The 56,983-nt window shown below is 71.5% G+C and carries 49 protein-coding genes and 2 pseudogenes (2 of these 51 cut by a window edge); 26 read left to right on the forward strand and 25 right to left on the reverse strand.

What is annotated here, in order from left to right; translation table 11 throughout:
• Positions 1-112, reverse strand: the beginning of a protein-coding gene (locus ACFYNS_RS00790) for a PucR family transcriptional regulator (protein WP_388599850.1). Its footprint begins 1,412 nt before the window's first position; 112 of the gene's 1,524 nt are visible here — the first part of the coding sequence; it begins with the start codon at positions 110-112; its stop codon lies beyond the left edge, outside the window.
• 157 nt (positions 113-269) lie between these two features.
• On the opposite strand from ACFYNS_RS00790, the gene ACFYNS_RS00795 reads away from it, so the two are divergent.
• The 6 genes from ACFYNS_RS00795 to ACFYNS_RS00820 all read left to right on the forward strand — a co-directional run bounded on the left by ACFYNS_RS00795 (position 270) and on the right by ACFYNS_RS00820 (position 4,315).
• Positions 270-1,748, forward strand: a complete 1,479-nt coding sequence (locus ACFYNS_RS00795; protein WP_360296806.1) for a cytosine permease — start codon at positions 270-272, stop codon at positions 1,746-1,748.
• Positions 1,745-2,593, forward strand: a complete 849-nt coding sequence (locus tag ACFYNS_RS00800) for a nitrilase-related carbon-nitrogen hydrolase (RefSeq protein WP_388599853.1) — start codon at positions 1,745-1,747, stop codon at positions 2,591-2,593. The genes ACFYNS_RS00795 and ACFYNS_RS00800 overlap by 4 nt, the downstream gene beginning before the upstream one ends.
• A gap of 66 nt (positions 2,594-2,659) precedes the next feature.
• The gene (locus ACFYNS_RS00805; protein ID WP_388599855.1) at positions 2,660-2,797 is read left to right on the forward strand and encodes a TraR/DksA family transcriptional regulator; all 138 of its coding nucleotides are present in this window, start codon (positions 2,660-2,662) and stop codon (positions 2,795-2,797) included.
• Positions 2,798-3,044: 247 nt separating this feature from the next.
• Positions 3,045-3,206 carry a hypothetical protein gene (locus ACFYNS_RS00810; RefSeq protein ID WP_388599857.1) on the forward strand — a complete coding sequence of 54 codons (162 nt, stop codon included), beginning with the start codon at positions 3,045-3,047 and terminating at the stop codon, positions 3,204-3,206.
• Positions 3,207-3,275: 69 nt separating this feature from the next.
• Complete coding sequence (locus ACFYNS_RS00815) at positions 3,276-3,614, forward strand: hypothetical protein (RefSeq protein WP_388599859.1); 339 nt, start codon at positions 3,276-3,278, stop codon at positions 3,612-3,614.
• Positions 3,615-3,685: 71 nt separating this feature from the next.
• Positions 3,686-4,315 carry a hypothetical protein gene (locus ACFYNS_RS00820; RefSeq protein ID WP_360296815.1) on the forward strand — a complete coding sequence of 210 codons (630 nt, stop codon included), beginning with the start codon at positions 3,686-3,688 and terminating at the stop codon, positions 4,313-4,315.
• 92 nt (positions 4,316-4,407) lie between these two features.
• On the opposite strand, the pseudogene ACFYNS_RS00825 reads toward ACFYNS_RS00820, so the two are convergent.
• From ACFYNS_RS00825 to ACFYNS_RS00840, 4 genes and pseudogenes are all read right to left on the reverse strand, one after another.
• Positions 4,408-4,992: pseudogene (locus tag ACFYNS_RS00825) on the reverse strand (LysR substrate-binding domain-containing protein); the annotation flags it as partial.
• Positions 4,993-5,022: 30 nt separating this feature from the next.
• The gene (locus ACFYNS_RS00830; protein ID WP_388599862.1) at positions 5,023-6,192 is read right to left on the reverse strand and encodes a 2Fe-2S iron-sulfur cluster-binding protein; all 1,170 of its coding nucleotides are present in this window, start codon (positions 6,190-6,192) and stop codon (positions 5,023-5,025) included.
• Positions 6,189-7,457: an SRPBCC family protein gene (locus ACFYNS_RS00835; RefSeq protein ID WP_388599865.1), complete on the reverse strand. Its 1,269-nt coding sequence runs from the start codon at positions 7,455-7,457 to the stop codon at positions 6,189-6,191. The genes ACFYNS_RS00830 and ACFYNS_RS00835 overlap by 4 nt, the downstream gene beginning before the upstream one ends.
• Before the next feature lie 108 nt (positions 7,458-7,565).
• The gene (locus tag ACFYNS_RS00840) at positions 7,566-9,611 is read right to left on the reverse strand and encodes an FAD-dependent oxidoreductase (protein WP_388599867.1); all 2,046 of its coding nucleotides are present in this window, start codon (positions 9,609-9,611) and stop codon (positions 7,566-7,568) included.
• A 577-nt stretch (positions 9,612-10,188) separates the two neighbouring features.
• On the opposite strand from ACFYNS_RS00840, the gene ACFYNS_RS00845 reads away from it, so the two are divergent.
• Together ACFYNS_RS00845 and ACFYNS_RS00850 are read left to right on the forward strand one after the other, a co-directional pair.
• Positions 10,189-10,866, forward strand: coding sequence for an LPXTG cell wall anchor domain-containing protein (locus ACFYNS_RS00845; RefSeq protein WP_388599870.1), 678 nt, complete (start codon positions 10,189-10,191; stop codon positions 10,864-10,866).
• Positions 10,867-11,007: 141 nt separating this feature from the next.
• The gene (locus ACFYNS_RS00850; RefSeq protein WP_388599872.1) at positions 11,008-11,286 is read left to right on the forward strand and encodes a hypothetical protein; all 279 of its coding nucleotides are present in this window, start codon (positions 11,008-11,010) and stop codon (positions 11,284-11,286) included.
• Positions 11,287-11,476: 190 nt separating this feature from the next.
• On the opposite strand, the gene ACFYNS_RS00855 is transcribed toward ACFYNS_RS00850, so the two are convergent.
• Complete coding sequence (locus ACFYNS_RS00855) at positions 11,477-12,787, reverse strand: aspartate aminotransferase family protein (protein ID WP_360301602.1); 1,311 nt, start codon at positions 12,785-12,787, stop codon at positions 11,477-11,479.
• 133 nt (positions 12,788-12,920) lie between these two features.
• Between ACFYNS_RS00855 and ACFYNS_RS00860 the strand changes: the two genes are divergently transcribed.
• Complete coding sequence (locus ACFYNS_RS00860) at positions 12,921-13,856, forward strand: LysR family transcriptional regulator (protein WP_360301605.1); 936 nt, start codon at positions 12,921-12,923, stop codon at positions 13,854-13,856.
• Positions 13,857-13,967: 111 nt separating this feature from the next.
• On the opposite strand, the gene katG is transcribed toward ACFYNS_RS00860, so the two are convergent.
• Positions 13,968-16,181: a catalase/peroxidase HPI gene (katG, locus tag ACFYNS_RS00865; RefSeq protein WP_388599875.1), complete on the reverse strand. Its 2,214-nt coding sequence runs from the start codon at positions 16,179-16,181 to the stop codon at positions 13,968-13,970.
• Between the two features lie 186 nt (positions 16,182-16,367).
• Between katG and ACFYNS_RS00870 the strand changes: the two genes are divergently transcribed.
• A complete protein-coding gene (locus ACFYNS_RS00870) occupies positions 16,368-16,787 on the forward strand; it encodes a Fur family transcriptional regulator (RefSeq protein WP_360301610.1) in 420 nt (139 codons plus the stop codon).
• Between the two features lie 47 nt (positions 16,788-16,834).
• Here ACFYNS_RS00870 and ACFYNS_RS00875 read toward each other — a convergent pair whose 3' ends face one another.
• From ACFYNS_RS00875 to ACFYNS_RS00885, 3 genes are all read right to left on the reverse strand, one after another.
• Entirely contained in the window at positions 16,835-19,135 is a 2,301-nt protein-coding gene (locus ACFYNS_RS00875) for a PI-PLC domain-containing protein (RefSeq protein ID WP_360301613.1), read from the reverse strand.
• A 312-nt stretch (positions 19,136-19,447) separates the two neighbouring features.
• Positions 19,448-20,383 carry an AraC family transcriptional regulator gene (locus ACFYNS_RS00880; RefSeq protein WP_360301616.1) on the reverse strand — a complete coding sequence of 312 codons (936 nt, stop codon included), beginning with the start codon at positions 20,381-20,383 and terminating at the stop codon, positions 19,448-19,450.
• 122 nt (positions 20,384-20,505) lie between these two features.
• Complete coding sequence (locus ACFYNS_RS00885; protein WP_388599879.1) at positions 20,506-21,432, reverse strand: NADP-dependent oxidoreductase; 927 nt, start codon at positions 21,430-21,432, stop codon at positions 20,506-20,508.
• 287 nt (positions 21,433-21,719) lie between these two features.
• Between ACFYNS_RS00885 and ACFYNS_RS00890 the strand changes: the two genes are divergently transcribed.
• From ACFYNS_RS00890 to ACFYNS_RS00905, 4 genes and pseudogenes are all read left to right on the forward strand, one after another.
• Positions 21,720-22,319, forward strand: a complete 600-nt coding sequence (locus ACFYNS_RS00890) for a TetR/AcrR family transcriptional regulator (protein WP_360299698.1) — start codon at positions 21,720-21,722, stop codon at positions 22,317-22,319.
• 109 nt (positions 22,320-22,428) lie between these two features.
• The gene (locus tag ACFYNS_RS00895) at positions 22,429-24,666 is read left to right on the forward strand and encodes an MMPL family transporter (protein WP_388599881.1); all 2,238 of its coding nucleotides are present in this window, start codon (positions 22,429-22,431) and stop codon (positions 24,664-24,666) included.
• Positions 24,667-25,232: 566 nt separating this feature from the next.
• Positions 25,233-26,105, forward strand: coding sequence for a glycoside hydrolase family 16 protein (locus ACFYNS_RS00900; protein WP_276473877.1), 873 nt, complete (start codon positions 25,233-25,235; stop codon positions 26,103-26,105).
• Positions 26,106-26,196: 91 nt separating this feature from the next.
• Positions 26,197-26,485: pseudogene (locus ACFYNS_RS00905) on the forward strand (transposase); the annotation flags it as partial.
• Between the two features lie 118 nt (positions 26,486-26,603).
• Here the strand turns inward: ACFYNS_RS00905 and ACFYNS_RS00910 are convergent.
• The 5 genes from ACFYNS_RS00910 to ACFYNS_RS00930 all read right to left on the reverse strand — a co-directional run bounded on the left by ACFYNS_RS00910 (position 26,604) and on the right by ACFYNS_RS00930 (position 31,993).
• Entirely contained in the window at positions 26,604-27,509 is a 906-nt protein-coding gene (locus ACFYNS_RS00910; RefSeq protein WP_388599882.1) for a hypothetical protein, read from the reverse strand.
• A 103-nt stretch (positions 27,510-27,612) separates the two neighbouring features.
• Complete coding sequence (locus tag ACFYNS_RS00915; protein ID WP_388599885.1) at positions 27,613-29,130, reverse strand: hypothetical protein; 1,518 nt, start codon at positions 29,128-29,130, stop codon at positions 27,613-27,615.
• Positions 29,131-29,147: 17 nt separating this feature from the next.
• Positions 29,148-29,534, reverse strand: coding sequence for a hypothetical protein (locus tag ACFYNS_RS00920; protein WP_360299706.1), 387 nt, complete (start codon positions 29,532-29,534; stop codon positions 29,148-29,150).
• Between the two features lie 550 nt (positions 29,535-30,084).
• Positions 30,085-31,002 carry a cupin domain-containing protein gene (locus tag ACFYNS_RS00925; protein WP_388600272.1) on the reverse strand — a complete coding sequence of 306 codons (918 nt, stop codon included), beginning with the start codon at positions 31,000-31,002 and terminating at the stop codon, positions 30,085-30,087.
• An 82-nt stretch (positions 31,003-31,084) separates the two neighbouring features.
• On the reverse strand, positions 31,085-31,993 hold the full coding sequence (locus tag ACFYNS_RS00930; protein ID WP_388599887.1) for a zinc-binding dehydrogenase: 909 nt from the start codon (positions 31,991-31,993) through the stop codon (positions 31,085-31,087).
• 589 nt (positions 31,994-32,582) lie between these two features.
• On the opposite strand from ACFYNS_RS00930, the gene ACFYNS_RS00935 reads away from it, so the two are divergent.
• The 3 genes from ACFYNS_RS00935 (at position 32,583) to ACFYNS_RS00945 (ending at position 36,339) form a co-directional block, all read left to right on the forward strand.
• Positions 32,583-33,965, forward strand: coding sequence for a uracil-xanthine permease family protein (locus ACFYNS_RS00935; protein WP_388600274.1), 1,383 nt, complete (start codon positions 32,583-32,585; stop codon positions 33,963-33,965).
• A gap of 111 nt (positions 33,966-34,076) precedes the next feature.
• Entirely contained in the window at positions 34,077-35,516 is a 1,440-nt protein-coding gene (locus ACFYNS_RS00940) for an amidohydrolase family protein (RefSeq protein WP_388599889.1), read from the forward strand.
• Between the two features lie 112 nt (positions 35,517-35,628).
• Positions 35,629-36,339, forward strand: coding sequence for a sulfite exporter TauE/SafE family protein (locus tag ACFYNS_RS00945; protein WP_388599891.1), 711 nt, complete (start codon positions 35,629-35,631; stop codon positions 36,337-36,339).
• Between the two features lie 7 nt (positions 36,340-36,346).
• Here ACFYNS_RS00945 and ACFYNS_RS00950 read toward each other — a convergent pair whose 3' ends face one another.
• The gene (locus tag ACFYNS_RS00950; protein ID WP_360302793.1) at positions 36,347-37,393 is read right to left on the reverse strand and encodes a LacI family DNA-binding transcriptional regulator; all 1,047 of its coding nucleotides are present in this window, start codon (positions 37,391-37,393) and stop codon (positions 36,347-36,349) included.
• Between the two features lie 922 nt (positions 37,394-38,315).
• On the opposite strand from ACFYNS_RS00950, the gene ACFYNS_RS00955 reads away from it, so the two are divergent.
• A complete protein-coding gene (locus ACFYNS_RS00955; protein ID WP_360302796.1) occupies positions 38,316-39,167 on the forward strand; it encodes an AfsR/SARP family transcriptional regulator in 852 nt (283 codons plus the stop codon).
• A gap of 81 nt (positions 39,168-39,248) precedes the next feature.
• On the opposite strand, the gene ACFYNS_RS00960 is transcribed toward ACFYNS_RS00955, so the two are convergent.
• Positions 39,249-39,707: a nuclear transport factor 2 family protein gene (locus ACFYNS_RS00960; protein WP_360302799.1), complete on the reverse strand. Its 459-nt coding sequence runs from the start codon at positions 39,705-39,707 to the stop codon at positions 39,249-39,251.
• Positions 39,708-39,919: 212 nt separating this feature from the next.
• On the opposite strand from ACFYNS_RS00960, the gene ACFYNS_RS00965 reads away from it, so the two are divergent.
• Both ACFYNS_RS00965 and ACFYNS_RS00970 read left to right on the forward strand, forming a co-directional pair.
• The gene (locus tag ACFYNS_RS00965; RefSeq protein WP_388599893.1) at positions 39,920-41,533 is read left to right on the forward strand and encodes a class I adenylate-forming enzyme family protein; all 1,614 of its coding nucleotides are present in this window, start codon (positions 39,920-39,922) and stop codon (positions 41,531-41,533) included.
• Positions 41,530-42,306 (forward strand): enoyl-CoA hydratase/isomerase family protein, encoded by a 777-nt coding sequence (locus tag ACFYNS_RS00970; RefSeq protein ID WP_360302805.1) that lies wholly within the window; start codon positions 41,530-41,532, stop codon positions 42,304-42,306. Before ACFYNS_RS00965 ends, ACFYNS_RS00970 begins: the two co-directional genes overlap by 4 nt.
• 165 nt (positions 42,307-42,471) lie before the next feature.
• Here the strand turns inward: ACFYNS_RS00970 and ACFYNS_RS00975 are convergent, their stop codons facing one another.
• Genes ACFYNS_RS00975 through ACFYNS_RS00985 form a run of 3 tightly spaced genes read right to left on the reverse strand, consistent with a single transcriptional unit; the run spans position 42,472 to position 45,249 of the window.
• Positions 42,472-43,671 carry a thiolase family protein gene (locus ACFYNS_RS00975; protein ID WP_388599895.1) on the reverse strand — a complete coding sequence of 400 codons (1,200 nt, stop codon included), beginning with the start codon at positions 43,669-43,671 and terminating at the stop codon, positions 42,472-42,474.
• Positions 43,668-44,414 (reverse strand): class I SAM-dependent methyltransferase, encoded by a 747-nt coding sequence (locus ACFYNS_RS00980; protein ID WP_360301628.1) that lies wholly within the window; start codon positions 44,412-44,414, stop codon positions 43,668-43,670. The genes ACFYNS_RS00975 and ACFYNS_RS00980 overlap by 4 nt, the downstream gene beginning before the upstream one ends.
• Positions 44,415-44,448: 34 nt before the next feature.
• Positions 44,449-45,249, reverse strand: a complete 801-nt coding sequence (locus tag ACFYNS_RS00985; RefSeq protein ID WP_360301631.1) for an SDR family NAD(P)-dependent oxidoreductase — start codon at positions 45,247-45,249, stop codon at positions 44,449-44,451.
• Between the two features lie 187 nt (positions 45,250-45,436).
• Between ACFYNS_RS00985 and ACFYNS_RS00990 the strand changes: the two genes are divergently transcribed.
• The 6 genes from ACFYNS_RS00990 (at position 45,437) to ACFYNS_RS01015 (ending at position 52,536) form a co-directional block, all read left to right on the forward strand.
• Complete coding sequence (locus ACFYNS_RS00990; protein WP_388599898.1) at positions 45,437-46,708, forward strand: beta-ketoacyl-[acyl-carrier-protein] synthase family protein; 1,272 nt, start codon at positions 45,437-45,439, stop codon at positions 46,706-46,708.
• Complete coding sequence (locus ACFYNS_RS00995) at positions 46,705-47,943, forward strand: ketosynthase chain-length factor (protein WP_388599900.1); 1,239 nt, start codon at positions 46,705-46,707, stop codon at positions 47,941-47,943. The genes ACFYNS_RS00990 and ACFYNS_RS00995 overlap by 4 nt, the downstream gene beginning before the upstream one ends.
• A 100-nt stretch (positions 47,944-48,043) precedes the next feature.
• Positions 48,044-48,292: an acyl carrier protein gene (locus tag ACFYNS_RS01000; protein ID WP_360301639.1), complete on the forward strand. Its 249-nt coding sequence runs from the start codon at positions 48,044-48,046 to the stop codon at positions 48,290-48,292.
• Between the two features lie 55 nt (positions 48,293-48,347).
• Complete coding sequence (locus tag ACFYNS_RS01005; protein ID WP_360301641.1) at positions 48,348-49,376, forward strand: acyltransferase domain-containing protein; 1,029 nt, start codon at positions 48,348-48,350, stop codon at positions 49,374-49,376.
• 60 nt (positions 49,377-49,436) lie between these two features.
• A complete protein-coding gene (locus tag ACFYNS_RS01010) occupies positions 49,437-50,828 on the forward strand; it encodes an FAD-binding oxidoreductase (RefSeq protein WP_360301644.1) in 1,392 nt (463 codons plus the stop codon).
• Positions 50,829-50,946: 118 nt separating this feature from the next.
• Positions 50,947-52,536: a benzoate-CoA ligase family protein gene (locus tag ACFYNS_RS01015; protein WP_360301647.1), complete on the forward strand. Its 1,590-nt coding sequence runs from the start codon at positions 50,947-50,949 to the stop codon at positions 52,534-52,536.
• Between the two features lie 37 nt (positions 52,537-52,573).
• On the opposite strand, the gene ACFYNS_RS01020 is transcribed toward ACFYNS_RS01015, so the two are convergent.
• The 5 genes from ACFYNS_RS01020 to ACFYNS_RS01040 form a co-directional block, all read right to left on the reverse strand.
• A complete protein-coding gene (locus ACFYNS_RS01020; protein ID WP_388599903.1) occupies positions 52,574-52,966 on the reverse strand; it encodes a nuclear transport factor 2 family protein in 393 nt (130 codons plus the stop codon).
• A 22-nt stretch (positions 52,967-52,988) separates the two neighbouring features.
• Positions 52,989-54,560: a phenylalanine aminomutase (D-beta-phenylalanine forming) gene (locus ACFYNS_RS01025; RefSeq protein WP_388599904.1), complete on the reverse strand. Its 1,572-nt coding sequence runs from the start codon at positions 54,558-54,560 to the stop codon at positions 52,989-52,991.
• Between the two features lie 279 nt (positions 54,561-54,839).
• A complete protein-coding gene (locus ACFYNS_RS01030; protein WP_360303026.1) occupies positions 54,840-55,076 on the reverse strand; it encodes a ferredoxin in 237 nt (78 codons plus the stop codon).
• Positions 55,073-56,278: a cytochrome P450 gene (locus tag ACFYNS_RS01035; protein ID WP_360303024.1), complete on the reverse strand. Its 1,206-nt coding sequence runs from the start codon at positions 56,276-56,278 to the stop codon at positions 55,073-55,075. Before ACFYNS_RS01035 ends, ACFYNS_RS01030 begins: the two co-directional genes overlap by 4 nt.
• A gap of 136 nt (positions 56,279-56,414) precedes the next feature.
• Positions 56,415-56,983 carry the 3' portion of a TetR/AcrR family transcriptional regulator gene (locus ACFYNS_RS01040; protein ID WP_360303022.1) on the reverse strand. It continues 49 nt past the right edge of the window, so 569 of the gene's 618 nt are visible here — the last part of the coding sequence; its start codon lies off the right edge, out of view; its stop codon occupies positions 56,415-56,417.

The raw sequence follows: 56,983 nt of genomic DNA on the forward strand, positions 1-56,983 counted from the left end.
GCAGCTCGGAGGCGTGGGCCGCGTCGACGGGGCGGTCGATGTGATCCGCCCCAGTGATCACAGACAGGTGCAGTTCGGGGCGGGCGACGAGGTCGGATATGAGCAGAGCCATGACTCCAGTATCGCCAAGAGCTCTGGACATTTTGTCGGTACCCGCTGTTCAGATTCGACCTGAGGGCGATCGCAGCCGGACCAGTGGCCACATAGATTTCCGGTGCCGTGGAATTTGATGCGCTGCGGCACAGGCGAGGAGAGGAAGCGTGGTGGCCATGGACGGCTCGACCGCGGCACGGAGCACATCCGCACCCCAGGTGCCGGGCCCCGGGGACAAGGCACCCGGAGGGGGCGGAGTGATCGAGGTGCGCTCGATCGACTACGTACCGGTCCGTGAGCGACACGGCAAGGTGTGGCACCAGGGCCCCTTCTGGTTCACCGGGAACTTCGTCCTCACCACGATGGTCACCGGATTCATCGGGCCCTCGCTGGGGCTCAGCCTGGGCTGGTCGGTGGCGGCGGTCTCGCTCGGCGCGCTGTTCGGTACCTTCTTCATGGCCTTCCACGCCAATCAGGGGCCGCGCATGGGCCTGCCGCAGATGATCCAGTCCCGTGCCCAGTTCGGCATCCGGGGCGCGGTGATCCCCTTTGCGGCGGTCGTCTTCGTCTATGTCGGCTTCAATGTCTTCAATGTCGTCCTCGCAGCTCAGGGCCTGACCACTGTCCTGCCTGGCGGGACGGCACTGTGGTACATGATCATCATTGCCGTGGCAGCCGTGCTGGCGGTCGTCGGGCACGACCTGCTGCACCTGGTGCAGCGATGGCTGACGTACGTCCTGATCGCCGTCTTCGGTGTGATCACCGTCGGTGCGATGTTCCAGCTGACCCCGCACACCACGTCTGCCGACACCGCGCACTCCTGGACATCGTTCCTGATCGTCTTCTGCGGTGCCGCCGGCTACCAGATCAGCTACGCCGTCTATGTCTCCGACTACTCGCGGTATCTGCCGCGCGATGTCTCCGCCCGCAAGGTCATCTGGTGGACCTATGCCGGCGCGGCGCTCTCGGCGGTCTGGCTGATGTCGCTCGGTGCGCTGCTCGCCTCGTGCCTGCCGACACCCGACGCGATCGGCAGCGTGGAGCAGGTCGGCAACGCGATCCTGCCCGGCTTCGGCACCTTCGCCGTCGTCGTCTCCGCGCTCGCCCTGATCACCATCATGGCCGTCAACGCCTACGGCGCGATGCTGACCACCAGCAGCGTCGTCGACGCCTTCCGTCCGGTGAAACCCACCATCCGCTCCCGCGTCACCGGCATCGTCGTCATTGAACTGGCCGTCCTGGTCGTGGCACTGCTGCTGCCTGATGACTACCTCACCAGCTTCAACGACTTCATCCTGATGATGCTGTACTTCCTCATCCCGTGGACGGCCGTCAATCTCGTCGACTTCTACTGCGTGCGACGCGGCCACTACGCGATCACTGCGATCTTCGACCGGAACGGCATCTACGGCCGCTGGTGCTGGCAAGGCATGGCCGCCTACGTCGCCGGCTTCGCCGCGATGATCCCCTTCTTCACGACGTCGTTCTACACCGGCCCGCTCGCCAAGGCCCTCGGCGGCTTCGATATTTCCTTTGTTGTCGGGCTCGCCGTCGGCGGCGCCTTGTACTACGTGCTGATGCGCGACCTCGACCTGGGCGCCGAGCGCGCGGCCGTCGCCGCCAGCGAGGCCGAGCTGGAGAAGGAAGACGCGTGAACGCCGCCTCCGTCACCGTCGCGTGCGCCCAGCTCACCCTCGCCGTCGGCGCGGTGGAGGCCAATCGCGCGGCTGCCGACCATGCGATCGCTCAAGCGGCTGCGGCGGGAGCCGACGTCCTGGTCCTGCCGGAACTGACCAACAGCGGCTACGTCTTCGAGGACGCGGCCGAAGCGACGGCACTGGCCGAGCCGGCCGACGGCCCGACCGTCACCGCGTGGTCCGGCGCGGCGCGGCGCCACGGCATCACTCTTGTCGCCGGCCTGTGCGAACGCGACCCGGATGGCCAAGTACGCAACTCGGCCGTCCTCATCGACCCGACTGGCACCCTCCGGGCGGTGTACCGCAAGGCACACCTCTTCGGCACCGAGAAGGACATCTTCGTCCCAGGCAACGAATTGCCCCCGATCGTCGATGTCCCGCCTGTCGGACCGATCGGCGTCATGATCTGCTATGACCTCGAATTCCCCGAATGGGTCCGCGCCACGGCCATCGAGGGGGTCGAACTTCTCTGCGCCCCGGTCAACTGGCCGCTCGTCCCTCGCCCCGATGGACAGGCACCCGCCGAGGTCATCCGGGTCCAAGCCAACGCAAGCGTCAACCGCGTGTTCGTCGCAGCCTGTGATCGTGCCGGCGACGAACGCGGCGTCGCCTGGACCGGAGCCTCCGCGATCGCGGACCCTGACGGCTTTCTCATGGCCACGACCGACACCGCACCGGCCACCCCCGCTCTCCTCCTTGCGGAGTGCGACCTCTCACAGGCCAGGGACAAGCGCATCGGCGCCCACAACGACGTCTTCAAGGACCGTCGTCCCGAGCTGTACGCACGGACTCACACCGCCTGACCAGTGCGTCGGAACGACGAGACGCCGAACGGATGCACAGACCCGCCCTCTGGTGTCAGCCCGTCGATGAGCACGGGTGTGCATGACTCACAGTATCCGTACGGACACTGCACGGAGTGCGGGGAGCCGATCCCCGAGGAGCGCTTGTCGGCACGTCCCGCGACCACCACCTGCGTGCGCTGCGCGGCCGCACGACGCACCTGACCCCGCGGTGCGCCGAGGACGCGCCCGGGCCCCCGGGCGCGTCGCTGCCGGCCCCCCGAGTCCGGGGCATTCCACGGGAGGGCATGGTCACAGGTCGGAAACAGTGTCCGCCCGCACGGCGAACAGAAGAGTTTCAGGGTGCACTTATCTCTATGATCCGGTTGGCTGATTCGCAGTCACACACGGAACGATCGCCCGGTTCGACAGGTTTCTCCTGCCATCCGCGCTCACAGTCACGGGGAAGTACATGCGCTCTGTTCGTGCCATATCCGCCGTAGCCGCCCTCGTCGCGGCGCTGATCCCGCTGACCGCCTGCGACCCCCCGGCGGACACCTCGGCAGACGGCGGCAATCCGTCCTCGGCGAGCCCCGGGGCGGCCACGGAGGACGGAGAAGACGGGAAGGACTAAAAGGGAGACTCCTGCCCCACCCCGGCACCGGGACACAAGGTCATCTGGGTCCACCACGTCGAGGGCGCCATGAACACCGTGGTCGCCAAGGAAGCGAAGGCGGAATGCCGGGCCGGTTCCCAGGAAGGGGCTTCCTACCATCCCGTCGGGAAGTTCAAGAATTACCGCCCGGCGTCCGGAAGCACACAGATCACGGTGATCAGCAAGAAGGAATCCAAGCAGAAGAAGCTCACCGCGCGAAACGGCGGTATCGCACACGTCAAAACCTGCGCCGACCCCGACGGCAAGCAATTCGACGGCGGCCAGCGGAAGGCGGACACCAGCGACTGCTGGGGGTTGAACTTCTACGATGTGAAAATCGACCGCGAGAACCGCATCACCAGTATGACCGAGGTCTACTCCTCGTAGCCCGGCCGCGGTGCCAGGTCGCCCGGAGGGCGGGCGGTGCCGGAAGACCGGGCGCATGCCGCCACGCGGCCGTGACAGACAGCGAGGAGGAGACCGTGCGCTTCACCGCTCCGGCCGACACCCCGCCACGCCCCTCCGTCGACGCGTTCCTCTCGGCCGTGGACCGGTCGATGAACAGCAACACCCTGCTGCTGGAGTTCGCCGCCGAGACACCCCTCACCCAGGACAACAGGCAGTGCGTTCTCCGCGCCTTCCTCCGCAGCGGCCTGTTCGAGGAGCTGCTGCGGGCCGCCGACCGCCTGCGCGGTTGGTACAACCTGTCCGAGCACAGGGGCGGGGACGAGGAGGAGCGGGCGCTCCCCCGTGCGGGATTCCGCGCCGCCATCCGGCCGCTGGACGGCCCCGGGCTGCTGGCGAGGCTGGAGTGGATGCTCTGCCGGGCGCCCGGCCCCGGTCGGCGGCACTGCTCGGAGGCGGATGCAAGGCGCCTCGTCCGCAGCGCCGTGCACGAGCTGCTGGGCGCGGACCCGTGCGCGTGGCAGTTCGGCTCGGTGGAGCCCGACTTCCTGCGGTCGAGCGGGTACTTCAGCGGCGAGGAACCGCTGCGGCCGGTGTACTTCGACGGCGGCGACGCCGACACCGCCACGCTCCTGCACCATGACCGCATCTGCTGTCTGCTGCTGACCAACGGCTCGCCCTGACCCGGGCAGCCGCGTGCCCGTGCCGGCAGGGACACGGGGGCCGTCCGCGGGGGCCTCGCCGAGCGCGACGCGACCGGTCCGAGCCCGCCGCATCACCTCGTCGGCAGCAACCGCGCGGCGGTCGCGGTGATGGTGTCGACGGCGTGGGTGAGGACGGGGATCTCCCGTGCGCCCATGCGGGTGACGGCCATGATGCGGCGGGCCGGCGCCGGCTCACCGTGCAGCGGGAGGCGCGCGACCAGCGCCTCCTCGCCCAGCTGCGCGAGGCGCGGTACGAGGATGACGCCGAAGCCGTGGGCGACCGGTGCCGTGCCGGTCCCCCACTCGTCGGCGTGGTGGGCGATGTGCGGGGTGAACCCGGCACTCATGCAGGCGGCCAGGACCAACTGGTGGTAGCTGGTGCCGGGGTTGCCCAGGATCCACGGCTCCCTGGCCGCGTCGGCCGGCGTGACGCGTTCCCGCCGGGTGGGCTCGTGCCCCTGAGGGGCGATCAGGTCCAGCGGGTCCTCCAGCAGCGGCTGCTGGTCGAACCGCTCGTCCGTCAGCGCCGGGGAGTCCGAGGTGACCACCAGCAGAGCCAGGTCGGCCTCTTCCGAGAGCAGCAGGTCGAAGCACCGGTCGGGTTCGGCTTCGATGAACCGCACCGTCAGATGCGGATAGCTGTCGCGCAGCCGCGCGGCCGTCCGGGGCCGGGTACGAGCCGGCCGTCAGGCGTCGATGACCAGATTCTCCAACGGTGTCGCACAGCACAGGAGGATCTTGTTCTGCGCGCTGTCCCGCGGCCGCAGGCCGCCCTGGTGCCGCATGCTGACCGACCCCTGGTGGAGAGTCGTGACGCAGGTGCCGCACAGCCCCTCGCCGCACGACGAGGGAAGGGTGATCCCGGCGCGGGCCGCGGCCTCCAGAACCGGCGTCCCGGCGTCGCACTCGATGGTCGTTCCGCTGCGGGACAGTTCCACGGTGAACCGCGGCGCGGGCCCGGAGTCCCCCGCGGAGCGGGCCGGGTCGGGGGCGGACGCGAGGGCGGGGGCGCACGCAGGTGCGGGCGCGGGCGCGGGCACAGGTCCGGGCCCGGGGGCCTCGAAGCTCTCCTCGTGGTAGCGGGCCTCCGGATGGCCCGCCGCGTGGAGCATCCGGCGCACGGCCCGCATGTAGCCCGCGGGTCCGCAGCAGAACACCTCGCGGTCCAGGAGGTCGGGGACGATCTCCTGGAGCATCCCGAGGGAGAGACGTCCCCGGTGGCCTTGCCACCGCTCGGCCCTCCCGCCGTCCTCGCAGACATGGGCGACCCGGATGGCGGGCGCGGTGGCCGCCATCAGCGCGAGTTCCTGCCGGAAGGGGATGTCGGCGGGGGTGCGTGCACTGTGCACGAACGCCACATCCGCCGGGGAAGCGAGGTCGTACAGGGTCCTGGTCATCGACATCAACGGCGTCACTCCGCTGCCTCCGGACAGGAACAGATAGGCGGACGCCGGATGCCGGGCCGTGGAGAACCGGCCCATCGGTCCCCTGGCGCGGACGACGGCCCCGGGGACGAGGACGTCGTGCAGCCAGTTCGAGACCCGGCCGCCGGGCACGCGCTTGACGGTGATCGTGGCCAGGTGCGGACGCGAGGGCGGCGAGGAGAGCGTGTAGCAGCGGGAGACCTCCCTGCCGTCGATCTCGAAGGTGAAGGCGAGGTACTGGCCCGGGTCGTGCCGGAAGAGTCCGGGGCCGGCCGGTTCGAACGCGAAGGTCTTGGTGTCGTGGTTGACGTCGTGGACCTGTTTGCAGACCAGCACATGGTCCACCGGACCGTCCGCTGCGCCCTCCGCCGTGCGGAAGGCCGCCGGCTGCCGCAGCGCTTCCCGGCCGGGGTCGGTGAGGACATCGTTCATCGGTTCAGCTCCTCGCGCAGACGGGCGATGTACCAACTGCAGAACGCCTCGACCTGGTATTCCGTCGGGGCGTAGGGGCCCGGCCGGTACGCGGGGCCGGAGACCCCGCGCTGGGCCAGCGCGACCAGGCGCGCGTCCTGCTCGTTCGTCGCGCGCCAGACCCGCTGGAGGGTGTCGGGGTCGTAGTCGACACCCTCCCGGGCTTCCGGATGGACCAGCCAGGTGGTGCGCAGCAGCGTCCGGTCCGCGGCGAGCGGCAGCACGCTGAAGGCGATGGCGTGGTCGGCGAGCACGTGGAACCACGAGTTGGGCTGCAGGTGCAGGGCCAGATGCCCGAGGCGGGCCGTGGGCAGGTCGCCCAGGCGCCGTCGGCAGGCGGCCGTGCCGTCGGGGGTGAAGGACTCACCGGCGAGGTCGAGCGCGTCCCGCTGGATGCGGAAGGCGGTGCTGCGGTCGTCCAGTTCCTCGATGAGCGCGTACGGCAGCCCCAGTTGCTCGTAGGTGGCGCGCAGTTCCGCGTCGGCCCGCAGGTACCGTTCGTGCGCCGGGCGCAGCCGCGGGGGAAGGTCCGCCTCGGAGTAGCCGTAGGTGGGGAAGAAGGTGCGCAGCAGTTCGGGGTGCTCGTCGCAGTGGTAGCACTCGCGGTTGTTCTCCATCACGAGCTTCCAGTTGCCCTCCTCCACGAGTTCGCTGCGGGCTGCCACCTTGGCCCGGCGCAGGTCGTGGGGAAGGAGGTAGGGCTCGATGCGCGAGGCGACCTCGTCGAAGCCAGGGGGAGGCTGCTCGGCGAGGCAGACGAAGACGAGTCCGCCGACGCTGCGCACGTGCACGGGGGCGAGTCCGAAGCAGTCGCGGTCGAAGCCGGCGGGCTGGGAGGGCGCGTGCAGCAGTCTGCCGTCCAGACCGTAGGTCCATTTGTGGTATCCGCAGACCAGGTTCCCGGCCGAGCCCTTCCCTCCCTCCACGATGCGGGCGCCCCGGTGCCGGCACACGTTGTGGAAGGCGCGCAGCTCCTCCTCGTCGTCGCGGACGAGCAGAACCGAGTACGGCCCGATCTCCACCGAGGTGCGGTCGCCCGGCTCGGGCAGCTCGGCGTCGACGGCCACACAGATCCACTGGCGGGCGAAGACGGCGGCGATGTCGAAGTCGAAGAACTCCCGGTCGGTGTAGAAGGAGCCCTCCAGGCTGCGCCCGGCAACCCGTCGTGCCACCGCCTCGTGGATCCGGTCGGTCTGCGTGGCGGGGGTGCTTTCCAGTGAGGTCACGTTTCTCCCTTCGGCGCGGGCCGAGGCGGGCTCCGGCGCACGGTCGGTGCGGCGCCGCACCGGTGGGTCCTGCGGCCCGGTGTCGGCGGCGGTGGCAGCGGCGTCGGATCACATCGGCAGGCAGAGGCGCAGGCCGTCCAGGACCGCGGAGTGGATGTTGCGGCTGGTGACGGCGTCACCGATGCGGAAGAGCTGGTAGCGGCCCGCGGGGTTGGCGCCGGCCGGCTGCGGCTCACCGGCCAGCAGCGCGCGGTGGTCCAGCCGTCCGAGGTTGCGTGAGCCGGGGAGCAGTTCGTGGTGGAGGTCCGCGTTGGGCAGCGTGCCGTGCTCCACCACGACGTGTTCCACTGTCCGTTCGGCCTCCGTCGCCGCGTACTCGCTGCGCAGTGCCGCGGCGAGCCGGCCGTCCCCGGCGCGGCGCACGGAGGTGAGCCGGTGCGCCAGCGTGGTGCGTACCTCGTGTTCGGCGAAGACCCGCAGGTAGGGGGGCGCGTTCATGCTGCCGACGTCGGGAGCGGGCATCCGCTCGGGGGTCACGTACTCGACGGGGACCTCCTGGCGCGCCAGCACTTCCACCGCGTCCAGTGCCGGGTAGGCGCCGTTGTCGTCGTAGACCAGCACCCGTCCGCGGGGGCGCAGGGCGCCGCTGAGCACGTCCCAGGTGTCGGACACCAGGTCGGCGCCGCCGGCGAGGAAGGAGGCGTCGGGTGTGCCGCCGGTGGCGATCAGGACGAGGTCGGGCTCTTCGGCCAGTACGTCCGCCGCCTCGGCCAGCACGCCGAACCGCAGTTCGACGCCGAGCACGCCGCACTCGGCGACGCGCCAGTCCACGATGCCGAGCAGGTCCCGCCTGCGGGGATTCGCGGCGGCGAGGCGGATCTGGCCGCCGGGCTGGTCCGCCGCCTCGAACAGGACGACCTCATGGCCGCGTTCGCCCAGCACCCGGGCCGCCTCCAGTCCGGCGGGTCCGCCGCCGACGACCACCGCCTTCCGCCGCGAGGCCGCCGCCGGGACGGTGTGCGGCAGCCGCAGCTCCCGGCCGGTGGCGGGGTTGTGCAGGCACTTGGTGTCCCCGGAGTCGTAGATCGCATCCAGGCAGTAGCTCGCTCCCACGCAGGGGCGGATCCGGTCCTCGCGCCCGTCGGCCACCTTGGCGACCAGGTGGGGGTCGGCTATCTGGGCCCGGGTCATGCCGACCAGGTCCAACTGGTCCTCCCGCACGGCGTGCCGCGCGGTGGCCACGTCGGCGATCCGTCCGGCGTGCATCACCGGGATCTCCAGGCTGCGCTTGACCTCGGCGGTGAAGTCGAGAAACGGCGCCGAGGGCGTCCCCATCGACGGGATGACCCGCGAGAGCGACGCGTCGCTCTCGATGGAACCCCGGATGGTGCTGACGAAGTCGACGCCGTCCGCGAGGTAGTCGCGGAGCGCGCTCAGCGCCTCACCGAGACCGAGTCCGGCCGGCTGGTCCTCGTCCAGCGCCATGCGGATGCCCACGACGAAATCGGGGCCGACGGCGGACCGGATCGCGCGGATCACCCGGCGCGGAAAGGCCGTGCGGTTCGCGAGCGTTCCGCCGAACCGGTCGTCGCGGTGATTGGTGGCCGGGGACAGGAAGCTGTCCAGGAGGTGGCCGTAGTGCTGGATCTCTATGCCGTCGAGACCACCGGCCCGGCAGCGGGCGGCGGCGTCCGCGTAGTCCTGCACGACGCGGTCCAGGTCCCACGGCTCGGCTTCCTTGGGAAAGGCACGATGGGCGGGTTCCCGTACCGGCGAGGCGGACAGCACGGGCAGCCAGTCGCCCGCGTAGTTGCTGGTGCGCCGTCCCAGATGGGTGATCTGGCACATGACCGCGGACCCTGCGTCGTGCACCTCGTCGGCCAGCCTGCGGAAGCAGGGCACGATCTCGTCGCGGTAGAGCAGCAGGTTGCCGAACGAGGGCGGGCTGTCGGGTGACACCACCGCCGAGCCGCCGATCATCGTCAACCCGGCCCCGCCGCGGGCCTTTTCCACGTGGTACATCCGGTAGCGGTCCCCGGGCAGGCCGTTCTCGCCGAACGCCGGCTCGTGCGAGGTGCTGACCACTCTGTTGCGCAGCGTGATGTTCTTGAGGGTGAAGGGTTGGAGCAGGGGGTCCGTGACTCGCGTTCGCATGACACTCCTTGTGAACCCGTCGGGCGGCCCGGGATGGCGCCAGGACGTCCGCGTGGTCGCTGGCGTTCCGTCCCCGCGGCGTGCGGTCGTTCGGGAACGGACGCACCGGACCGGAAGCAGCGGGCCGCAGCCGTGTGCGCCCTGAGCGGTACGTCTCCAGCGTGGGGGCGGCGGTCCTGGCGGACAATCAAGCGGTCTCACAGGAAACCGTGCAAAGCCCCTGCATGATCAACAGGTGCGGTGTCCCTTCCCGGGGCACACCGGGCCTGCTAGTGCTCTGTGCGGAGGAGTTCGCCGGGGCCGGTGGCGGGGTGGACCCCGAGCGGGCCGAACGCGTCGACGGGGAAGACCCGGTCGGGGGCAGCGGTCCCGTGCTTCCCGCATCCGACCGCCACGACCACCAACCCGGCGGCCCCAGACGGCCAGAGCACTTGGCCGGATGGTTATGCGTCATCAATGGTGTGTTGCAGTGGGAAATCAGCTCACAGGGTGCTTATCCGGCTTGACCTGGGATCGGCGAGCGGGCAACGCTGAGCCGCCCACCCCCCTTCGGTTCTCTCAAGAAGTTGGTAGCCCTATGCGCACCTTCTCTTCGGCATGCACCGTGGTGGCGGGGGTGGCGGTTTCGCTGCTTCTCGGATCGGTGGCACACGCCACGCCGGCGGGTGACAACGGGACCGTGAAGATCCACGACGCCAGGACTGGCGAGGCACTCCGTAGGAACCAGCCACATGTGTGCACGTTCTACCTCGATGCGTTCGGCTTCGACGGCCGGCAGCAGGTGGACTGGCGGATCGTCCAGATGCCGCCCACCGGCTCGAAGGGAACCGTGGCCAAGAGCGACTCCTTGGACCTGGACGGCGACGGACACGGTCGCAGCGCAGATCTGACCCTGCCTGACGGCCACTACAAGCTGGTCTGGAACTTCGACGGCGAGCACGGCCGCGCCAAGCACAAGGTCTTCTGGACCGACTGCGAGGGCGACGAGGAGCCGAGCGAGAAGCCCGGCGACAAGCCCAGCGAGAAGCCCTCCGACCAGCCTTCGGCCCCCGCGTCGTCCGCCTCGGCCTCCGCCCCCGCAGCCTCGACCGGTGGCCCGTCCGCGTCCCCGTCCCCGTCCCCGTCCCCGAACGGTGGCTCCGGTGATCTCGCCGCGACAGGTACTTCGGTGGCCGCTGCCTCCGTGGCAGCCGCGCTGCTGCTGGGCGCCGGCGGCCTTCTGGTGGCACGTCGCCGGGCGCGCGGCCGCTCCTGACGGTCCGGCCCGGCACCGTGGGTGCCCGGCAGTCCGGCAGCCGGGCCGGGCTGCCGGGCACCCGCCCCGACGGGCGGGCGGCGCCCGGTGGGGACGGCGCCCTGCGAGGACGACGGGGAACGGAGCTGATTTCATTCCCGTATGGAAATACTCTTCTGGGTTCCCGTGGCCTTCCTGCTGTACGGGGCTGTGCGCGCTGTCGAGGTCCGGATCTCCCGCTCGGATCGGCAACTGGCACGGGTCGAACGCAAGCTGGACCTGGTGCTGGACCATCTGGGGCTGCAGGAGCACGATCCGCGGCTGGGTGAGGTCATCGAACTCCTGCGCAGCGGCAAGAGGATCCATGCGGTCAAGCGCTACCGGGAGTTGACGGGCGTGGACCTGAAGCAGGCCAAGGAGGCCGTCGAGCGCCTGGGCTAGCGCTCTGGCCGGCCGCGCACCGCGGCCAGGCACTCGTCGTACAGCTCCATGAGGGCTCGGCGGGTGCCCGCCGAGCGCGTCCGTCATCACCCGCTCGAACCGGTCCTGGTCGCCGCCGAGGAGGTCCTCCTCGGACGTGCTCCTGCCGCCGCGGAGCGTCCGGTGGCGGCAGGAGCCGGGTGCGGGCCGGTCAGGCGCCGGGCCGCCCGGGGGCGACCTTCTCGATCGCGGCGGCGAGGATGTCGATTCCGGCGTGGAGCTCGTCCTCCGTCACGGTCATCGGCGGCGCGATGCGGAAGGTGCCTCCCATACCGGGGAGTTGGACGATGTTGAGGTGCAGTCCGCGGTCGAGGCACTCCTGGGTGACCGCCTGCCCCGCCTTGTCGGCAGGGGTCCTGCGCTGCCTGTCGGTGACCAGTTCCACGCCTTGGAGCAGGCCGCGGCCGCGTACGTCGCCGACGATGTCGTACCGGTCGCGCAGATCCTCCAGCCGCGCGGTGAGCTGCCGGCCGAGCGCGGCAGCCCTGTCGACGAGTCCGTCGCGCTGGATCACCGAGAGCACCGTGGCCCCGACGGTCGCCGCCAGCGGGTCGGAGACGTGCGTCGTGAAGAAGAGGAAGCCCCGCTCGTGGCACACGCGCTCGATGTGCTCGCCGGTGAGCACCGCGGCCACCGGCAGGCCCGACCCCAGCGTCTTGGAGAGGGTCAGCAGATCCGGGACGACGCCGTCGCGCTCGAAGGCGTACATCGTCCCGGTGCGGCCGAGCCCGGTCTGGGCCTCGTCGAGGATGAGCAGCATCCCGCGCTCCTCGCACAGTTCCTTGAGGCGGGCGAGGTAGCCGGGCGGCAGCTCGATGATGCCGGCCGAGGAGAGCACCGGTTCCACCAGGCACGCGGCGAGGCTCCCGGAGGACTGCTGATCGATCTGGGCGAAACCGTACGCCAGCTCCGCCTCCCAGTCGTAGGAACCGTCCGAGGTGCGGAACGGGGACCGGTAGGCGTTCGGCGTCGGCAGGGAGAAGTTGCCGGGGGTCGGGGGCCCGTAGCCGCGCCGCCCGGCCGAGTAGGTCGCCGACGCGGCGCCGTGGGACATGCCGTGCCAGGAGCGGTCGAACGAGACGATCTCGTACCGGCCGGTGTAGAGCTTGGCGAGCTTGATCGCCGCCTCGTTCGACTCGGCGCCGGTGCTCAGCAGCAGCATCTTGCCCAGCTCGGGGGGCAGGGTCTCGGCGAGCGCCGCGGCCAGGTCGAGGACGGGGCGGCTGAGCATGCCGCTGAAGAGGTGGTCGAGTGACCCGATCGCTGTCGAGACCGCCGAGACGATGTCGGGGTGCGAGTGGCCGAGCACGGAGCTCATCTGGCCGGAGGTGAAGTCCAGTATCGCGTTGCCCTCGTCGTCGTAGACGTAGGCTCCGGCGGCGCGTTCGACGACGCGTGGGCTGAAGGGCGCGCCGTAGCGGATCAGCAGGCGGTCGGCATCTGCCCAGAAGGGGGTGTCCATGTGCACTTCCTCACCGACGGGCGCCTCGCGGCGGAGGCGCTGGTTTCCACACGGACCACCATCACCTCCCGACATCCCTCATAACAAGCAAACAAAATCGATGGACCATTCGGCATCGGCTTACGATGAGTCCATGCTCAGCACCCGCCGCCTGGAGATCCTGCACGCCGTGCTCGCTGCCGGGTCGGTCAACGCCGCCGCCAGGAACCTCAACTACTCGCCGGCGACGATCAGCCAGCACCTCACGGCCCTCGCCAGGGAGACCGGGCTGGTGCTGTTCGAGAAGGAGGGCCGGGGGATCGTCCCCACCGAGGCCGCGCTCCACCTGGCGGAGCAGGCGCAGAGCGTACTCGCGGACTTCGCCCGGCTGGAGCGCACCGTCGCGGACCTGCGCGCGGGCCAGGGCGAGCACCTGGCGCTGGCCTGCTTCGCCTCGGCGGCGGAGGAGCTGATCCCCGAGGTGGTGCGCGCGGTCCGGGAGCTGCGGCCGAACATCACCACGGAGGTCAGTCTCAACGAGCCCGTCGACGGACGCGGCCGCCGCCGGCCCGACCTCGACATCAGGACCGAACCCGTCGACGGTGCCGAGATCCGGCTGGAGGGGTACCGGCGCCATGAGCTGCTCACCGAGGAGCTGCTCGCGGTCCTTCCGGCCGCGCATCCGCTGGCGGGCGCACGCTCCGTCGCGCTCGGCGAACTGCGCACCGAGCCGTGGATCGACCACGACATCTACGACAGCCCGACCGGGCAGATCATCCTGGGTGCCTGCGCCGCGGCCGGGTTCGCGCCGCGCTACGTCGCCCGGCTCGACAACCACCACGCCGCGCTCAGTCTGGTGCGGGCCGGCATCGGCATCACCGTCCTGCCCCGGCTGGCGGTGCCCGATCCGCCCGGCACGCTGGTTGCCGTACCACTGACCCCGGCGGTCAGGAGGCGCATCGTGCTGCACGCACGGCTGCATCCCCGCCGCGGGGGCCTCGTCGCGGCCGCGGCCGCGCGGCTCCGTTCGGCGGCCGGGCACTGGGCGGCCCGGCACGGTCAAGAGGCGCCCGGCGACGGCAGGGACTGACCGGGTGGGCTCCCGGGCCGCCGGGGGCGGGAGACGGAACGGGCCCGGACCGGCGAACCGGCCCGGGCCCTGCTGCCGGGCGCCCGTGTCAGGTGCTGCGGCCTGCCGAACTCAGCGCAGGTCGAACCGGTCCAGGTTCATCACCTTGTCCCAGGCGGCGACGAAGTCGCGCACGAACTTCTCCCCCGCGTCGTCGCTCGCGTAGACCTCGGCGAGCGCGCGCAGCTCCGAGTTGGAGCCGAAGACCAGGTCGGCGCGGCTGCCCGTCCACCGGACCTCGCCCGTGGCCGCGTCCCGGCCCTCGAAGGTGCTCTGGTCCTCGGACGTGGCCCGCCAGGTCGTGCCGAGGTCGAGCAGGTTGACGAAGAAGTCGTTGGTCAGCCTGCCGGGGGTGTCGGTGAACACGCCGGGCTTCGTGGATCCGGAGCTCACGCCCAGGGCACGCAGACCGCCGACGAGGACCGTCATCTCGGGGGCACTGAGGGTGAGCAGGTTGGCCCGGTCCAGCAGCAGGTACTCGGCCGGCAGCCGGTTGCCCTTGCCCTGGAAGTTGCGGAACCCGTCGGCCGTGGGCTCCAGCGCGGCGAAGGACTCCGCGTCGGTGTGCTCCTCGGTCGCGTCGACCCGGCCCGGCGCGAACGGAACCTCGACCGGGTACCCGGCGTCCCGGGCGGCCAGCTCGACCGCCGCGCAGCCGCCGAGGACGATCAGGTCGGCCAGCGAGACCTGCTTGCCGCCGGAGTTGAACTCCCGCTGGACGGACTCCAGGGTGCTCAGCACCGTGGCGAGCTCGTCGGGGTCGTTGGCCTCCCAGCCGCGCTGCGGCTCCAGGCGGATGCGGGCGCCGTTGGCGCCGCCGCGCTTGTCGCTGCCGCGGAAGGTCGAGGCCGACGCCCAGGCGGTGGTGACCAGTTGCGCCACGGTCAGCCCCGAGTCGAGCAGCCGGGCCTTGAGGGCCGCGACATCCTCGGCTCCGAGTGCCTCTCCCCCGGCCTCGGGCAGCGGGTCCTGCCACAGCAGGGTCTCCTCGGGTACCTCCGGGCCCAGATACAGCGACTTGGGTCCCATGTCGCGGTGGGTGAGCTTGTACCAGGCACGGGCGAAAGCGTCGGCGAACTCCTCGGGGTCCGCGTGGAAGCGGCGGGAGATCTGCTCGTAGACGGGGTCGAAGCGCAGCGCGAGGTCCGTGGTGAGCATGGACGGGGCGATCTTCTTCGACGCGTCGTGGGCGTGCGGGACGGTTCCGGCGCCGGCACCGTCCTTGGGCCGCCACTGCTGGGCACCGGCCGGGCTCTCGGTCAGCTCCCACTCGTAGCCGAAGAGGTTGTCGAAGAAGCCGTTGCTCCACCGGGTGGGTGTGGCGGTCCAGGTGACCTCCAGGCCGGAGGTGATGGCGTCCGCGCCCTTGCCGGTGCCGAAGGAGTTGCGCCAGCCCAGGCCCTGCTCCTCCAGCGAGGCGGCCTCGGGATCGGCGCCGACGTTATCGGCCGGGCCCGCGCCGTGGGTCTTGCCGAAGGTGTGGCCTCCGGCGATCAGGGCGACGGTCTCCTCGTCGTTCATCGCCATCCGGCGGAACGTCTCCCGGATGTCCCGGGCCGCCGCGACCGGGTCCGGGTTGCCGTTGGGGCCCTCCGGGTTGACGTAGATGAGGCCCATCTGGACCGCGCCGAGCGGGTTCTCCAGCTCCCGGTCGCCCGTGTAGCGCTCGTCGCCCAGCCAGGTCGTCTCCGGGCCCCAGTACACGTCCTCCTCGGGCTCCCAGACGTCCTCGCGTCCGCCGGCGAATCCGAAGGTCCTGGCCCCCATGGACTCCAGCGCGACGTTTCCGGCCAGGATCAGCAGGTCGGCCCAGGAGAGCGCGCTGCCGTACTTCTTCTTGACCGGCCACAGCAGCCGGCGGGCCTTGTCGAGGTTCGCGTTGTCCGGCCAGCTGTTGAGGGGGGCGAACCGCTGCTGGCCCGCCCCGGCGCCGCCGCGCCCGTCGCTGATCCGGTAGGTGCCCGCGCTGTGCCAGGCCATCCTGATGAGGAAGGGGCCGTAGTGGCCGAAGTCGGCCGGCCACCAGTCCTGCGAGGTGGTCAGCACCTCGGCGATGTCCTGCTTGACGGCCGGGAGGTCGAGGCCCGTGAAGGCCTCGGCGTAGTCGAACCCGTCGCCCAGCGGATTGGCCACGGCGGGGTTCTTGGCGAGGATCTTCAGATTCAGCCGGTCGGGCCACCACTGGCGGTTCCCGCCGCCCTGTGTCGGGTGGGGGGCGCGCGCGACCGGGCAGCCCGCGTCCTCCGCCTTCGCGTCCACGACGATCGCCTCATGATTCTCAGACATGGGATCCCTCCGGATTCGGCGGACCACGGCCCAGGAACTGCCCGACGACGGTCGTTTCCTGCTGTGTCCTGCCCCTTGGCTGTCGCTGGAGCCGATCCTACGATGGACAAATTCCAAGTCAATACGACAACCACTTCGGGAATTCCTGCTGTCGGCGGGCTGTCGGGTGATGAATGGACTGGTGGCATGAGTGACCTGCTGGAACGGCTTCGCCGACGCGGCTGGCGGATGACCGCCCAGCGCCGGGTTGTCGCCGAGGTACTCGACGGCGAGCACGTCCACCTCACCGCGGACGAGGTACTGGCACGGGCGGCCGCCAGGCTGCCGGAGATCTCCCGCGCGACGGTCTACAACGCCCTGGGCGAACTGGTGCTGCTGGGCGAGGTCCGCGAGGTGGCCACCGACGGCCGCGCCAAGCGCTACGACCCCAACGCGCACCGGTCACACCACCATCTGGTGTGCTCCGACTGCGGCACCATCCGGGACGTCCACCCCGGTGGCGACCCGCTGGCCGACCTGCCGGCCTCCGAGCGGTTCGGCTTCACCGTCTCCGGCGCCGAATTGACCTACCGGGGCCGGTGCCCCGACTGCGCCGCCCGGGCCTGAACCGGCGCCGCGCCGAGCACGGCCGGTCGGCGCCGCGCCCGGGGCGTTCAGGGGCGCCGCCCCGCGTTGAGGGTGTCGACGGCGGCCGCCGCGTCGCCGAGATTGGCGAAGTCGACGGCGACGAAGTTCACCGGGTGATCGCGCTCGGCCTCGCAGCGCCGGGCCCGGTCGAGGACGAACCCCTTCGCGTTGACCTCCCGCGCATCGATCCGGCTGCCGCCGCCGCTGGTGATGAAGTGGTTCATCAGGAAGAGCCGCTTGCCCGTCCCGCCCCGGTTGGGCGCGCACGACATCTTCCGGGGGGAGGAGAAGGCGTAGGGCGTCTCCATCCCGTACCGGTAGAAGTTGCGGTACCAGGGCGCGGGCCCGTCCGCGTGCTCGGCGAAGACCACCAGGCGCTTGTCGTCCTCGATCATCTTGCCCAGCGTCGGCCACTCCGCCTTCGGATCGTCGTCGGGGGTGAACAGCAGGTCCTCCAGACCCGCCTTCCGGAACGCGGACTCCGTCTGCTTACCGGTGATGCCGTCCTGCACGATCAGTGTCACGACCTCCCCCGGGTGCTCGTCGAGCCAGGCGCGGATGTCGCGGAGGGTGTCGACGAGCGGGATGGCGCCGCCGCGGCAGACGGCATGGCACAGCCACAGGCCCGGTTCGGTGGGGGTGGCCTCGTCGATCAGTCCGGTGATCTTGTCGCGCATCTCCGGGGCGAACTCGGAGACCTTCAGCCGCTCGGCGATCTGGTCGGGCCGCTCCCAGGTGTGGGTGTCCACCAGCAGCGCCCGGGCGCCGTTGTCGAGCTGGGCGGTGATGTCGCCGTCCTGGAGGGGACTGATGAAACGGTCGGCGGTCGTCGACATCGAGTTGTGCGTGGCGACGTAGGCGGCCTGGTCGTAGCGCAGGTCGCAGGCGCGGGCCGAGCCGTTGCACAGGGTCTGCTCGGAGCCGGAGCCGCTCGCGGCGGCCGGGACGAAGGTGACCCCCAGCACCACCGCGGTGGTGGTGACCGCCGACAGCCCGGCCAGCATCCCGGTGCGGCCCCTGGTGGACAGCGACTGCGCGGCCCGGGGCCGCCGCCGCACGTAGGAGAGCGCGGCCAGCAGCACCCCGACCGCGACCGGTGTGAGGGCCGCGGAGGCTCCGGCGGCGGTGAGGGTCTCCAGCGCCGTGCTCTCCAGGTCCTCCACCAGCACGGCCAGCGAGGGCGGCCAGGAGCCCGGCGCCGTCCCCCACAGGCCGTCCGCCTTCCACTGCACCAGCCGGAACAGGCCGGCCGTCAGGAGACCGCCCGCGACCAGGCTCCAGCCGACCGTGCGCAGCCTGCGCAGCCTGCGGCGCGGTCCGGTGAGCCACAGGAAGGCGACGGACACGGCACCGACGACAACCGCGAGCGGGTAGACCCACACCAGAGCGAGCCGGGTGAAGCCCCGCGCCTCCTCCAGCGGCCCGGTGTACACGCCCCCGCTGTCCAGGTCCTTGACGACGTCCCACCGGCCGCCCTCGGTGATGCGCAGCAGCTCCTGCTCGCCCTCGTCGGCTCCGGCGCCGGCGCGTCCGCCGACCACGTGCGGTCCGACCGCGGCGAGGGCCGTGGCGACGTCCCCCACCCCGAGCGCGCCCTCGATCTGCGGGCGCAGGGACGTGCGCTGTCCCTCGGGCACGGCGGAGAGCAGCAGCTTGCTGATGTCCCGCACGGCCCGGTCGCTCAGGTCGACGGTGGGCAGGTCGGCGGGGCGCCGTCCGGCGGCGACATCGTCCAGCGCCGCGTCGATGCGCTTCACGGCGGCCGGGAAGTCGGCCTTGTCGCGGCCCTGCGCCTGGGAGACCAGACCGCCGAGGTACACCTCGGCGAGCTTGTCCATGTTGGCCAGTACCGGGGAGAGGTCGACCGAGACGGAGAGGGTGTCCTTCTCTCCCCGGAGATAGCTGGTGACCTCGGCGATCTGCTCGTCGGTGAGCTCGCGCACGGTCGCCGGGGGCAGGACCGTCTTGAGGTTCGCGGTCACCACGGACTCGGGCACCGGAAGGCGTGCCAGCAGGCTCCGGGTGACCGGCTGGGCCTCGGGGGCGACGAGCACTTCGTCGTAGAGCCGGTCGTAGGCCCGCTCCTCGTCCAGGACGTGCTGGTAGTAGCCGCGGTCCAGGACCGTGTTGCGCAGCGTGCCCACCGTCGCCAGCGCCGCCACGCACAGCGCGGCGAGCACCGCCGCCAGCGGTCGCACGACGCGCACCCAGCGCGCCCGGCGCCATGCGCCGGGCCGCGCGGCGGTGTTGGGCCGGCCGGTCGCCGAGTCGGGCTTCTCCTCGCCTCGTTCCGTGTCCGGGGCAGTGTCGTGCGTGTTGCGCGGCACCCGTACTCCTGGGGTCGTGTGCTGTTCGTGCGGGCCTGGGCGCGGCCCGGGGGCGGTGCGCCACTGCGGCGCGGGAAGCCGCGACCAGGCTATGCGCAGCGGGCGCGGGCGTGTTCCCCGGCCCGTGCGGGGACGGACGGGGCATCGGGGCCGAGGGCTGCGGGAGGGGTACCGGAACGCGTCATGGCTGTCGTCTACCCGCCGGGCGCGGCGCCATGGCCCCGGACACCCGGACGGTCCGCCGCGCGCGCCGGACGCCCGTCGACCGTGGCGTCCGGCCGCGGGAGCGGCGGACCGCTTCCGGGCCGCCTCTCAGGCCGCCCGCGCCTCGTGGCGGTAGCGGCCGGGGGCCTGCCCGTAGGCCCGCTTGAACGCCTTGGCGAACGCGTACTCGGAGCCGTATCCGGTACGGGCCGCGACGGTGGTCAGCGGCGCCCTCGAGTCGCGCAGCAGGCGCGCCGCGGTCATCATGCGCCAACGGGTGAGGTAGGCCATGGGCGGTTCGCCGACCAGTGCGGTGAACCGGCGGGCGAAGGCCGCGCGGGAGAGGCCCGCGCGCCGCGCCAGCGTCTCCACGGTCCAGGGCGCTGCCGGGTCCTGGTGGAGGGCGGTGAGGGCGGGGGCGACGGCGGGGTCGGCGAGTGCGCCGGCCCAGCCACCGGTCTCCGTGGAGGGCTGCTCCGCCAGCCAGGCGCGCAGGATGTAGAGGAGGAGCGAGTCGATCAGTGCGGGCACGATGCCGGCCGAGCCGATGCGCGGGGTCTCCAGTTCGGCGCCGAGCAACTGGACGGCGGCGGTCAGTTCGGGGTGGCGGCCGTGCCGGGTGGCGAGGTGGACGACCTCCGGGAGCCGGCCCACCAGCGGATGCGGGCGGCCCTGTTCCAGGTGGTAGTTGCCGCACAGCAGGCTGGTGCGCGGGCCGTCGCCGCCGATGGTGAGGGTTCCCAGTGGCGAACCGGGGCAGAACTGCTCGGGACGCTCCGCCTCGGCGGGGGTGTCCGGCTGGTCGGCGAGGATGTGGCCCGGGCCGTCGCGGAGGAAGACCACGTCGCCGGCGCTGAGCGCGAGGGGGGCCAGGTGCGGGGCGTTGGCCAGCGGGACCAGCCAGCAGGAGCCGTAGAGCACCACATGGAAGCCCGCACCGGCGACCGGGGGGAGGCGCAGGCCCCAGGGGGCGCGGCCGTCGGTCCGCACGGAGGTGGGCCGCCCGGTCCGCATCGAACCGAGCGCCTCGGTCAGGATGTCCATCCTCGCCTCCCCTCCCTCGGGCCCGCTGGGTCCCCTGGGGCGCCCTGATCCGCTCCTGGGCGCGCAGCCGCGTGCCCGGCGTCGCCGGGCGTCCACCCTACGGCCTGGGCCGCGGTCCACCGTCAGTCGACGGTGAGGACGACCTTGCCCTGGACCTGGCCGGATCCGACCAGTTCGTGCGCGGCGGCGGCCTCCGCCATCGGGAAGGTCCGCGCGATCCGGGGCCGGACGCGGCCGGCGTCGATGAGCCGGGCGAGCGCTTCGAGCGAGGCGTGGTCGGGCTCCACCGAGACTCCGGCGAAGGTGCGGCCCGCCGCCTCGACCTTCGCGGCCAATTCCCGGTTCCAGTGCTCCATTATGGTGACCAGGGTGCCGCCGGGCCGCAGGACGGACAGCGAGCGCAGTCCGTCGGCGTTGGAGTCGAGGACGACATCGAGGTCCCCGGTCACTTCGGTGAAGTCGGTGGTCCGGTGGTCGATGACCTCGTCCGCGCCGAGGCCGCGCACGAAGTCGTGCTTGGCCGCACTCGCCAGGCCGATCACGTGGGCACCGCGGGCCTTGGCTATCTGCACGGCGAGGTGGCCGACGCCGCCCGCCGCGCGGTGGATCAGCACCCGCTGCCCCTCCTCGATCCGGGCCGCGTCCACCAGCCCCTGCCAGGCGGTGAGGCCGGCGAGCGGGACGGCGGCGGCGTGCACGTGGTCGAGGGCGGCGGGCTTGCGGGCGACCTGGCGGGAGGGCGCGGCCGCGTACTGGGCGTAGCCGCCCGCGGCGCGGGGGAAGAACGGCATTCCGAAGACCTCGTCGCCGGGCTGGAACCGGGCGCCGGGGGCCGCCTCCTCGACGGTGCCGGAGAGGTCCCAGCCGACACCGAACGGCGGCTCGCCGAGCAGCGGGAGCGCGCCGGCTCGGACGGCGACGTCAACGGGGTTCACACCGACCGCCCGGACGCGGACGAGGACTTCGCCGCCGAGCGGGACGGGGCGGTCGGTCTCGACGGTCCGCAGGACCTCGGGGCCGCCGAAGGATTCCTGGATGACAGCACGCATTGGGGCTCTCCCTGGGGATTGTTCCGGACGTCTCCGGGTCTCTCTCCGGCCCGGCGTCCGGGGGTTGATGGGTTCGACACTAGGGAGCACCGATGAGCGGCTGAATATCCTCAGCTCTTCAGGAGATGTTCTGTCGTCTTGCCTCACAGGAGGACGAACCATTCCCCTGCAGACGCAGGCCGCAATGTGACCCAGACCACGTACGAAACCGTTTCGTTTCGCTAGTCGGGATGGCGTACCGTTCGCTGTACGAAACCGTTTCGTTCGGAACGGGAAGAGAGGAAGGCATGACGGAGAGCACAGCGACGCGCCGCAGCCGGATCACCCCCGAGCGCGAGGCCGAGCTGTACGAGGCCGTGCTCGATCTCCTCCGGGAAGTCGGCTACGACGCCCTCACCATGGACGCCGTGGCGGCCCGCACCCGGTCCAGCAAGGCGACCCTCTACCGGCAGTGGGGCGGCAAGCCGGAACTCGTGGCGAAGGCGGTCCGGCACAGCAAGCCGGGCCGGACCGGGGACCTGGACACCGGGTCCCTGCGGGGCGACTTCCACGCTCTGGTGGCGCGCGAGGACGACTGCGCCATGGAGCAGAACTCCGCACTGATGCGGGGCCTGTTCATGGCGGTGCACCACAACCCGGACCTGCTGCAGGCGTTCAAGGAACTGCTCATCGAGCCGGAGATGGCGGAATTCCACCGGGTACTGCGGCGGGCCGTCGACCGGGGCGAGGTCCGGGCGGACAACCCGGCGCTGGAGTACGTGGTGCACATGCTGATCGGCGCCTTCGCCACCCGCGCGCTGATCGACGACCAGCCGCCCACCCAGGCGTTCCTCGCCTCCTACATCGACGCCGTCGTGCTCCCCGCACTCGGCGTGCCGGCTCGCTGACGAGCCTGCCCACCACCCCACCCGTTCCCTCCACCTGACGTCACCGCTCACGTCGTCGGGCCGATCGTTCCTGCCCTCACACCGCACGACAGACCGGGAGTACGCCGTCGTGGCCACGTTCCTCTACAAACTCGGACGCCTCGCCTTCCGGCGACGGCACCTCGTCGCCCTGTTCTGGGTGGCGCTGCTGGCGGTCGCCGGGATCGGCGCGGCCGGTGCGCCCGCCGCGGGCAGCACCTCGTTCTCAATCCCCGGCACCGAGGCCCAGAAGGCCTTCGACCTGCTGGAGCAGCGCTTCCCCGGGAGCAGCGCCGACGGCGCCACCGCGCGCGTCGTCTTCAAGGCCCCCGCGAACGAGAAGATGACCGATCCCGACAACCGGGCGGCGGTCCAGCAGACGGTCAAGGAGCTCTCCGGCGGTCCGGAGGTCGCCTCCGTCGCCGACCCGTACCAGGCCAAGAGCGTCAGCCGGAACGGCACCACCGCCTACGCTTCGGTGTCGTACACCTCCTCCGGCATGGAGCTGGCCGACTCCACGCGGGAGGACCTGCGGGAGGCCGCTGCCGACGCGCGCGACACCGGACTGACGGTCGAGGTCGGCGGGGACGCGCTCACCACGACGCCGGAGACGGGAGCGACCGAGGTCATCGGCATCGCCGTTGCCGCCGTGGTGCTGATCATCACCTTCGGCTCGCTGCTCGCGGCCGGACTGCCGCTGCTCACCGCGCTGATCGGGGTCGGCACCGGGGTCGCCACGATCACCGCGCTGGCCGGCACACTGGAGCTGGGGTCCACGACCTCCACGCTGGCGATGATGATCGGACTCGCCGTCGGCATCGACTACGCGCTGTTCATCGTCTCCCGCTACCGCGCCGAACTGGCCGAGGGCCGCGATCGCGAGGAGGCCGTCGGTCGGGCTGTGGGCACCGCCGGCTCGGCGGTGGTCTTCGCGGGGCTGACCGTGGTGATCGCCCTGGTGGGCCTGGCGGTCGTCAACATACCGATGCTGACCAAGATGGGTGTCGCGGCGGCGGGCACGGTCGCCGTCGCGGTGCTGATCGCCCTGACGATGGTCCCTGCCCTGCTCGGCTACGTCGGCCGACGGGTGAAGCCCGCGGGCGAGAAGAGCCGACTGCTCGGCGGCGGACGGGCCGCGCGGAAGGCGGCCTCCGGCGCGGAGCGGCCGAACGCGGGGACGCGCTGGGCGCGCTTCGTCGTCCGCCGGCCGGTGACCGTCCTCCTGCTCGGGGTGGTCGGCCTCGGGGCCGCGGCGATCCCGACGTCCGCGCTGGAGCTGGGCCTGCCCGACGACGGTTCACAGCCGACGTCCACGACCCAGCGCCGCGCCTACGACCTGGTGTCGGAGGGCTTCGGCCCGGGCTTCAACGGTCCGCTGACGGTGGTGGTCGACGCCGAGGCCAGCGACGACCCCAAGGGCGCGGTCGCGGCCGTGACCGGGGACGTCAAGGGGCTCGACGACATCGCGGCGGTCACCCCCGCGACGTACAACCGGGCGGGCGACACCGCGATCATCACCGTGGTCCCCAGCTCCGAGCCGTCGTCCGCGGCGACCGAGAACCTGGTCCACGGCATCCGCGGCACGGGAGAGGACGTGAAGTCCAGCACCGGCGCCGAGGTACTGGTGACCGGGTCGACCGCGATGAACATCGACGTCAGCCAGAAGCTCGACGACGCGCTGGTCCCGTATCTGACCCTGGTGGTGGGCCTGGCGTTCCTGCTGCTGATCGTGGTCTTCCGCTCGATCCTGGTCCCGCTCAAGGCGGCTCTCGGCTTCCTGCTGAGCGTGCTGGCGGCGCTGGGCGCGGTCGTCGCGGTCTTCCAGTGGGGCTGGCTGTCCGGTCTGATGGGCGTCGAGCAGACCGGCCCGGTCATGTCGATGATGCCGATCTTCATGGTCGGTGTCGTCTTCGGCCTGGCGATGGACTACGAAGTGTTCCTCGTGACGCGGATGCGGGAGGCCCATGTCCACGGCGAGGAGCCGAGCCAGGCGGTGGTGACCGGCTTCCGGCACGGCGCGCGGGTCGTCACGGCCGCGGCGGTGATCATGATGGCCGTCTTCGCCGGGTTCATCGGCTCCAGCGAGTCGATGGTGAAGATGATCGGCTTCGGCCTGGCCACCGCGGTCTTCTTCGACGCGTTCGTCGTCCGGATGGCGATCGTCCCGGCGGTCCTGGCCCTGCTGGGCAAGCGGGCCTGGTGGCTGCCCGGATGGCTGGACCGGGCGCTGCCCGATGTCGACATCGAGGGCGAGGGGCTCCGTGCCGCTGCCGACGGCAGCGGTGAGGGCCCGGACGCCGACGACGACCGGGAGCTGGTCCGCACCTGAGATCCGCCGCGGCACCGGCCGGGAGGGCTCCGCGCAGGCGGGGCCCTCCCGGCTTCGGGTGCGGGAGCATCCCGGGAGGACGGTCCGCGTCCCGAGGTGAATCCGTCCGCGAGTGCGGCATGTTCACGACCGCGGCACTTCGCACGCGCCCCGCTCACGGGGCACGGCCACGGTTCGGCGTCCGTCCGGCGCGCCGCACACATGTCGAACAGATGACACCTACGCACCGTGCCGTGCCCCGCGGTGCGGCACCCATGCGGTGCTCGAACGCCCGGCGCGGAATCCGCAGTTCGCGAGGGGGGCTCGACAGGTCCACACATGCCGCGGGCCCGCCGGGAGGGGCGGCGGAGCGGGTCGTCCGCTGGGGCACGGGAAGCGCGCGGCGTCATTCCTTGAACACAATCCGGTCTGGACCAAAGCCTTGACGGGCAGATCCGACGCACTTACAACAAGTCATCAAGAAAGCCCGCGGCCTGCCGCACGCGAACGACTCCGCGGAGGCGCTCCGCGAGCGCTTGTCATGCGCAGGCCCAACGTCCACTTCCCCCACGAAAGGACGGGCTGACGTGAGACTCTCCCGCCGAAGCCGCATCGCCGCGTGCGGCGCCTCCCTGCTGTGCTGCCTCAGCGCCGCGCTGCTGCCCGGCACGGCATCCGCCGACGCCGTGGACACCCCGCGCCCCTCCGGCGGCACCCGCGCGGTCGCCTTCTCCGACGAGTTCGACGGTCCCGCCGGCGCCCCGGTCGACAGCGGCAAGTGGCAGACCGAGACCGGTGACAACGTCGACAACCACGAGCGCCAGTACTACACGGCGGGCACCGACAACGCCGCACTCGACGGCAACGGACATCTGGTCATCACCGCCCGCAAGGAGAACCCCGGCAACTACCAGTGCTGGTACGGCAGGTGCGAGTACACCTCGGCACGGCTGAACACCGCGGGCCGGTTCACCCAGACCCACGGCCACGTCGAAGCACGCATCAAGGTGCCCCGCGGCCAGGGCATGTGGCCGGCCTTCTGGATGCTCGGTGACGACATCGGCAGTGCCGGCTGGCCCGACTGCGGCGAGATCGACGTGATGGAGAACGTGGGCTTCGAGCCGGGCACCGTGCACGGCACCTTGCACGGCCCCGGCTACTCCGGATCGGGCGGCATCGGCGCCGGGTACACCCTGCCCGGTGGCGAGGCGTTCGCCGACGGCTTCCACACCTTCGCCATCGACTGGTCGCCCGGCTCCGTGAGCTGGTCGGTGGACGGGAACGTCTACCAGACGCGCACGCCCGCCGATGTGGGCGGCAACCCCTGGGTGTTCGACAAGCCGTTCTTCCTGATCCTCAACCTCGCCGTGGGCGGCTACTGGCCGGGCGACCCGGACGGCTCCACGAACTTCCCGCAGCAGATGACCGTCGACTACGTGCGGGTGACCACGGGCGAGTAGAGCGTGCCCCTTGGACCGGTTGGTCAGTTGATCCGATGCATCCGTCCGATGAGCGATCACTGACGCCGTGTGGGACCGGATCGAGCCGCCGATGTCGGCCGATCCGGTCCGCGGTCGGCGACGGGCTGATCACCGCCGAACCCTGGAGGCCATCGCGTGGAAGTACCGCACCTGCTGCCCTGGCGAGACCCGCCCGACGAGCTCGGCTCGTTCCGACCGCTCACAAAAGCCTGATCAGGTGGGCCGTGGACGGCACCTGGGAACGCATCCTCCCCGCAGTCCTGGCAGCAACTGACGCCGATGCCGACATCGGCCGGACCGCCTCGGTGTACTCCCCTGTCTGCCGGGCTCACCAACATGCTGCCGGTGCCAGGAAAAGGGAGCGCTGGGCCGGGCGCGAACAGACAAGCTCGCCATCACCCCCCGGGCCGCACTCCACCTCGCCACCATCCTCACGTGGAGCCGGGGCTGGGGACGCTCGGTTTCCTGGCAGAACTGTCAGTCGACGGAGTAACCGTTGACCTGGACGAGCCGGAACCCTCGGTGCGCGAGTTCGTTGAAGGTGTGCTGGTACTCGTCGGACGTCAGACCATGACGCGCCTCAAACGGCGGATCGCTACGCTGCTCAAACACCGCAGCAAAACGAGGCCCACCACCCGTGGCATAACCACAGACATTCACAGGCCGATACCCCTGCCCGACAAGCGCATCGAAAGTCCGCTGGTACTCGTCGGACGTCAGACCATGACGCGCCTCAAACGGCGGATCACTACGCTGCTCAAACACCGCAGCAAAACGAGGCCCACCACCCGTGGCATAACCACAGACATTCACAGGCCGATACCCCTGCCCGACAAGGCGGTCGAAGGTCTGCTGGTACTCGTCGGACGTCTGACCGTGCACGGCATACCATGAGACTTCGGTGCCAGTCTGCTCCCACAGCGCGGCAAACCGCTGGGTGTCGGTCATCAGATGACTGCCTTGGGCGCAAGTGATCTCGCCTGTGTCGCTGTTCGCCTCGCAAAAGCCGTTCAGTAGCTTGAACGTCACATGCGAGTTTCCACCGTCACCGCCGACATGCACGACAGAAAACCCCTGCCCGGACGGATCTGTGGCAGCTGGGGTCACGCTCTCGCGGTAGGAATTCGCTCCGATGAAGGGGTTGTCCCAGTGCAGGCTCACCTCGCCCATACGTAGGCCGTCTACGTCCTCAAGCTGATAGGTGACGCTGCCCTCTGTGCCGGTGGCGAAGCCATTGGATTCGGACTCCCATTCGCCCCGGTCGCCGATGAGCAACGGAGGCTTCGTGGTCCATTCGCCATGGTCGAGCCCCTGACTGGTGCGCCTGAGGTTGAACCGACCGGCTCGATTCTCCAGCGTGACGTGAGTTGATCTGGTGGCCATTGCTACTCCTCTCGATCATATGCGGATACGGAATGAGTCCAGTCCAGGTCTGGCGACGAGTGGTACGGGTGCGGAGGGCTGATGAGTACCCGTTGGTGCGCTGTCACCTTGGGTTCCGGAACCCGTCGTCCGGAGGTTGCGGGGGCGACGGCGGAGGCGGAGGCGGAGGAGGAGGAGGAGGAGGAGGAGGCGGCGGCGGCGGAGGAGGAGATGGAGGAGGCGCGGCGGCTCCCAGACACTGTGGACTGAAGTTGTCCACAATGTAATTCCAGGCCGCCTTCTCCTCGTCGAACGTGAACTCGGGTTCGCCCTTCAGGTAGAGCCCCCAGGGCAGCCGAAGGGTGATCCAAGTCTTCTCCGTCTGGTACATGATCCGATCGAGCCCATCGGCGTGACACAGGCCGAAGTAGTGGCCGAGTTCGTGGATCAGCACATACTTCCAGATGCGGTCGGGGAGATTGTCCGTGAAGGTGACCCCGGACGTCCTCTGCCCTGTCAGGCCACAGTCACTGGACGCAAGAAGGGTCGCCAGCCCATGCCGGGAGAGGTTGGTGTACCTGAAAAGGCCGACGGCCACGGGGCGGCAGTGCTGAGCTACCGCTGCGGAGTTATCCGTGCGGCTGTTGGCCCGTCCGATGACGCGGGTGAGGAATGGGACCTGCGATTCCTGTTCATCGGTAGGAACGATGTCCGATCCCTGGACAACCGGCACCGTGGTCCGGTCGAAGGTGAAGATCAGTCCCAGTTCCCGGCCCTTCTCCTCGGCGGTGGTGAGCTTGGTGTCGAGAACACTGTCACGCATGGCCACGACCGTGAAGGCCGGCCCTCGGGCTCCGCGCGAGGAGAGATATTCCTTCAGCTCGTCCTCTGTTATCGGATTGTCGAACTCTCCCCCTCCTCCGCCGCCGACGACCTCCTCCTTCTTCAAGGTCTTGTATCGCTTGCGGTCCCAGTAGCCGGGGAACGAGAAACCGCAGAGTTCGTGCAGATCGATGGCGCCTGCCTCGTGCAGGGCCACCAGATTGGGCACGTTCGGATCCCCCGGGGAGGGCGTCTGCGAGTCGATTACGGTGCGGAATGCGGTGGCGTGCACGCGCAGTCCGAATGTTCCGTGGTCGAGGCGGATGGCCTTCTTGATCTGCTCGAGGGTTTCGCCGGAGTATTTCCGTTCCAGCCGCTTCCGTACGTGGTCACGTATACGCCGGTCGTTGATCTCATCGATGATGAAGGAGACGAGTTCACCGAGAAGCGCGATGCGCACGAACTGGATGAGGGTCAGTACAGCCGCCGTGAAAACGCGGATCAGGCCGTCCAGGATGCGGCGCCAGTTGAGGGTGAAAATCCCGGCGAGGACGTCCCAGAAGCCGGCTAGGACGTCCCGGAAGAAGTCGAAGGTAACCGCGATCACATGACAGACGAGCCGAGTCACCCATTTACCGACGGTCACCAGAACCCACCGCACGACCTTCACCAGGATGGTCACGATCCAACAGAACCAGCCCCGCGGGTCATACCAGGCATATTTCTTGCACTTCTTCCCTGTGCGCTCTTCCCATTCCTCGACGGGACGCGAGACCTTCTCCTCTATCCATTCACGGATCTCTTTGCAGACGACAGCCATGAGTGGTTCTCCCCTGCTCAGGCGTCAGGCCTGGCTTCACTCAGACGCAGGAGCAGGCCCCGGAGCCGTCGCCGGCTCCATGCGAGGCCCAGCAGCTTTCCACAGACCCCCGCGGCGACGCCGAGGAGCACGGTCACCCCGAACAGTGGCCACGAGAAAACTCCGGAGGCGATGGTCAACCGGTAGACGAGAAACGCCGAAACCGCCACGGTGAACGCCGCGGTCCCCGCGACGCAGCCGCAGTCGTTGAACAGGCGGCGAACCGATTCCGCCGAACGCCCACGATCGCCGGTACCGAGCCAAGGCAGCCGGACGACTACCTCGTCAACTGTCGGACGTCCGAGCCAGGAAGCCAGTGCCGCGGCCCGCCGCAGGTCTTCGGCGCCTTCAAGTACCAGGTGCACGGGTCCACCTCTCAGGCAGCGTCACGCGTCGTGTCACGTTCCGCTTGCCGACGTGCCGCATGAACCTATGGCGCCTTATTCATCAGGCTAACTCCGCTTCGCAGAGACGGCATCTCCAAGTCCGCGATGCACGACCGACACGCAGGAGACCGCCGGCTTCGTCGACCTCTACGCCTCTTCCCGGCACCACAGCGTCTGTGACGGCACCAAATGGGTCGAAGGCTTCATCACTCTCCCCGACCAGCTGTCCTCCGCCCACCCCAACGCCCGCGGCCACCGCAACGCCGCCGACCACCTCGAAGAGGCCATCCTCAACACCCTCGGCGAACCGACGCCCCACCCACTCGCCGGGCCCGAACCCGTAGCGAACCGGCCTCCGGCACCAGCCGGAGGCTCCTACGTTCCAGCCGTCCCTGCTGGGAGACAGGTCCTGGCCCGCATGCCCCCACCCGGTGCCCGCGTCTGCGCACAGACGCGGGCAGTTCGGGCCGGGCCGGGTGGAGCGGCGGTCGATCGAGGCCGGTTCGTTCGCGTCGTCGCGGACTCCGTATCACTTGCGAAGCCGGGAACGGTATGCGCCCGGGGCCGTGCCTCGGGCACGTCTGAAGGCACGGCTGAAAGCGTGCGGAGAGCCGTATCCGACCGCGGCGGAGATCGACTCGACCGGCTCGTCGGTGTCGCGGAGCCGGACGGACGCCAGGTCGATGCGCCACTGCGTCACGTACGCGCCCGGCGTCTGTCCGAGAGCGGACCGGAAACGCCTGGACAGCGTCGCCCGGGAGACGCTCGTCGCGGCGGCCAGGGTCTCCGTGGTCCAGGGGTGTTCCGGCTGGGCGTGGACACGTGCCAGAGCGTCACGCACGACCGGATCACGCATCGCTCCCAGCCATGAGCCGGACCACTCCTGCGGGTGGCGGGCCGCCCAGGCGCGTACGAACTGGACGAGCAGAAGGTCGACGATGCTGTTGATGGCGGCGGTGGTGCCGATCTGCGGCTGCGCGAGCTCGGCAGCGAGAAGTTCGACGGTCCTTCTGAACTGCGCGTTCTCCCGAGCTGTGATGTGCATCGGCCGAGTGAGCGAGGCGAGCACCGATGTGCGCACCTCCGGATCCTGCTCATAGTGCAGGACGATCGCTTCCGTCTGCACCGGCGCCGAGCCCAGCCGCAGGGCTCGGCCCTCGCCGAAGGCCCGGGCCGCCGCTTCACGGTCGCAGGAACCCATTGCCGCTCCGGCGCCGCCGGCTGTCCCGTGGGCGGTGCCCGGCGGCACCAGGACGGCGTCTCCGGCCTGCACCTGAAGAGGTTTCGCGCCCGGGACGTGGAGCCACACGGTGCCGCGGGACACCACGTGAAGTGCCGCTCCCGGAGCGGAGTCCAGCCACAGACCCCAGGTTCCTCCGGCCTTCAGCATGACCCCGAGCGCCCCACGCGCACCCGAAACACGCAAGACCTCCGCCAGCACATCCATGGGTTCATTCTCGTCCACCGCCGCGCACCGCCCACCGCCGGTCCACGGCGGACGGCCGACGTAGGTGTCCTGCTCCGCTGCTTCAGGCCACGTCAAGAACGGCCTTTCCGTGCACCTTCCGCGCGAACAGCGCCCGGACGGCGTCGTCCACGCCCTGCCAGTCGCCTCGCAGCCCGACCGGTGCCGAGAGCCTCCCGGCTGCCATGAGGCCCAGCAGGTCCGTCATCTCCCCGCCGGTCGGCGTCATGTCGCCGTAGGTGGCGATGCTGCGGGGTTCGCCGAAGCCGAACAGGGCCCCTGACGGGAAGGTGGATTCCTGTCCCGAGGAGTAGCCGACCAGGTGGAGGGTGCCGCCCTCGGCGAGGGAACTCCACGCCTGGGCCACCAGCGGCCCGCCGACCGTGTCCAGGACGAGGTCGAACCGGTCCCCGGTCCCGGCCAGGTCGGTCAGGACTCTGTCGGCGCCGAGTTCACGGAGTCCGGCAACCCGCTCCGGCGAACCGACGAGGGCCGTCACCCGGGCGCCCGCCAGCGCCGCCAACTGCACGGCGAAGTGCCCCACTCCCCCGCTGGCGCCGGTGATCAGCACGTTGCGCGCCAGCAGGGACCGCTTGCGCAGCACCCGGAGTGCGGTGACTCCGGCGATCCCCAGCGCGGCGGCGTCGGCCAGGTCCACGCCCTCGGGGACGGTGCCGAGCGAGGCAGGGCTGACCGCCACCCGCTCCGCCCACGCGTGGGGAGCCATTCCCACTGCGACGCGCGTGCCTTCGAGCGGCCCCGAGCCGTCGGCCGCGGCGCGCACCACTACGCCGGCCGCGTCATGACCGTGCACAGCGCCGGCCGGCCATTGGTGCACGTAGTTCAGCTCTCCGAAGTTGAGGCAGATGTGCCGTATCTCCACCAACGCCTCACCGGTGGACGGTACGGGCTCATCGACATCGGCGAACCGGACGGGTCCGGCCTCACTGTGATCGACCACAAGGGCGCGCATAGGGGTGTTTCCTTCTCTCGTGGAGGTGCCTGAACACTCGACACGGCAACAGATCGAGTGCGCGGATGCCGCACTGCTGCCTTCTCGGAACCCTTACGCAGGGCCGGGACAGCGGCCAGCCCCGTGAGGATCAACCAGTTGACGATCTGTGTCAGGGCGACTCGCGGCGCGTCGAGCTCTCCGCCCCTCCGGTGGATGACGCGGTGACGGGTACAGAAACGCCCGGCACTGCAGTGGTCTTGAGGCGTCAGCCCTCCCCTCGGGCGGCGGGATCGCGCTGGGCGAGGTGCCGGTCGACGACGTCGGCCCGGAAGCGGGACACAGGGACACAGGGAGCCGCACCGAAGTCCGAGGCGATGTGTTGACCCACCGTGACGCGCCGCCCATACTGGCGGCCAAATCGATTTGGCCCCTGTGCTCCGGCCACCGTCCGGGCCCGGATGCACAGGCGGAACCGAGCGAGCCGAATCCGGAACGGAGCCCAACCGTGTCGCTACGCAACGCTCTTCACCCTGGCCCGGACCCCGCCGCGGCAGACGCCGTCGGCCCACCGAAACACCCCGTCGACGACCCCCGCCCGGTGCACCGGATGCTGCTGTTCGGCGTCCAGCACGTGCTGGTCATGGCCGCCACGCCCATCTCCAGCGTCTTCCTGGTCAGCTCCACCCTCCATCTGACCCCGGCCCTCACGGCCAACCTTCTGTCCGCCGCCTTCGTGCTCTCCGGCCTCGGTTCGCTCCTCCAGTCACTGGGCCCCTGGGGCATCGGGGCACGGCTGCCGTTCGTGATGCTGCCCGGCGGCGCCCCGCTGATCCTCTTCCTCTCCATCGCCGACCAGCACGGCCTGCGTACGGCCAGCGGCGCGGTCATCATCACCGCCGTCTTCTACTTCGTGGTCCTGCCGGTCTTCTCCCGGCTGCTGCGCTTCTTCCCCACGCTGGTCATCGGGACGATGATCGTCATCGTCGGCGTGAACCTCGTGAAGGTCGGCGCGCTGCTGGTCACCGGGCGCCCCGGAAGCAGCGACTTCGGCGAACCGCGCGCCCTGCTGCTCGGCCTGGCCACGGTCGGCTGCACCGTCGCGGCCTACGGGCTGCTGCGCGGCACGCTGCGTCAGCTCTCCGTCATGCTCGGGCTACTGGCCGGAACCGGGCTGGCGGCGCTGCTGGGCCGGGTGGATCCGGCCGCGACCGGCGGCGGCGCGCTGCTGCACGCACCGGAACTGATGCCGTTCGGCGCACCGCAGTTCAGCCTGCTCGCCTCGTTGCCACTGCTGGTCTACAGCCTCGCCTCGATGGCAGAGGCCACCGGCCAGACCGTGATCAACAGCGAGGCCGTCGGCAAGGCCCCGGACGCCCGTCGCGACGCGCCGCGGACCATCCGCGGGGACGCCGTCATCTCACTGGCCGGCGGCTTTTTCGGGCTGCCGCTGATGGTCACCAGCGGAGAGAACATCGGCATCGTGCGGATCACCGGGGTCCGCAGCCGCTTCGTCACCGTCGCCGCGGGCCTCGTCCTGATCACGATCGGCTTCCTCGCACCCGTGGCCTGGATCGTCAACGCCATCCCCGCGCCTGTCGTGGGGGGCACCGCTCTGGTCGTCTTCGGGGTGATCACCGTGCTGGGGGTGCACATGCTCGGGCGCAGCGGCCTGGACGACCACACCAACACGTTCATCGTCGCCGTCGCCCTGGCGCTCGGGCTGCTGCCCATCCTGGTACCCGGTGTGTACGACCACCTGCCCCCGAACCTGCGGATCCTGCTGGAGAGCGGGGTCGCGGTCGGCGCCTTCAGCGCGGCCCTGCTGCACGCGCTCTTCCACCGCGTGCCCTGGCGCCCCCGTCCCGCCGCGGAGCCGGCGGAGGCCACGGACACGGCGGGGACCCCGGAGACGGCGGAGACGCCGGAGGCCGCGGAGCCGGCGGACACCGACGCCACCGCCGCGGCCGAGGGCGGGTCCCCCACCCGTTGACCGCACGTTCCTCTCCGCGCCCCGACGCCTCCGGTCCAGCACCACGAACACCACGAACGCCACGAACGCCACGAACACCCTGAACACGAACATCTCTACGGCAAGGACACCATGCATCCCCTGCACCTGCCCGCGCCCGGCTCCCTCGCGCGGAGCGACGACGAGCCCCTGCTGCTGGCCCCCGAAACCGTGCTGCTGCCCGGCGGACCTGCCGCCGAGCACGCGGTCCTCGTGCACGGTGGTGAGTTCACCGCCGTGGGCCCGGTCGCCCGCCTGATCCGGGACTACCCGCACCTGACGCCGGTCCGGCTGCCCGGCACCGCCCTGCTGCCCGGCTTCGTCGACGCCCACCACCACCTCACCCAGAGCTTCGGCGCCGCACTGGCTTTCGGTGAACCCTCGGAGATCTTCCGCCGGGTGTGGGTGCCGCTGGAGGGCGCCCTGGACGAGGAGTCGGCGTACGTGGCGGCGAAACTCGCCGCCCTGGAGGCGCTGCGCGGCGGGTTCACCACCGTCGCCGAAGCCGGGACCCGTGCCCCGGTGGACGTGGACGTCGTGGCGAGCGCCGCCCGCGACGCGGGACTGCGCTGTATGCTCGGGCAGATCTGCAACGACGCCGACCAGGGCGCGGGCAACGGCGCCACCGGCGCGGCCCGGGAGGTGCGGGTCCGGGCGGAGAAGCACCTCGCGCGCTACGCGGACGACCCTCTGGTGCATCCTTCACTCGCCGTCTCCATACCGGAGGCGGCGAGCGAGCCGACCCTGCGCGCCATGGCGCACCTGGCCGCCGAGGCCGGAGCGGTCCTGCAGATCCACGTCAACGAGCATCTCGCCGCAGTCGAGCGCTCGCTGCTGCGGCACGGTTCGCGGCCTCTGGAGCATCTGCACGAACTGGGCGTGCTCGGCCCGCACCTGCTCGCCGCGCACGCCACCCTGCTCACCCCGCACGAACTCGCCCTCCTGCGCGACACCGGAACCGCCGTCAGCTACAACCCGGTGGCCAGCGCCTGGAAGGGCAACGCCGTGGCACCGGCACTCACCATGGCCGAGGAGGGGATCCGGTTCGGGCTGGGGACCGACGGCACGCGCGGGGACGCCTTCCGGCTGCTCGACGCCGCCGAGACCGCCCAGCGCCTCACCCACGGTCTGACCGCCGGGGACTCCTCCTGCGGCGGCGGCCGGACCTGGCTCGAGCACGGCACGCGGCTCGGCGCCGACGCCGTCGGGCTGGGCGGCGGACCGGGGCCGGGAGCCGGCGGCGTGCGGACGGGCCTGGTGGCCGCGGGCGCCGCCGCCGACTTCCTCCTCGTCGACCTCACCGGGCCGGAGATGTGCCCCTCGCACGACCTTCCGTGGGAACTGGTGCGGCGCGGCAACCGCGACCAGATCACCGCGGTGTACACCGCGGGGCGGCTGCGCCTGTGGTACGGCCGCCCCGTGGACTGGGACGGGCCGGCACTGGTCGCGCGGGCCCGGGAGTCGGCCCGCGCGGTGGTGGACCGGGCGCCGGTGGTCCGGGTCCACCGGCCCTCGACGGAGGCCGCCCGATGAGCGCGAATGCCCCGGTCGGCGGCAGCCGACGACACGACGCGGTCGGCGGCAGCCGACGACGGACCGGTCCGGTCGGCGCGGCCCGCGGCCACCGGACCGCGGGGGTGGGCCGATGAGCGGCGAACTCCTCGCGCTGCTGGCGGCGACGGTGGCCGCCGCGGCCTTCGTGCAGGGCGCCAGCGGCCTCGGCTTCGCGCTCATCGTGGCCCCGGTGGCCGGTCTGGTGGACCCGGGACTGCTGCCGGTCTTCCTGCTGGCGTCGATGATTCCGCTCAACCTGTACGTGGCCTGGCGCGAGCGGTCCAGTCTGGATCTGCGCGGGGCCGGGTGGATCACCGGTGCCCGGTTGGCGGCCACCCCGGCGGGACTGCTGCTGCTCACCGCGATCCCGGAACGCGACCTCGGCCTGTTCGTCGGAGCCGCGACCGTGCTCGCCGCCCTGGTCAGCCTGGCGGCACCGGAGTTCGCCCCCGGCCGCGCCGCCTATCTGGGCGCCGGACTGGTCACCGGTATCACCGAGACGGCCACGGGGGTGGGCGGCCCGCCGCTCGCGCTGGTGTACCAGCATCGGCCGCCCGCCGAACTGCGCTCCACGGTCGCCGTCTGCTTCCTGGTCGGCGAGATCGCCTCGCTGGCGCTGCTGTTCGCGACCGGGCGCGGCGGGGCGGACCATCTCGGCACCGTGCTGTGGGTGCTGCCCGCGCTGGCGGCCGGGGCCGCCCTGAGCCGGTTCGTGCACCACCGGCTCGACGCGCGCCGCCTGCGGCTGGCCGTGCTGGCCTTCGCATTGGTGTCCGGGCTGGTACTGATGTTGGGGATCTGAGCGGGCCCTATGCGCCGACGCCGGACCCGCGGCTGGAGGAGGCACGCGCCACCAGCGTCGGGTCCGGCGCTCGGACGGGAGCGCGAGACGCCTCCTCGCGCAGCCGCCGCAGCAGCAGTTCGACCGCGGCCGCGGCGGCCTGTTCGAGGTGGAGGTCGACAGCCGTCAGCGCGGGTGTGCAGGTCCTGGCCCGCAGACCGTCGTAGCGGGTGACGACCATGACGTCGTCCGGGACGCTGCGGCCGCTCTCGCGCAGCGCCCGTACCGCGCCCACCGCGAAGGCGTCGACCAGTACGCACAGCGCGTCGGTACGCGGATGGTCGCGCAGCAGCGCGGCGACCGCCTCGTGGCCCGCCTGTTCGCCGCCGGACTCCTCGGCGACGGCCGTCACCGGTCGCCATCCGTACCGCTCGGCGGCCCGCGCGTAGGCCGCCCGCGCGTCCACCGCGGAGGACCGGGATCCGGCAGCCGTGACCAGGGCGGGGTGCCGGGCTCCTTGCTGGGAGAGGTGGTCCAGCAGCAGTGCGGCGACCGCCTCGGCGTTGAGGTCGACCCAGGGCTCGCCGTCGGCGCCAGGCGGGCGGCCCAGCGCCACGTACGGCAGCCCGCGCCGGGTCAGTTCGGCGACGACCGGATCCGCCTCCCCGGGTTCCACGACGATCGCTCCGTCCACGTCCACCGTCGCCAGCCCGGCGCCCGACTCGCCCGGCGGCAGCAGCACCAGCGCGAAGCCGTGCGCGAGTGCGTGCTCGGCGGCGGCCGCCGCCACCTCCATGTAGAACCCGAGGCGGGAGGGTCCCCCGGCCACCGCGAGCGGCATCGAGGACAGCAGCGCGATGGCCTTGGCCTCTCCGCGGCGCAGCCGCTGGGCACGCAGATTCGGGCGGTAGCCCAGCTCCTCGGCCACGCGTTTGACCCGCTCGCGGGTGCGGGGGTCGACTTTGCCCAGCCCGTTGAGCGCGTGCGAGACAGTGGTGCGGGAGACGGAGGCGGCCCGCGCGACATCGGCGATCGTCGGCTGACGCGGTGCGGAACCCGGGCTGGGGCTGGCCATCGGTGCGAGAACTCCTCACGGTCTGCGTGGACTCAGTCTCCCTGATCGGCTGCCGCGGTGGTACGCCCTCCCCGACCGGAACCGCACGGTGTGCCGTGGGCGGCGGGGAACGGTGTGCTGTCCGGGAGGCGGTGGGGAGCGACGGGGCGTCAGGGGCTCGTGGGTGCGGTGTGCAAGGGCGGGTGCGCGAGGACGGGTGGGCAACTCACCCCGACGGAGTCTCATTCCAGATGTAATGAAACACACAGGCCGCGACGTCAGTAATCAGACAAGCTGCCTGTTTCTTCCGACGGCCCCGACCTCACCCGCGGACCTCCCCGGGCAGCGCACCGGCCGGGCCCGGCCACTCCTCGGCGCACCGGCCCTGACCTCCGGCGACGCCGTCCCCCCGGGGGGCGGGTCGGGCCGGCCGGCCACCCGACCCGGCGGGTCGCTCCCGAGGAGGCGGAGCGCAGGAACCCGGCCAATCCGGCGCACCGGGTTCCTCCGCCCGGGGCCGCGACCCGGAGCGCGGCCGTTGCCGCCGCGGGGCAGGAACGGAACCGGACCCTACCCTTACGAGAAGCGAAGAACGGCCCGGACGGCTCAGATCAGGCCCGCCCCGCCCGGATGCGGGAGACGGCTTCCTCATGACCGTGCATGTGACAGCGAAATAGGAAACCCGAATATGGCCGGATTCGCCTCCTGAGTCCTTGACCATGAAATTGTCACCCGGATACGTTTCCGTCACATGCATAGACTCCATACGACCCCTGCCGCGGCAACGGCGCCTCGGCGGCGGGGAATACAGGTGTCATTCCGCGCGTAATACGAAGCGCCCGACAGGGCCGCTCACGCGGGGCGAGCGCCCCAGGAATCGCACCCGAAATCGCTTCGGTGCCCACTGTGTCGTTTTTCAAACCGCGAACGGGGTGATGGAACTGTGGACGTTGAAGTTCTCGGGCATGTCGCGCTGAGGACCTGGGGCAGCACCAGGACGCCGAGCGCACCCAAAGCCAGGCAGGTGCTCGCCCTCTTACTGGTCAACGCGAATCGGCTGGTCAGCACCGATGCGCTGATCGAGGAGCTGTGGGCCGAGCGGCCTCCCCGGAGCGCGCTGAGCGCACTGCAGACGTACATATTTCAGCTTCGCCAAATGCTGGGCGACCTCCTCAAGAATGCATCCCCGAAGGATGTGCTGGTCACCACACCAAATGGTTACGAATTCCGTATCGCACCGGAGAAGGTGGATCTCCAGCGCTACGAAAAGCATCGCCTCGCCGGGCAGCACGCCTTCCAGTCTGGCGATCATCCGGCGGCCGTGGAACAGTTCCGCGCGGCACTGAATATCTTTGCCGCGCCGCCGCTGGCCAACGTACGGCGGGGATTGCATCTGGAGGCGGAGATCGTGCGGCTGGAGGAGAGCCGCAGCGGCGTCCAGCAAACCCGGATCGAGGCGGAACTCGAACTCGGCCGGCATCACGAGGTGCTCAGTGAATTGAGCGGCCTCGCGTCCCAGTACCCGCAACACGAAGGATTCCACCGGCAACTGATGCTGGCTCTCTACCGCTGCGGCCGGCGTCCTCAGGCGCTCAAGATCTTCAACCAGCTCCGGCAGTCCCTGGTGACCGAGCTCGGCCTGGAACCGTCCCGGGAGCTGCAGATGCTGCAGCAGGCGATCCTCTCCGCGGATCCGCGGCTGGACAGCGCGCGCTCGACCCCGTTCCCGGGACGGACCACCGATCCCCCGCCGCTGCGGCTGAAGTGGCCGGCCGCCAGCCCCTGGAAGGCGTGACCGGCCGTGGCGGCGGCACCCGCGCTGCCGCCGCCCGCGGACCGGGCACTTCTCCCGGCTCGCTGGCTCCGGCCGGTGGGCTCAGGTCCGAGGCAGGTCGTCCCGGTAGACCTGCCGGTGGCTGATGAACAGGCGTCCGGACTGCCGCACCAGCTCGTCCTGGCAGGTGCAGACGAACTCCAGCTCCGGGGGGCTTCCGACGACGGTCTTGCTGATCAAGGCGTACATCCGGGCCATGAGCACGCCCGAGGAGTCCTCGTCGACCTCCAGTGTGGTGACGCAGTGCCGACGCAGGACGCCCTTCTCCTCCAGTTGCCGCGCGGCCGCCGCCGCGTTCCGGGCGATCTCCTCCCGGCCGCGCTGCGGTTCGGCCCGCGCGTTGGTGGCGAAGACCGCGTCCGGGGTGAAGTCACCGGTCCACTCCGCCACCCGGCCCTCGTCCATGGCGCGCATGTGCCGACCGTAGAACTGCTGCACCTGGACGAACAGCGCACCGGCCACCGGGCTCTCCTCCACCTCGTGCGGGACCTGGGTCGTCAACGCTTCCTCCTCCGCCTCGGCTCGCTCTGCTCCTGCTTGCAGCGACGGTTCCAGGGCGCTCTCCACGCCCGGTAAAGCGCGGGGCTCGCCCCGGGCAACGGCCGAGACCGCGCGGTGACGCCGCGTTGCTCCACGCACGAGCCGCCGCTGGTGCCCTGTCCCACGACGAGCGGTGGCGCAGGCCACCACCTGACGCGACGGAGGCCAGCAGCATGGAACCGGCCCCTCAGGCCCAGACCGCACCGTTTCCCGCCGCCCGGGGCCCCCAGACGGGGCCGCGGTGGCAGAACCTCGCCGAACTCGTCCGGGACGCAGCCCGACTGCACGGGGAGAGGGAGTTCCTGCGCTGCGGCGGGGACACACTCACCTTCCGCGAGGCCGACGAGCGCACCGACCGGTTGGCCGGGGCACTGCTCGCCCACGGAGTGGAGCCCGGGGACCGGATCGCGCTCATGATGGAGAACTCCGCCGACTGGCCGCTGTGCTGGTTCGCAGCCGTCAAGGCCGGTGCCGTCACGGTGCCGGTGAACAGCCACTGCGGCGCGTCCGACCTGGCCCATCTGCTCAGCGACTCCGGGGCCGCGCTGCTGCTGTCCTCGGAGAGCTGCGCGGACCTGGCCCGCCGGGTCGGCGGCACACTCCGGCAGCGCTGCACCGTCCGTACGGTGCGGGAGCTGACCGCCGCGGCGGTCGGCGACCCCGACGCCCCGGTGCCGGGCGCGGAGCGGTCGCGTCCTGACGACACGGTCAACTTCCAGTACACCTCCGGCACCACCGGCTTCCCCAAAGCGTGTGTGCTCAGCCACGACTACTGGCTGCGCACGGCCTGGGGGATCGCCACCGCTTCCGGGCTCGGCGTGGACGACGTGGTCCTCACCGCACAGGCGTTCTCCTACGTGGACCCCCAGTGGAAGGCCGTGATGTGCCTGATGCACGGCATCCCGCTGGTGGTGCTCGAACGGTTCTCCGCTTCGGGCTTCTGGCCCGCGGTCCGGAAGCACCAGGCGACCGTCACCTACGTACTGGGCAGCATGCCGATGCTGCTGTACAAGCAGCCGCCCACCTCCGGCGACCGGGACCACGCCATGCGCCTGGTGCTGTGCTCCGGCATTCCGCGCGATCTGCATGGCCCCTTCGAGGAACGCTGGGGCGCTGCCTGGCGCGAGGTGTACGGCTCCACGGAGAGCGGGTTGGATCTGATCGTGCCGCCGCACGACACGGCCTGTGTGGGCACCGGCAGGCTGGGCGGTCCCCCGCCCGGCAAGGAGGTCGTCGTCGCCGATGAACAGGGGCACCCGGTGCAACCGGGCCGGGTCGGCGAGATCCTGGTCCGCGGCAGGCCCATGATGCGCGAGTACTGGGACAGTCCGCAGAGCACCGGGCGCGCCCTCCGCGGCGGTTGGTACCGCACCGGCGACCTGGGCTGTGCCGACCGGGACGGGGGCATCCGCCATGCCGGGCGGCTGAAGGACGTGATCCGGCGCGGGGGTGAGAACATCGCGGCGGCGGAGGTGGAGAGCGTCCTCGAAGCGCATCCGGCCGTCCTGGGAGCCGCCGTCGTCGGCATCCCCGACGAGCTGTTCGGCGAACTGCCCAAAGCGTTCCTGCTGCTGCGCGACGGCTACCGTCCCACCGGCGCCACGGTCCGCAGCGTTCTGGCGCACACCCGGCGCCAGCTCGCGAAGTTCAAAGTGCCGGCCTATCTGGAGTGCGTCGAGAGCTTCCCGATGACGCCCTCGGCCCGGGTCCGCAAGCGCCGGCTGCTGCGCCCCGGCGCGGATCAGCGCAGCGGTGCGTTCGACACGGCGAAGGACTCCTGGGTATGAGCGGCGCGGTGCGGTTGCGCAGCCCGGAGGAGCTGGCGGTCGCCGTCCGGGACGACGTCGCCGTGGTCACTCTGAGCCGTCCGGAGAAGCTCAACGCCCTCACCCGGGACATGCGCCGCGATCTGGCCGGACTGCTGCGGTACTACGGCGACGGCCGGCTGGTGCGCGGAGTGGTGGTCACCGGCCGGGGGCGGGCCTTCTCGGCCGGGATGGATCTGCGCGAGGCAGCCGCCGGGCAGCTCGACCTGCAGGCCGAGATGGATCTGTTCAACGACGTCTCGCGGGCCGCGCTCGGCGCCGAGGTCCCGGTGGTGGCCGCCGTCAACGGCCTCGCCGTCGGCGGCGCGGGTGAGCTGGCGCTCAGCTTCGACGCCCGCGTCGCCGCGCCCTCGGCGGGCTTCGCGTGGCCGGAGAACGGCGTCGGACTCACCGTCTCCAACGCCGCCAGCCTCTTCCTGCCCCGGCTCGCCGGCGCGTCCCGCACCCTGGACCTGCTGCTGAGCGGTGCCCGGGTCGACGCTCGGCAGGGACGCGACCTGGGTCTCTTCGACGACGTCGTGGAGTCGGACGCGCTGGTGCCCACCGCTGTCGGGCTGATCCACCGGTGGACCCCGCCGGGCTCGTCCACCGCCGCCCATCTGCGGCTGCTGCGGCCCTCCCCGCACCAGGTGGCGGAGGCGATGGCACGCGAGAGCGCAGCCGTCCGGCAGGTGCAGGCGAGCGGGATCGCCCGTGCGGGCCTGGCCAGGGCGCTGGCTGGTCCGGCGGGATGAGCCGCGGCCCGGCCGGACGGGGCGGTGCGAGGGGCCGCGCCTCAGGGGTGCCGGGGGGGGGAGGCCCCGCAGCCACGGCGGGGCCCCCGCAGCCACGGCGAGGCGCCCGGGCACGGCGAGGGGCCGCGGGCACGTGCCCGCGGCCCTCCGATCCGTGCGCAGGCGTCAGTCGGACACTTCGACGACGAGCGCCGCCGCGGTGTCGCCCGCCGCGCAGCCGGTGAACAGTCCCAGGCCGCCGCCGCGCGCCCGCAGGACGTGCGCGAGTTCGGTGACCGTCCGCAGGCCGGTCGGGCCCTGCGGGTGTCCGAAGACGAGGCTGCTGCCGGTCGTGTTCATGGCCTGCGGCGGCACCCCGGTCTCCCGGGCGAAGTAGAGGTCGTTCACCGCGAAGGGGTTGTGCGTGTGGACGGCGTCCATCGATTCGATCTTCAATCCGGCGGCGTCCAGCGCCGCGCGGGCGGCCGGTACGAGTGCCTTGGGCATCCGGGCCGGCTCCACCCGGGCGTAGCCGGACGCCACCAGCCGCACGACCGGGCCCCCACCGGCGAGTTCGCGGGCCCGCGGCACCGTGGTCACCAGCGCGCCGGCGGTGCCGTCCGCGGGGTGGGTCTGCGCGGCGGCGGTGTGCGTGCCGCCCGCGCGGACGGTCGGGAGTTCACCGGCGGTCCCGGAGGAGACGGTCCGTATCCCCTCGTCCGCCGTCAGCCGTACCGGCCCGTGCTCGGCGTCCTCGGCCTCGACGGCGACCATCCAGGCACGCTGGAAGGCGCGGTCGTCGGCGAGCGCGGCGGTGTACTGCTCCGAGCGCAGCACGGCGAGGGCGTCCAGTTCCCCGCGGGTGAATCCGCACTCGGCCGCGACGGCCTCGGCGGTGGCCAGCATGCTGCGACCGGTGACCGGATCGCGGGAGAAGCTGTCACGCACCCAGTTCTCCCGCCCCGGGCCGCGCTCGGACCCGGCCGCGGGCCAGGCCAGCTCCGGCCCGTTGCTCGTCCGGTCCGCGGTGACCACCAGTTGCGGACCGGCCCCGGTCGACACCGAGGCGGCGGCCTGGTGCAGGGCCGCGACGGAGGTGGCACACGCCTGGCTGAGCATCGGGCCGAAGACACCCGGCATGTCCAACCGGGCCGCCAGCGTCGTGGCCCCGTAGAAGATCGCGGGCTGCGGCACCGTCCAGCCGAGCACCAGGCCCTCGACGGCGGCGCGGTCCACACCGCGTTCCGACAGCGCCCGGCCGGTGACGGCCGCCGCCGCGTCCAGGCTGGAGATCCGGGAGAGCGCGCCGCCCCAGCGGGCGAAGGGGGAGGACCACAGCGCCCGCAGCGGGACGGCCGCATCCCGGTAGACGGCTGCCGAGGTCATGCGCCCGGCCTCTCGCGCGGGAGGCCGCCCGGCGCTTCCGCACCGGTCCGTGCGCTGTCCACCGACGCACGGGCCGCGAACAGCGCCACGCTGCCGCGCACTTCGATCCAGTGGCTGGTGAAGTTCTCCTCCAGCGCCCGGTGCAGCCAGCGCACGCTGTCGTGCTGATTGTGGAAGGAGCCCTGGCGCTGGTAGAGGAGGTTGAAGCGGCGCGAGAGCGCGGTGTGCTTGACCCCTCCGGACAGCACGGTGCTGCCGAACAGCACACCGCCGGGCGCGAGTTCCCGGCTGAGGTGCTCGAGGACGAGTTGCTTGCCGCCGGGCGGCTGGGGCAGGCAGTGCAGCACGTAGTTGCAGGCGATGGACGTGAATCCGCCGGCCCCGAGTCCGGACAGCGGCTCCAGCAGGTCGGCCTGCACGCACCGCGGGGTGTAGCGGCGCAGGCGGTGCGCGGCGAACCGCAGCGGGTCGGGGTTGAGGTCGAGCAGGGTCAGCTCGGGGTCGCCGCCCGGGGGGAAGCGGCAGTGGTCCAGGTAGTAGCCCGAGCCCGGGCCGACCTCCAGATGGCGGGAGGTGATCCACTCGTTGTAGTGGTCGAGCAGCCGGTCCTTGGGGCAGCGCCAGAGCACCCGGTTCGAGGCGTGCACCACGACGGCGTCGTACAGCCGCAGCCGCCGGTGCTCGTAGTAGGGCTGGCCCTCGAACCCGAACGCGGAGGACTCGGGGGATGCATCGATGGTCATACGGGGGTTCCCTCTCCGGAGGCGGATCGAGGTGTCAGTAGCTTCCCAGTCCGCCGCAGACGTTGAGCGCCTGCGCGGTCACCGACGCGGCGGCCGGGCCGGCCAGGTAGCGCACCATGCCGGCCACCTCCTCGGGTGTGCAGTAGCGGCCGATGGGGATCTTGGACTGGAACTCGGTGAGCACCTGCTCCTCGCTGATCTGGTTGAGTTCGGCGTAGCTGGCGCGTACGTCCTGGGCCATGGGCGTCTCCACATAGCCGGGGCACACCGCGTTCACGGTCGGGCCGCCGGCCAGGGCCAGTTCCTTGGCCAGCGCCTTGGTGAAGCCGATGACACCGGCCTTGGCGGCCGAGTACGGGGCTCCGTAGGGCACCCCCTGCTTGCCGCCTGTGGAGGCGATGTTGATGATCCGCCCGGTCGGCTGCTTGATCGCTTCGCTGGCCCGGACGACCTCGCGCGTCACCCAGAACACGCTGTTGAGATTGGTGTCCATGACATCCAGCCACAGCTCGTCGGGAATCGCGGCCGTCGCACCGCCGCCGCTGCGACCGGCGTTGTTGACCAGGATCCTCGGCTCGCCGTGCTCCTTGGCGCACTGCTCCACCATGTCGTGGACCGCGCTGCGGTCCCGTACGTCGCAGGAGTAGCCGGCCACGTCGAACCAGTCGTCCTCCATCTTCAGCGACCTGACGGCCGTGTCCAGCTTGCCGGTGTCGCGGCCGGTGATGACGACCTTGAGCCCGTCCTGCAGCAGGGCCTGCGCGATGGCCAGACCTATGCCGCTGGTGCCCCCCGTGACCAGGGCGACGCTCGGGGACTCGGTGTGTGCGGGCATGGCGAAGCCTTCTCCCTTCGTCGGGGCGGCCGGAGTGTGCCGACCCGACAGCGAGACTCCAGGCATCCGATGCAGTGCCGGTCCAGGCCCGCGCAACAGGGCCACCGGGGCGCGGCAAGGCGCGCTGGAGCGGCGCGGGAGCGGCGGTTGCCCGCCGCTGGAGCAGCGCCGAGCAGGGTCTCGGAGTGTGAGCCGACACATTGCCATTACTGGCCTGAGCGTCCTCGCGCCCGGTTCGACGGACACCGAGGGCTTCTGGAAGATGATCACTGCGGGACGCAGCGCCATCCGCAGGACCACAGCCTTCGATCCGACCGCGTTCCGCTCGCAGGCGGCGGGAGAGATCGACCTCGACCCCCTGGCATGCGGGTTCGGCCACCGGGAGATCCGGCGGCTGGACCGGGCCGGGCTGCTGGCGGTGACCTGCGCCAGGCGGGCGGCCGCGGAAGCCGGGATCGCCGCGGGGACCGAGCTGGATCCCACGCGTCTGGGGGTGAGTGTGGGGAACGCGGTGGGATCCGCCACGAGCATCGAGAACGAGTACGTCGTCCTCTCCGACGAGGGGCGCGAGTGGCTGGTCGACCAGAGCTACCAGTCCCCGCACCTCTTCGACTACTTCGTGCCGGGCTCCCTCGCCCGCGAGACGGCCTGGGCGGTCGGCGCGGAGGGCCCGGTCTCCGTCGTCTCGGCCGGCTGCACCTCCGGCATCGACGCCCTCGGTCACGCCTGCCAGTTGATCCAGGAAGGCAGGGCCGAGGTGATGGTCGCCGGCGCCACCGACGCACCCGTCACCCCGATCGCCGTGGCCTGCTTCGACGCGATCAAGGCCACGACCCGCCGCAACGACGACCCCGAGCACGCCACCCGGCCCTTCGACCGGACCCGGGACGGATTCGCCATCGCCGAGGGCGCGGCCATGCTGGTCCTGGAGGACAGCGAGCACGCGCGGCGGCGGGGCGCCGAGATCTACGGGACGATCACCGGGTACGCCGCGCAGTCGAACGCGTACCACATGACCGGGCTGGCGCGGGACGGCGACGAGATGACGCGCGCCATCGGACTGGCGCTGGACGAGGCCCGCGTCGATCCCACGTCCGTCGACTACGTCAACGCGCACGGCTCGGGAACCAAGCAGAACGACCTGCACGAGACCGAGGCGTTCAAGAAGGCGCTGGGCGACCACGCCTACGACATCCCCGTCAGCTCCATCAAGTCGATGATCGGGCACTCCCTGGGTGCGATCGGCGCGATCGAGGTGGCCACCTGTGCGCTGGCCATCCGCGACAGCGTGGTGCCGCCCACCGCGAATCTGCACGAGCCGGACCCCGAGTGCGATCTGGACTATGTGCCGCTGGAGGCGCGCGAACGCGCTCTCGAGACCGTGCTCACGGTCGGCAGCGGCTTCGGCGGGTTCCAGAGCGCCATGGTGCTGGAGAAGTGGCGAGGAGGCCGCGGATGAGCAGGAGTGCGCGCACCGACGTGCTGATCACCGGGCTGGGTGTGACCGCCCCCACCGGGCTGGGGCCCAAGGAGTACTGGAACACCACGCTGGCGGGCGGCCAGGGCATCGCGCCGCTGCAGGAGTTCGACCCGGAGCCGTACACGGCGCGGCTGGCCGGGCAGATCACCGGCTTCGACGCCGCGGCGCACCTGCCCGGGCGGCTGCTGCCGCAGACCGACCGGGTCACCCGGCTCGCGCTGGTCGCCGCCGAGCAGGCGCTGGAGGACGCGCAGGCGGACATCGGCGAGCTAGGCACCTACGAGTGCGGCGTGGTCACCTCGAACGCGACCGGCGGCTTCGAGTTCTCGCACCGCGAGATGCGGAAGCTGTGGTCCAAGGGGCCCCAGCACGTCAGCGTCTACCAGTGCTTCGCCTGGTTCTACGCCGTGAACACCGGGCAGATCTCCATCCGGCACAAGATGCGCGGCCCCGGAGGGGTGGTCGTGGCCGAACAGGCAGGCGGCCTCGACGCGATCGGGCTGGCCCGCCGCACCATCAACCGCGGCCGCGGGCGGCTCATGCTCACCGGAGGGGTCGAGTCCTCCTTCGACCCCTGGGGGTGGGTCTCGCATCTGGCCTCCGGCGCGGTCAGCACGGCCACCGATCCGGCCACCGCCTACCTGCCGTTCGACCGGCGGGCGGGGGGCTATGTGCCGGGCGAGGGCGGCGCCGTACTCGTCATGGAGGAGGCCGATTCGGCGCGCGCACGGTCGGGCCGGGCCCCGTACGGAAGGATCACCGGCTACGCCTCGACCTTCGACCCGGCCCCCGGGGTGCCCCGGCCGCCCGGTCTGCAGCGGGCGATCGAACTCGCGCTCGCCGACGCGGGCCTGCCGCCGGACGACGTCGACCTGGTGGTCGCCGACGCGGCCGGAGTACCCGGACTCGACGCCCAGGAGGCCGCGGCCCTGCGTGCCGTCTTCGGCCCCTTCGGCGTCCCGGTCTGCGCCCCCAAGACCATGGTGGGCCGCCTGATGGCCGGCGGCGGACCGCTCGACGTGGTGTGCGCCCTGCTCGCGCTGCGCGACGGCGTCATCCCCCCGGCGGTCAACATCGGCGAACTCGCCGAGGACCACCGGATCGACCTCGTCCGCGACGAACCGCGCTTCGGCCCGCTGTCCACCGCACTCGTCCTCGCACGCGGTGCGGGCGGCTTCAACTCGGCGGTCGTCGTCGAGCGCCCGCCGTCCTGATGTCCGCTCCGCCTCCCGGAGCCTGCGCCGATACGCCCCGAAGCCCGCTGAAGTGATGTCCCCCGTAAGCCGATCCGCCACCGAGAAGGGACCCGCACACATGCTCAGCCTCGACCAGCTCCTGGAGATCCTCACCGAGTGCTCCGGCGACCAGCAGGCCGCCGCACACGGCGAGGAGGTCCTCGACCGCGAGTTCGACATGCTCGGCTACGACTCCCTGGTGCTGCTGGAGACCTCAGCGCAGCTCAAGCACCGCTACGACATCGACATCCCCGAGGACGTCATCCGGGACCTGCGCACGCCGCGCGCCGTCCTGGACTATGCCAACGTGCCCGCCGAACGGGACTGAGACGCGCCGGTACCCGGTACCCCTCCGCCCACCACCGCGCCGCAGGAGCCAGCCGATGGACGCGCCGACACCGCACCCGACCACCCCGCGCCCGCGAGTCGTCTTCGCCTTCCCGGGCCAGGGCGCCCAGCATCCCCGGATGGCCGCCGGACTCTACGGCGTCTCACCGTCCTTCACCGCCACCATGGACCACGCCTTCGACGCTCTGGGGCCCGCCGGGCGGACCCTGCGCGCGGGCTGGCTGGCGACCGAGGCGCCCGCCGGGTTCGACGACATCTCCTACGCCCAGCCGCTGCTGTACGCGGTCGACTGCGCGCTGGGGGCCATGCTCGTGGAGGCGGGTCTGCGCCCGGACACGGTGCTGGGGCACAGTGTGGGAGAACTGGCGGCCGCCACCCTGGCGGGCGTCTTCACCTTCGACTGCGGGCTGCGCTACCTCTCCGAGTACATCGGTGTCTACCGGCACGCGCCGCCCGGCGGCATGCTGGCGGTGGCCGCCGGCCCCGAGGAGGTCGAGCCGCATCTGGTACCGGACGTGGTCATCGGAGCCGTCAACGGCCCCCGCCAGGTGCTGCTCTCCGCCCCGGAACCGGCCCTGAGCCAGGCGGAGACCGCGCTGCGCCGGGCCGGTGTCACCTGCTCCCGGGCACGCGCCCTGCAGCCGTTCCACCATCCGGTGATGCGCCGGGTCGCGGCCGCGCACGCCGACGCGCTCACCCGCCCGCCGCTGCGCCCGCCGCACACCACCGTGCTGTCGGCCTACACGGGCCACACGCTCGACGAGGCGACCGCCACCGACTGGCGGTTCTGGACCAGCCAGCCGGCCGAGCCCGTGCTCTTCGGCCCCACGCTCCAGCGCCTGCTCAGCAAGGGACGGCACCTGCTGGTGGAAGCCGGTCCCGGGCAGAGCCTGACCGCCCTGGCACGGCGCACCCCGGCGGTCGCCAACGGCGACGCGGAAGCCCTCGCCCTGCTGCCGGCCCGGGCCGGCGCCCCCGACGACGACGTGAAGGCGGTGCGGGCCGCGCTGGAGCAGCTGGCGGCCGGACCGGGCGCCCCCTCGGCGCTGTCGCCGGACTTCTGAACTCCCGGCCACCGCCCGGGACCACGCCCCGCAGCAGCAGCGCTGCAGAAAGGGACACGTATGCACTTCCCAGAGCTCGACCCGTCCGACGTGGCGGCGTTCCGTGCCGCATTCCGCGGTGAGTTGGTGTGGCCCAGAGACGCGGACTACGACGAGGCGCGGCGCATCTGGAACGGCACGATCGACCGCCGTCCCGCACTGATCGCCCGCTGCTCCGGCACCCAGGATGTGGTGGCGGCGGTGGGGTTCGCCCGCCGCAGCGGATTGGTCGTCGCGGTACGCGGCGGAGGCCACAGCATGGCCGGGCACTCCACGTGCGAGGGCGGGATCGTCATCGACCTCTCGCCGATGAACGGCGTCCGGGTGAGCAGGCGGCGGCAGCGCGCCCGGGCACAGGGCGGCTGCCTGCTGGGCGCGTTCGACACGGCGACCCAGGCGCACATGCTGGCCACACCGGCCGGCGTCGTCTCGCACACCGGCCTGGGCGGACTCGTGCTGGGCGGCGGCTTCGGCTGGCTGAGCCGCAAGTACGGGCTCTCGATCGACAACCTGGTCTCCGCGCAGGTCGTCACCGCGGACGGCAGCGTCCTGACGGCGAGCGAGGAGGAGAACCCGGATCTGTTCTGGGCGGTGCGGGGCGGCGGCGGCAACTTCGGGGTGGCCACTGAGTTCGAGTTCGACCTCCACCCGGTGGGCCCCGTCCGCTTCGCCAGCACCTACTACTCGCTGGACGAGGGGCCGCAGGTCATCCGGGCCTGGCGGGACCACATGGCGACGGCACCCGACGAGTTGACCTGGGCCCTGTATCTGCGTCTGGCACCGCCGCTGCCCGAACTGCCGGCCGAGATGCACGGCAAGCCGGTGATCTGCGCGATGAGCTGCTGGATCGGCGATCCGCACGAGGGCGAGCGGCAGCTGGAGGCGATTCTGCCCGTCGGCAAGCCGCACGGACTGACGAAGGCGACGCTGCCCTACCGGGCCCTGCAGGCGTACTCCTTCCCCGGCGCGGTCGTGCCCGACCGGGTCTACACCAAGAGCGGATACCTGGCCGAGCTGGACGACGAGGCCATCGACAGGGTGCTGGAGCACGCCGCCGACATCGCCTCCCCGTTCACCCAGCTCGAACTGCTGTACCTGGGAGGAGCCGTGGCCCGCGTCCCCGACGACGCGACCGCCTTCCCCAACCGCCGCACGCCCTTCGTGGTCAATCTCGCCTCCGCGTGGCGGGACCCGACCGAGGACGCCCGCCACACCGCCTGGGCCAGGGACGGCTACCGGAAGCTGGCCGACCGGCTCTCCGGCGGCTACGTCAACTTCCTCAACCCCGGGGAGGCCGACCGCACGCGGGACTCCTACGGCGAGAAGTACCAGCGGCTGCGGACCGTCAAGACCCGCTACGACCCGGCCAATCTCTTCCGCCTCAACCAGAACATCCCCCCGCACGCACCCTGACCGACGCGCCGAGTGCGCACTCCTCAGCACTGCCCCTGCCCCGGGTCCGGTTCCGCCGGACCCGGGGCAGGGGCGCACCCAGCCGCGTGCCGCCCGACGCCCCCGAACAGGAGCCGCCATGACCGCCGACCGCTGGAACCTCTCGGCGCTGGTCGACCGCAACCTGGAAGCCGGCCTCAGCGACAAGGCCGCCCTCCTCGGGCCGCAGGGTGCGGTCAGCTACGCCGAACTGCACCGGAGGATGTGCGCCATGGGGCGCGCCCTGCGCGCGCTCGGAGTGGAACGCGAGCAGCGGGTGCTGCTCGTACTGGACGACTCACCGGCCTTCTTCACGGCCTTCCTGGGTGCCGCACGGATCGGCGCCGTGCCCGTCCCGGTGCCGCTCACCTCCCGTATCGGACCCGAGCAGATCCGCTTCTACGCCGGGGACAGCTACGCACGGGCGGCCGTCGTGGAGGCGGAGCGGTACGAGGAACTGGCCCCGGCGCTGCGGGAGACAGGCGTGACGGTGATCAGCGGCGGACCGTCCGGGCCGACGGACCGGCTCTGCCTGCCGGACCTGGTCGAGGCCCACGACGGCGCGCTGGATCCGGCGACGACGCACTCCGAGGACCCGGCGCTGTGGCTCTACAGTTCGGGCTCCACGGGCAACCCGAAGGGGGTGGTCCACCTCCAGCGGGACATCGCACCCGTCTGCCGGCAGTACGCGGGCGAGGTCCTCGGCCTGACCCGGGACGATGTGCACCTGTCCACCACGAAGCTCTTCCACGCCTACGGCCTGGGCAACAGCCTGCTGTTCCCGCTGTGGTCCGGGGCCACCAGCGTGCTGCTGCCCGGCTTCCCCGCACCGCACCTGGTGCTGGAGTCGATCGAGCGGCTCCGCCCCACGGTGCTGTTCTCCGTACCGGCCCTGTACAACGCCATGCCGCGTTCGCCCGAAGCCGGCCGCCGGGATCTGGGCTCGCTGCGGCTGTGCGTCTCGGCGGCCGAGACGCTGCCGGTCCACGTCTGGCAGCGGTGGCGGGACCTGTCCGGACTCGACGTGCTGGACGGGGTCGGCTCCACCGAGATGCTGCACGTCTACTGCAGCAACTCCCCGCGGGCGCTGCGCCCCGGATCGTCCGGCAAGGCCGTGCCCGGCTACCGCATCCGGCTCGTCCGCCCCGAGGGCGGCGAGGTCGAGGGACCGGGCAGCGGGGAGATGTACGTGCAGGGCGGCAGCATGATGGACCGGTACTGGCATCGGGCCGACCGGACCCGCTCGGTGCTGCACGGCACCTGGTACCGCACCGGTGACCGCTACCGCCGCGACGAGGACGGGTACTACTGGTTCGAGGGCCGCGCCGACGACATGCTGAAGGTGTCCGGACTGTGGGTCGCGCCCACCGAGATCGAGGCCGTCCTCCAGCAGCATCCCCAGGTCGCCGAGGCGGGCGTGGTCGGTGTGGACACCGACCGGCTGACCCGGATCAAGGCGTTCGTGGTGCTGCACCACGCTGAGCAGGGCTCCGAGGATCTGGCACGGCGACTGCGGCAGTGGTGCAAGCGCCGGCTGCCCAGCCACCAGTTCCCGCACCTGGTGGAGTTCGTCGCGGCCCTCCCCCGCACGGCGACCGGCAAGATCCAGCGCTTCGCCCTCCGGGCCCGGGAGGACGCCGCCGCGGCGGACGGCGCCGCCGGACACACGGAAGCCGCCCGCGCCGGATGACAGGCGCGGACGGCCGCCGGGCCGGGGTGGCGGCGGCTCAGCCGGACGCCGCGGCGGCCCGCGGACTCAGGTGCAGGCCCGCGAGGCGCAGCCGCCCGGCCCCGCCGGTGACGATGAGCGTGAAGCGGAAGGCTCCGCTGGCGTCGGCGTCCCCGTTGACGCTCTCCTGAGTCTGCGCGGCCACCACAACGGCCGTCGTGCCCAGGATCCGGATGCGCAGGTCACTCACCTCGAAGGAGGAATTGCGCACGGTTTTCGAACGGTAGCGCTCCAGCCACTGCTCGCGGCTGCGGATGAACCCGCGGGGTCCGACGCCCACGAAATTGTCCGCGAGCAGTCCGTCCAGTGCGGTGTGGTCGCCGCGTTCCTCGGCCGTGCTCCAGTCCCGGACGAAGTCCGCGACCGCCTGCTCGGACAGTGCCGTATCCATGGCTCTCCTCCCGGCCCGGGGCTCAGCGCACCGGCGCGGCGCCGGCGGCGAACTCGTCGCCGGTCAGCTCCGCGGCCAGTTGCTCGACGTAGTCGGTCAGGGTGACGTCCCGGTCGAGGAACGGGACGATCGCGCGGGTGCGCTCGTAGAGCGGCCGGGTCCAGGACGACAGCTTGTCCGCGCCCCGGATGTCGACCGCCTGGCAGGCGCAGAGCAGTTCGAAGGCCACGACGTAGGCGGTGTTGGCCACCACTTCGCGGGCCCGGCGTGCGGCGACGAACCCGAAGGAGACGATGTCCTGGAAGTCCGCGGTGGTCGTGAGGGACTGCACGGACATCGGCACGGTCAGGGTGCGGGTCTCGGCGGTGATCGAGGCCGTCATGAACTGGCCGCCCATCAGCCCCAGCCGCAGGCCCGGGTCCTCCCGGCACAGGAAGGCGGGCAGCCCGTTGCTGTTGCTCTTGTCCAGGAAGCGGTCGACGCGCCGGTTGGCGAGGTTGGTCACGGTGGCCAGCGCCAGCGTCAGGTGGTCCATCGCCATCGCCACGTACTGGCCGTGGAAGTGTCCGTTGTGGAACACCTCCGACTCCTCGGGCAGCACGATCGGGTTGTCGTTGGAGGAGTTCAGCTCATCCTGCAGGGTCGCGCCGATCCGCTCCAGCACGTCCACCACGGGGCCGAGGATCTGGGGCGTGCACCGGATGGAGTAGGCGTCCTCGATCGCCAGCGAGCCCGCCTTGGCCTCCGCGCCCATCTCCCCGACCAGGGTCTGCTCGGTCTCCAGTTCGTTGACCGCCAGTCGCGAGTCGGCGAGCCCCTCCCACAGTCGCGCGGCCACCGCGTGCTGGCCCCGGTGCGGTTTGACGCTGTGCACGCGCGGGTCGAAGGGCTTGGTCATCCCCGCCAGGCCCTCCGCGGAGAGCGCCGAGACCTGCTGATACGTCTCGACCAGCCGGTCGGCGGCCCGCAGCACCATGGTGCCCAGGCCGACCATGCCGGAGGTGCCGTTGATCAGCGCGAGGCCGTCCTTGTAGCCCAGCTCCATGGGTTCCAGACCCGCCTGGTCGAGGGCCTCCTGTCCGGAGAGCGTCCGGCCCCGGTGGCGGGCCTTCCACTGGCCGGCGCAGACCAGGGCGATCGCCGCCAGCGGGCCCAGGTCGCCGCTGGTGCCCAGCGAGCCCTTCTCCGGGACGCACGGCACGATCCCGGCGTTGAAGACGGCGACCAGCTTCTCCAGGTTCGCCGGTGTGATCGCGGAGTTGCCCCGCGCCAGGGAGACGATGCGGGAGAGCATGATGGACCGCACGGCGGTGTCGTCCAGGTAGGCGCCCACGTTGGTGGCCACGGCGTTGATCAGGTTCTCCTGGAGCTGCCGCGCCCGGGAGACCGGGACCAGATGGTCGACGAAGCCCCCCATGCTGGTGTTGACGCCGTAGATGACGCGCTCGTCCTGGACGAACTTCTCCAGGACTGCCCGCGAGGCACCGACCCGGTCGCGGACGGGCGCGGACAGCCGAACGGGGGTCCGCTGCCGCGCCACGTCCTCGAGCTGGTCGAGCGTGACGTTCGTGTCGAGCTCTATGACGAAGGTCATGAAGTTCCCTTAGCGGCCGGAAGATCGGTGGACCCTGCGCACGAGCTGCCGGCCCGTACGACGGGACACGTGCCGCGGCACGCGGGCGGCCTCCTGGACGCGGCCAGGCGGGTCCGCACGCGGTGCGCCGCACCTCCTTCACTCAAGCGCCCCGCACTCCACGCCGAAGCAAGGCGGTCTTGAGCCCCGTCCAAGGCCGGCGCCTCGGCGCGCCGACGCGCGCCGCCGGGCGCGCCGCGGGTGCTCCGGACACGCGGGCGGGGCTGCGGCCGCCGCCCGCTACGGAGCGACGGCCGCGCCGGTGTCCGCGTCGGTCACCGTGATGGCCTCCACCGGGCAGCACTCCGCGGCGTCCCGTACCGCCTCCTCGGCGTCGACGACCTCGGCCACCGGCTCGGCACGGCCGTCGGCCGTCATCCGGAAGCGGGCGCAGGCACCCGCACAGGCGGCCGAACCGATGCACTGCTCCGCGTCGACCGCCAGCCGCCAGCGCGGGGCCGCGGGCTCCCCCGTCACCAGCGCACCGGCAGCATCCTGGGGCCGCGGACCTGCATCCCCGTCTTCCACTCGATCTCCGCCTCGCCGACCGCCCGCCGCAGCCCCGGCAGACGGTCCAGCAGTGCGCCCAGGGCGACCTGGAGCTCCATCCTGGCCAACTGGGCACCCAGGCAGTGGTGTACGCCGTGTCCGAAGGCCAGGTGCGGGTTGGGGGACCGCTCCCAGTCCAGCGTGCCCGGGTCGCGGAACACCCCGGGGTCCCAGTTGGCCGCCACGGTGGGCGCGAACACCGTCTCGCCGGGCCGCACCCGCCGCCCGCACAGCTCCACCTCCTCGGTGGCCACCCGCGCCCGGAAGCTGCCCGACCCCAGCGGGATGAACCTCAGCAGCTCCTCCACCGCGGACATCGGCATCCGGGCGTCCGCATCCGGGCGCACCGTGCCGTCCGGCTGCTGGAGAAGCAGATAGGTGCAGTTGGCGATCTGGCTCGCCGTGGTCTCGTGACCGGCGATGAGCAGATCGCGGGTGAGGAGCACCAGTTCCCCCTCCTCGAGCCGCCCCTCCTGGCTGTCGCAGATGTCCACGAGCGCGCCCAGCAGGTCGTCGGTCGGCTTCTGCCGCCGCTGCCGTACCAGCGTCGCGAAGTAGTCGGCCAGCGCCTCGGTGGACGCCGCCATCTCGGCAGGGGTGCACGCGGTGGTGGACAGCAGCGCGTCGGACCAGCTCCGCAGCTTCTCGCGGTCCTCCCGCGGCACACCGAGCAGATCGCAGATCACGGTGACGGACAGCGGCAGCGCGAAGGAGGTGACCAGGTCCGCGGGCGGGCCGGCGGCCTCCATCGCGTCCAGCAGCTCGTGGGCGATCCGTTCCGTGCGGGGCCGCAGCTCCTCCACCCGGCGCTTGGTGAACACTCCGGCGACGGTCTTGCGCAGCCGGGTGTGGTCCGGCGGGTCCAGCGACATCAGGACGCCTTCGCCGGCCGGGTCGGGCTGGATCCGCGGAGCCCGCTCGTGCAGCGTCCCGGCTCTGCCGAAGCGGGGGTCGCCCAGCACCGTCCTGATGTCCTCGTAGCGCGTCACCAGCCAGGCTTCGCCGCCGTACGGGAGGCGCACGCGGCTGAGGGGTTCGGTTTCGCGCAGCGTCGCGAAGAGCGGCTCCATGGACAGGCGTGCGGGAGTCCCGAAGGGAAAGTCCCGTACCTGCCGACTGTGGGTGGTCACTGACTCCTCCTGTGCGTCGAGGGGGACGTGCTCGGCGTCCACCCGGCCGGCCCGCGGCCGGCGCGGAGCCCGGCGGGAGGCCGTGGTCCCGGCCCGGCATGTGGTCGGGACCCGCCGGCGGACGGTGATCGGCGGCTCAGGGGCGGGCGGGGGCGGCGCTGAACAGTCGGGCCAGGTGGTAGCGCAGCACGTCGCGGGCCTGTTCCGGGGTGCGCTGTCCGACCAGGACGCTGGTTCCGACGCCGTGGCTGAGGCTCAGCAGCCGGGCGGCCTCCGCGTCGGGGTCGAGATCGCTCGCGATCTCTCCCGTGGACTGCGCCGTGGTGAGGATCCCGGCGAGCTGGCGCTCCAGCCGGTCGGGACCTGCGACGAAGGGCTGCGCGGCCAGCTCGGGGTCGGTCATGGCCAGCACGGCGTAGGACATCCAGACGAGGCGGAAGGTGTGGCGTGCCTCGTCGGCCGGCAGCGCCTCGTCGACGAATGCCTCCAGACAGGCCCGTGCCGAGTCGGGATCGTCCAGGGCCGCGAGCCGCTCGGCCCACCGCTCGTGGCTCAGCCGCTCCAGCCGCAGCAGCGCGGCGTGCAGCAACTCGGCCTTGGTGTCGAAGTAGTACTGCACCAGGTTCAGGGACATTCCCGCTTCAGCGGCGACCGCGCGCAGCGTCACGGCGTGCAGCCCGTCGCGCGCGGCCACCCGGACCAGGG

This window comes from Streptomyces sp. NPDC006925 (genome assembly GCF_042869575.1).
Lineage (GTDB): Bacteria > Actinomycetota > Actinomycetes > Streptomycetales > Streptomycetaceae > Streptomyces.

Coding starts and splice junctions, on each gene's coding strand:
- ACFYNS_RS00830 (WP_388599862.1), bottom strand. CDS start 6,192: ATGAACGATGTCCTCACCGACCCCGGCCGGGAAGCGCTGCGGCAGCCG.
- ACFYNS_RS00840 (WP_388599867.1), bottom strand. CDS start 9,611: ATGCGAACGCGAGTCACGGACCCCCTGCTCCAACCCTTCACCCTCAAG.
- ACFYNS_RS00925 (WP_388600272.1), bottom strand. CDS start 31,002: ATGGATGTGCTGGCGGAGGTCTTGCGTGTTTCGGGTGCGCGTGGGGCG.
- ACFYNS_RS00880 (WP_360301616.1), bottom strand. CDS start 20,383: ATGGACATCCTGACCGAGGCGCTCGGTTCGATGCGGACCGGGCGGCCC.
- ACFYNS_RS00930 (WP_388599887.1), bottom strand. CDS start 31,993: ATGCGCGCCCTTGTGGTCGATCACAGTGAGGCCGGACCCGTCCGGTTC.
- ACFYNS_RS01025 (WP_388599904.1), bottom strand. CDS start 54,560: ATGACCTTCGTCATAGAGCTCGACACGAACGTCACGCTCGACCAGCTC.
- ACFYNS_RS00850 (WP_388599872.1), top strand. CDS start 11,008: ATGGAAATACTCTTCTGGGTTCCCGTGGCCTTCCTGCTGTACGGGGCT.
- ACFYNS_RS01005 (WP_360301641.1), top strand. CDS start 48,348: ATGGACGCGCCGACACCGCACCCGACCACCCCGCGCCCGCGAGTCGTC.
- ACFYNS_RS00855 (WP_360301602.1), bottom strand. CDS start 12,787: ATGGACACCCCCTTCTGGGCAGATGCCGACCGCCTGCTGATCCGCTAC.
- ACFYNS_RS01020 (WP_388599903.1), bottom strand. CDS start 52,966: ATGGATACGGCACTGTCCGAGCAGGCGGTCGCGGACTTCGTCCGGGAC.
- ACFYNS_RS00870 (WP_360301610.1), top strand. CDS start 16,368: ATGAGTGACCTGCTGGAACGGCTTCGCCGACGCGGCTGGCGGATGACC.
- ACFYNS_RS01010 (WP_360301644.1), top strand. CDS start 49,437: ATGCACTTCCCAGAGCTCGACCCGTCCGACGTGGCGGCGTTCCGTGCC.
- ACFYNS_RS00980 (WP_360301628.1), bottom strand. CDS start 44,414: ATGACCATCGATGCATCCCCCGAGTCCTCCGCGTTCGGGTTCGAGGGC.
- ACFYNS_RS00815 (WP_388599859.1), top strand. CDS start 3,276: ATGAACACCGTGGTCGCCAAGGAAGCGAAGGCGGAATGCCGGGCCGGT.
- ACFYNS_RS00890 (WP_360299698.1), top strand. CDS start 21,720: ATGACGGAGAGCACAGCGACGCGCCGCAGCCGGATCACCCCCGAGCGC.
- ACFYNS_RS00975 (WP_388599895.1), bottom strand. CDS start 43,671: ATGACCTCGGCAGCCGTCTACCGGGATGCGGCCGTCCCGCTGCGGGCG.
- ACFYNS_RS00935 (WP_388600274.1), top strand. CDS start 32,583: ATGCTGCTGTTCGGCGTCCAGCACGTGCTGGTCATGGCCGCCACGCCC.
- ACFYNS_RS00950 (WP_360302793.1), bottom strand. CDS start 37,393: ATGGCCAGCCCCAGCCCGGGTTCCGCACCGCGTCAGCCGACGATCGCC.
- ACFYNS_RS00805 (WP_388599855.1), top strand. CDS start 2,660: ATGAGCACGGGTGTGCATGACTCACAGTATCCGTACGGACACTGCACG.
- ACFYNS_RS00810 (WP_388599857.1), top strand. CDS start 3,045: ATGCGCTCTGTTCGTGCCATATCCGCCGTAGCCGCCCTCGTCGCGGCG.
- ACFYNS_RS00995 (WP_388599900.1), top strand. CDS start 46,705: ATGAGCAGGAGTGCGCGCACCGACGTGCTGATCACCGGGCTGGGTGTG.
- ACFYNS_RS00940 (WP_388599889.1), top strand. CDS start 34,077: ATGCATCCCCTGCACCTGCCCGCGCCCGGCTCCCTCGCGCGGAGCGAC.
- ACFYNS_RS00795 (WP_360296806.1), top strand. CDS start 270: ATGGACGGCTCGACCGCGGCACGGAGCACATCCGCACCCCAGGTGCCG.
- ACFYNS_RS00945 (WP_388599891.1), top strand. CDS start 35,629: ATGAGCGGCGAACTCCTCGCGCTGCTGGCGGCGACGGTGGCCGCCGCG.
- ACFYNS_RS00970 (WP_360302805.1), top strand. CDS start 41,530: ATGAGCGGCGCGGTGCGGTTGCGCAGCCCGGAGGAGCTGGCGGTCGCC.
- ACFYNS_RS00845 (WP_388599870.1), top strand. CDS start 10,189: ATGCGCACCTTCTCTTCGGCATGCACCGTGGTGGCGGGGGTGGCGGTT.
- ACFYNS_RS00915 (WP_388599885.1), bottom strand. CDS start 29,130: ATGGCTGTCGTCTGCAAAGAGATCCGTGAATGGATAGAGGAGAAGGTC.
- ACFYNS_RS00985 (WP_360301631.1), bottom strand. CDS start 45,249: ATGCCCGCACACACCGAGTCCCCGAGCGTCGCCCTGGTCACGGGGGGC.
- ACFYNS_RS00860 (WP_360301605.1), top strand. CDS start 12,921: ATGCTCAGCACCCGCCGCCTGGAGATCCTGCACGCCGTGCTCGCTGCC.
- katG (WP_388599875.1), bottom strand. CDS start 16,181: ATGTCTGAGAATCATGAGGCGATCGTCGTGGACGCGAAGGCGGAGGAC.
- ACFYNS_RS01015 (WP_360301647.1), top strand. CDS start 50,947: ATGACCGCCGACCGCTGGAACCTCTCGGCGCTGGTCGACCGCAACCTG.
- ACFYNS_RS00910 (WP_388599882.1), bottom strand. CDS start 27,509: ATGGCCACCAGATCAACTCACGTCACGCTGGAGAATCGAGCCGGTCGG.
- ACFYNS_RS00965 (WP_388599893.1), top strand. CDS start 39,920: ATGGAACCGGCCCCTCAGGCCCAGACCGCACCGTTTCCCGCCGCCCGG.
- ACFYNS_RS01000 (WP_360301639.1), top strand. CDS start 48,044: ATGCTCAGCCTCGACCAGCTCCTGGAGATCCTCACCGAGTGCTCCGGC.
- ACFYNS_RS00885 (WP_388599879.1), bottom strand. CDS start 21,432: ATGCGTGCTGTCATCCAGGAATCCTTCGGCGGCCCCGAGGTCCTGCGG.